The organism is Streptomyces sp. NBC_00984 (assembly GCF_045162475.1).
In the GTDB taxonomy this organism is placed as follows: domain Bacteria; phylum Actinomycetota; class Actinomycetes; order Streptomycetales; family Streptomycetaceae; genus Streptomyces.
Genome location: NZ_CP108734.1, coordinates 8474637 through 8530343 on the forward strand (window position 1 = coordinate 8474637; position 55707 = coordinate 8530343).

At 69.3% G+C, this 55707-nt stretch carries 53 protein-coding genes and 3 pseudogenes (2 of these 56 running past the window's edge); 25 read left to right on the forward strand and 31 right to left on the reverse strand.

Annotated elements, in window-relative coordinates:
• Positions 1-454: the 5' portion of an NUDIX domain-containing protein gene (locus tag OG520_RS37725; RefSeq protein WP_406016125.1), read on the reverse strand. Its footprint begins 50 nt before the window's first position; the window shows 454 of its 504 coding nt (coding positions 1-454); the start codon lies at positions 452-454; the stop codon falls past the left edge of the window.
• Between the two features lie 257 nt (positions 455-711).
• Here OG520_RS37725 and OG520_RS37730 point away from each other — a divergent pair, with 257 nt between their 5' ends.
• Complete coding sequence (locus OG520_RS37730) at positions 712-981, forward strand: hypothetical protein (protein WP_406016126.1); 270 nt, start codon at positions 712-714, stop codon at positions 979-981.
• Positions 982-1203: 222 nt separating this feature from the next.
• Here OG520_RS37730 and OG520_RS37735 read toward each other — a convergent pair whose 3' ends face one another.
• A complete protein-coding gene (locus tag OG520_RS37735; RefSeq protein WP_406016127.1) occupies positions 1204-1806 on the reverse strand; it encodes a dihydrofolate reductase family protein in 603 nt (200 codons plus the stop codon).
• Positions 1807-2100: 294 nt separating this feature from the next.
• On the reverse strand, positions 2101-3135 hold the full coding sequence (locus tag OG520_RS37740; RefSeq protein ID WP_406016128.1) for a hypothetical protein: 1035 nt from the start codon (positions 3133-3135) through the stop codon (positions 2101-2103).
• Positions 3136-3394: 259 nt separating this feature from the next.
• On the opposite strand from OG520_RS37740, the gene OG520_RS37745 reads away from it, so the two are divergent.
• The 4 genes from OG520_RS37745 (at position 3395) to OG520_RS37760 (ending at position 7181) form a co-directional block, all read left to right on the forward strand.
• Positions 3395-4663 carry an alpha/beta hydrolase family protein gene (locus OG520_RS37745; RefSeq protein ID WP_406016129.1) on the forward strand — a complete coding sequence of 423 codons (1269 nt, stop codon included), beginning with the start codon at positions 3395-3397 and terminating at the stop codon, positions 4661-4663.
• Between the two features lie 38 nt (positions 4664-4701).
• Positions 4702-5019 (forward strand): hypothetical protein, encoded by a 318-nt coding sequence (locus OG520_RS37750; protein WP_406016130.1) that lies wholly within the window; start codon positions 4702-4704, stop codon positions 5017-5019.
• 273 nt (positions 5020-5292) lie between these two features.
• Positions 5293-5925, forward strand: a complete 633-nt coding sequence (locus OG520_RS37755; RefSeq protein WP_389981922.1) for an ArsR/SmtB family transcription factor — start codon at positions 5293-5295, stop codon at positions 5923-5925.
• A gap of 11 nt (positions 5926-5936) precedes the next feature.
• Complete coding sequence (locus tag OG520_RS37760; RefSeq protein ID WP_406016657.1) at positions 5937-7181, forward strand: MFS transporter; 1245 nt, start codon at positions 5937-5939, stop codon at positions 7179-7181.
• Positions 7182-7285: 104 nt separating this feature from the next.
• Here the strand turns inward: OG520_RS37760 and OG520_RS37765 are convergent, their stop codons facing one another.
• Positions 7286-8278: a phosphotransferase family protein gene (locus OG520_RS37765; RefSeq protein ID WP_406016131.1), complete on the reverse strand. Its 993-nt coding sequence runs from the start codon at positions 8276-8278 to the stop codon at positions 7286-7288.
• A gap of 293 nt (positions 8279-8571) precedes the next feature.
• On the opposite strand from OG520_RS37765, the gene OG520_RS37770 reads away from it, so the two are divergent.
• The gene (locus OG520_RS37770; protein ID WP_406016132.1) at positions 8572-9030 is read left to right on the forward strand and encodes a PaaI family thioesterase; all 459 of its coding nucleotides are present in this window, start codon (positions 8572-8574) and stop codon (positions 9028-9030) included.
• 120 nt (positions 9031-9150) lie between these two features.
• Here the strand turns inward: OG520_RS37770 and OG520_RS37775 are convergent, their stop codons facing one another.
• Both OG520_RS37775 and OG520_RS37780 read right to left on the reverse strand, forming a co-directional pair.
• A complete protein-coding gene (locus OG520_RS37775; protein WP_406016133.1) occupies positions 9151-9387 on the reverse strand; it encodes a hypothetical protein in 237 nt (78 codons plus the stop codon).
• Positions 9388-9437: 50 nt separating this feature from the next.
• Positions 9438-9944, reverse strand: coding sequence for a hypothetical protein (locus OG520_RS37780; protein ID WP_389981930.1), 507 nt, complete (start codon positions 9942-9944; stop codon positions 9438-9440).
• A gap of 199 nt (positions 9945-10143) precedes the next feature.
• Here OG520_RS37780 and OG520_RS37785 point away from each other — a divergent pair, with 199 nt between their 5' ends.
• Positions 10144-12450 (forward strand): LAETG motif-containing sortase-dependent surface protein, encoded by a 2307-nt coding sequence (locus OG520_RS37785; RefSeq protein ID WP_406016134.1) that lies wholly within the window; start codon positions 10144-10146, stop codon positions 12448-12450.
• A 291-nt stretch (positions 12451-12741) separates the two neighbouring features.
• Here OG520_RS37785 and OG520_RS37790 read toward each other — a convergent pair whose 3' ends face one another.
• From OG520_RS37790 to OG520_RS37800, 3 genes are all read right to left on the reverse strand, one after another.
• The gene (locus OG520_RS37790) at positions 12742-13344 is read right to left on the reverse strand and encodes a dihydrofolate reductase family protein (protein WP_406016135.1); all 603 of its coding nucleotides are present in this window, start codon (positions 13342-13344) and stop codon (positions 12742-12744) included.
• Positions 13341-14213: a metalloregulator ArsR/SmtB family transcription factor gene (locus OG520_RS37795; RefSeq protein ID WP_406016136.1), complete on the reverse strand. Its 873-nt coding sequence runs from the start codon at positions 14211-14213 to the stop codon at positions 13341-13343. The genes OG520_RS37790 and OG520_RS37795 overlap by 4 nt, the downstream gene beginning before the upstream one ends.
• A gap of 180 nt (positions 14214-14393) precedes the next feature.
• Positions 14394-15470, reverse strand: a complete 1077-nt coding sequence (locus OG520_RS37800) for a protein kinase family protein (protein ID WP_406016137.1) — start codon at positions 15468-15470, stop codon at positions 14394-14396.
• A 221-nt stretch (positions 15471-15691) separates the two neighbouring features.
• On the opposite strand from OG520_RS37800, the gene OG520_RS37805 reads away from it, so the two are divergent.
• A complete protein-coding gene (locus tag OG520_RS37805) occupies positions 15692-15844 on the forward strand; it encodes a hypothetical protein (RefSeq protein WP_406016138.1) in 153 nt (50 codons plus the stop codon).
• 168 nt (positions 15845-16012) lie between these two features.
• Here the strand turns inward: OG520_RS37805 and OG520_RS37810 are convergent, their stop codons facing one another.
• Positions 16013-16723, reverse strand: a complete 711-nt coding sequence (locus OG520_RS37810) for a C39 family peptidase (RefSeq protein WP_406016139.1) — start codon at positions 16721-16723, stop codon at positions 16013-16015.
• 222 nt (positions 16724-16945) lie between these two features.
• A complete protein-coding gene (locus OG520_RS37815) occupies positions 16946-18169 on the reverse strand; it encodes an IS110 family transposase (protein ID WP_406016140.1) in 1224 nt (407 codons plus the stop codon).
• Positions 18170-18452: 283 nt separating this feature from the next.
• Between OG520_RS37815 and OG520_RS37820 the strand changes: the two are divergent.
• Positions 18453-18746 (forward strand): annotated as a pseudogene (locus OG520_RS37820) (CGNR zinc finger domain-containing protein); the annotation flags it as partial.
• A gap of 150 nt (positions 18747-18896) precedes the next feature.
• Entirely contained in the window at positions 18897-20546 is a 1650-nt protein-coding gene (locus OG520_RS37825; protein ID WP_406016141.1) for a TlrC/CarA/OleB/SrmB family ABC-F type ribosomal protection protein, read from the forward strand.
• Positions 20547-20790: 244 nt separating this feature from the next.
• On the opposite strand, the gene OG520_RS37830 is transcribed toward OG520_RS37825, so the two are convergent.
• The 4 genes from OG520_RS37830 to OG520_RS37845 form a co-directional block, all read right to left on the reverse strand.
• Positions 20791-21033: a holin gene (locus tag OG520_RS37830; protein WP_266424466.1), complete on the reverse strand. Its 243-nt coding sequence runs from the start codon at positions 21031-21033 to the stop codon at positions 20791-20793.
• A complete protein-coding gene (locus OG520_RS37835) occupies positions 21033-21980 on the reverse strand; it encodes an N-acetylmuramoyl-L-alanine amidase (protein WP_266424469.1) in 948 nt (315 codons plus the stop codon). Before OG520_RS37835 ends, OG520_RS37830 begins: the two co-directional genes overlap by 1 nt.
• An 11-nt stretch (positions 21981-21991) precedes the next feature.
• Positions 21992-22117, reverse strand: a complete 126-nt coding sequence (locus tag OG520_RS37840; RefSeq protein WP_406016142.1) for a hypothetical protein — start codon at positions 22115-22117, stop codon at positions 21992-21994.
• Positions 22118-22332: 215 nt separating this feature from the next.
• On the reverse strand, positions 22333-23160 hold the full coding sequence (locus OG520_RS37845) for an EamA family transporter (protein ID WP_406016658.1): 828 nt from the start codon (positions 23158-23160) through the stop codon (positions 22333-22335).
• A gap of 168 nt (positions 23161-23328) precedes the next feature.
• Between OG520_RS37845 and OG520_RS37850 the strand changes: the two genes are divergently transcribed.
• Positions 23329-24255, forward strand: coding sequence for a LysR family transcriptional regulator (locus OG520_RS37850; RefSeq protein ID WP_406016143.1), 927 nt, complete (start codon positions 23329-23331; stop codon positions 24253-24255).
• A gap of 65 nt (positions 24256-24320) precedes the next feature.
• Here the strand turns inward: OG520_RS37850 and OG520_RS37855 are convergent, their stop codons facing one another.
• On the reverse strand, positions 24321-24524 hold the full coding sequence (locus OG520_RS37855; RefSeq protein ID WP_406016144.1) for a helix-turn-helix domain-containing protein: 204 nt from the start codon (positions 24522-24524) through the stop codon (positions 24321-24323).
• A gap of 140 nt (positions 24525-24664) precedes the next feature.
• Between OG520_RS37855 and OG520_RS37860 the strand changes: the two genes are divergently transcribed.
• From OG520_RS37860 to OG520_RS37870, 3 genes and pseudogenes are all read left to right on the forward strand, one after another.
• The gene (locus OG520_RS37860) at positions 24665-25246 is read left to right on the forward strand and encodes a sugar O-acetyltransferase (RefSeq protein ID WP_399332550.1); all 582 of its coding nucleotides are present in this window, start codon (positions 24665-24667) and stop codon (positions 25244-25246) included.
• A 10-nt stretch (positions 25247-25256) separates the two neighbouring features.
• Complete coding sequence (locus OG520_RS37865) at positions 25257-25802, forward strand: TetR/AcrR family transcriptional regulator (RefSeq protein WP_406016145.1); 546 nt, start codon at positions 25257-25259, stop codon at positions 25800-25802.
• Positions 25803-25885: 83 nt separating this feature from the next.
• A pseudogene (locus OG520_RS37870) lies at positions 25886-26146 on the forward strand (SDR family NAD(P)-dependent oxidoreductase); the annotation flags it as partial.
• 92 nt (positions 26147-26238) lie between these two features.
• Here OG520_RS37870 and OG520_RS37875 read toward each other — a convergent pair.
• A complete protein-coding gene (locus OG520_RS37875) occupies positions 26239-26880 on the reverse strand; it encodes a histidine phosphatase family protein (RefSeq protein WP_406016146.1) in 642 nt (213 codons plus the stop codon).
• Positions 26881-27114: 234 nt separating this feature from the next.
• On the opposite strand from OG520_RS37875, the gene OG520_RS37880 reads away from it, so the two are divergent.
• A complete protein-coding gene (locus tag OG520_RS37880) occupies positions 27115-27996 on the forward strand; it encodes an alpha/beta fold hydrolase (protein ID WP_399332544.1) in 882 nt (293 codons plus the stop codon).
• 55 nt (positions 27997-28051) lie between these two features.
• On the opposite strand, the gene OG520_RS37885 is transcribed toward OG520_RS37880, so the two are convergent.
• Both OG520_RS37885 and OG520_RS37890 read right to left on the reverse strand, forming a co-directional pair.
• Positions 28052-28522, reverse strand: coding sequence for a DUF3592 domain-containing protein (locus tag OG520_RS37885; RefSeq protein WP_406016147.1), 471 nt, complete (start codon positions 28520-28522; stop codon positions 28052-28054).
• Positions 28523-28734: 212 nt separating this feature from the next.
• Entirely contained in the window at positions 28735-30018 is a 1284-nt protein-coding gene (locus OG520_RS37890; RefSeq protein ID WP_406016148.1) for a phosphatase PAP2 family protein, read from the reverse strand.
• A gap of 739 nt (positions 30019-30757) precedes the next feature.
• Between OG520_RS37890 and OG520_RS37895 the strand changes: the two genes are divergently transcribed.
• Positions 30758-31978 (forward strand): AI-2E family transporter, encoded by a 1221-nt coding sequence (locus tag OG520_RS37895; RefSeq protein ID WP_406016149.1) that lies wholly within the window; start codon positions 30758-30760, stop codon positions 31976-31978.
• A 222-nt stretch (positions 31979-32200) separates the two neighbouring features.
• Here the strand turns inward: OG520_RS37895 and OG520_RS37900 are convergent, their stop codons facing one another.
• On the reverse strand, positions 32201-34324 hold the full coding sequence (locus OG520_RS37900) for a glycogen debranching N-terminal domain-containing protein (protein WP_406016150.1): 2124 nt from the start codon (positions 34322-34324) through the stop codon (positions 32201-32203).
• 125 nt (positions 34325-34449) lie between these two features.
• On the opposite strand from OG520_RS37900, the gene OG520_RS37905 reads away from it, so the two are divergent.
• The 4 genes from OG520_RS37905 (at position 34450) to OG520_RS37920 (ending at position 38915) form a co-directional block, all read left to right on the forward strand.
• Entirely contained in the window at positions 34450-35499 is a 1050-nt protein-coding gene (locus tag OG520_RS37905) for a LacI family DNA-binding transcriptional regulator (RefSeq protein ID WP_406016151.1), read from the forward strand.
• A 96-nt stretch (positions 35500-35595) separates the two neighbouring features.
• The gene (locus tag OG520_RS37910; protein WP_406016152.1) at positions 35596-36840 is read left to right on the forward strand and encodes an extracellular solute-binding protein; all 1245 of its coding nucleotides are present in this window, start codon (positions 35596-35598) and stop codon (positions 36838-36840) included.
• Positions 36841-36846: 6 nt separating this feature from the next.
• Positions 36847-37995 (forward strand): carbohydrate ABC transporter permease, encoded by a 1149-nt coding sequence (locus OG520_RS37915; protein WP_399332532.1) that lies wholly within the window; start codon positions 36847-36849, stop codon positions 37993-37995.
• Positions 37992-38915, forward strand: coding sequence for a carbohydrate ABC transporter permease (locus tag OG520_RS37920; protein ID WP_399332530.1), 924 nt, complete (start codon positions 37992-37994; stop codon positions 38913-38915). The genes OG520_RS37915 and OG520_RS37920 overlap by 4 nt, the downstream gene beginning before the upstream one ends.
• Before the next feature lie 145 nt (positions 38916-39060).
• Here the strand turns inward: OG520_RS37920 and OG520_RS37925 are convergent, their stop codons facing one another.
• The 5 genes from OG520_RS37925 to OG520_RS37945 all read right to left on the reverse strand — a co-directional run bounded on the left by OG520_RS37925 (position 39061) and on the right by OG520_RS37945 (position 44352).
• Entirely contained in the window at positions 39061-39582 is a 522-nt protein-coding gene (locus OG520_RS37925) for a hypothetical protein (RefSeq protein WP_406016153.1), read from the reverse strand.
• A gap of 76 nt (positions 39583-39658) precedes the next feature.
• On the reverse strand, positions 39659-40207 hold the full coding sequence (locus tag OG520_RS37930; protein WP_385327445.1) for a hypothetical protein: 549 nt from the start codon (positions 40205-40207) through the stop codon (positions 39659-39661).
• Between the two features lie 164 nt (positions 40208-40371).
• The gene (locus OG520_RS37935) at positions 40372-40527 is read right to left on the reverse strand and encodes a DUF6131 family protein (RefSeq protein ID WP_406016154.1); all 156 of its coding nucleotides are present in this window, start codon (positions 40525-40527) and stop codon (positions 40372-40374) included.
• 433 nt (positions 40528-40960) lie between these two features.
• Entirely contained in the window at positions 40961-42664 is a 1704-nt protein-coding gene (locus OG520_RS37940; RefSeq protein WP_406016659.1) for an immunity 49 family protein, read from the reverse strand.
• Between the two features lie 479 nt (positions 42665-43143).
• Positions 43144-44352, reverse strand: a complete 1209-nt coding sequence (locus OG520_RS37945) for a hypothetical protein (RefSeq protein ID WP_406016660.1) — start codon at positions 44350-44352, stop codon at positions 43144-43146.
• A 266-nt stretch (positions 44353-44618) separates the two neighbouring features.
• On the opposite strand from OG520_RS37945, the gene OG520_RS37950 reads away from it, so the two are divergent.
• Entirely contained in the window at positions 44619-44792 is a 174-nt protein-coding gene (locus tag OG520_RS37950; RefSeq protein WP_406016155.1) for a hypothetical protein, read from the forward strand.
• Between the two features lie 308 nt (positions 44793-45100).
• Here the strand turns inward: OG520_RS37950 and OG520_RS37955 are convergent, their stop codons facing one another.
• Entirely contained in the window at positions 45101-45883 is a 783-nt protein-coding gene (locus OG520_RS37955) for an AraC family transcriptional regulator (protein ID WP_406016156.1), read from the reverse strand.
• A gap of 84 nt (positions 45884-45967) precedes the next feature.
• Here OG520_RS37955 and OG520_RS37960 point away from each other — a divergent pair, with 84 nt between their 5' ends.
• Positions 45968-46771 carry a sulfite exporter TauE/SafE family protein gene (locus tag OG520_RS37960; RefSeq protein ID WP_406016157.1) on the forward strand — a complete coding sequence of 268 codons (804 nt, stop codon included), beginning with the start codon at positions 45968-45970 and terminating at the stop codon, positions 46769-46771.
• On the opposite strand, the gene OG520_RS37965 is transcribed toward OG520_RS37960, so the two are convergent.
• Positions 46720-47271, reverse strand: coding sequence for a DUF6228 family protein (locus OG520_RS37965; RefSeq protein ID WP_406016661.1), 552 nt, complete (start codon positions 47269-47271; stop codon positions 46720-46722). The genes OG520_RS37960 and OG520_RS37965 overlap by 52 nt on opposite strands.
• 81 nt (positions 47272-47352) lie before the next feature.
• Between OG520_RS37965 and OG520_RS37970 the strand changes: the two genes are divergently transcribed.
• Positions 47353-47889, forward strand: a complete 537-nt coding sequence (locus tag OG520_RS37970; protein ID WP_406016158.1) for a nucleotidyltransferase domain-containing protein — start codon at positions 47353-47355, stop codon at positions 47887-47889.
• 417 nt (positions 47890-48306) lie between these two features.
• Here the strand turns inward: OG520_RS37970 and OG520_RS37975 are convergent, their stop codons facing one another.
• Positions 48307-48816, reverse strand: coding sequence for a GNAT family N-acetyltransferase (locus OG520_RS37975; RefSeq protein ID WP_406016159.1), 510 nt, complete (start codon positions 48814-48816; stop codon positions 48307-48309).
• A gap of 613 nt (positions 48817-49429) precedes the next feature.
• Here OG520_RS37975 and OG520_RS37980 point away from each other — a divergent pair.
• Both OG520_RS37980 and OG520_RS37985 read left to right on the forward strand, forming a co-directional pair.
• Complete coding sequence (locus tag OG520_RS37980; RefSeq protein ID WP_406016160.1) at positions 49430-50938, forward strand: carotenoid oxygenase family protein; 1509 nt, start codon at positions 49430-49432, stop codon at positions 50936-50938.
• Positions 50939-51046: 108 nt separating this feature from the next.
• Positions 51047-51136, forward strand: a pseudogene (locus OG520_RS37985) (transposase); the annotation flags it as partial.
• Positions 51137-51298: 162 nt separating this feature from the next.
• Here the strand turns inward: OG520_RS37985 and OG520_RS37990 are convergent.
• The 3 genes from OG520_RS37990 to OG520_RS38000 form a co-directional block, all read right to left on the reverse strand.
• Positions 51299-51928: an aminoglycoside adenylyltransferase domain-containing protein gene (locus tag OG520_RS37990; protein WP_406016161.1), complete on the reverse strand. Its 630-nt coding sequence runs from the start codon at positions 51926-51928 to the stop codon at positions 51299-51301.
• A gap of 285 nt (positions 51929-52213) precedes the next feature.
• Positions 52214-52891 (reverse strand): SAM-dependent methyltransferase, encoded by a 678-nt coding sequence (locus OG520_RS37995; protein ID WP_406016162.1) that lies wholly within the window; start codon positions 52889-52891, stop codon positions 52214-52216.
• Between the two features lie 442 nt (positions 52892-53333).
• Positions 53334-55707, reverse strand: partial view of a hypothetical protein gene (locus OG520_RS38000; protein ID WP_406016163.1) — the 3' portion only. 1850 nt of this gene lie beyond the right edge of the window; 2374 of the gene's 4224 nt are visible here — the last part of the coding sequence; its start codon lies beyond the right edge, outside the window — the gene reads right to left on this strand; it ends in the stop codon at positions 53334-53336.

Here is a 55707-nt window from a genome sequence, read left to right on the forward strand (position 1 = left end):
CCATCAGAGGTGTCGTCAGGTCGCGCGGCGAGAAGAGCTCGGGGCCGTCGTAACCGGCGACTTCCCGCGGGTGCCACCACTTCAGGCCGGTGATGTTCTCCGCGGCGAGCGCCTCGTCGGACAGCGTCCCGCGAGGGACGAACCCGGCAGTGCGTACGAGGAAGTAGTCGTTGACGACGCCGTCGTAGCCCGCTGCGTGTCCTGGCGCCACGACCTCCTGGTGCCATACGTGCGGCGGATCGGTCCTGACCACGAGGCCCACCTCCTCCCGCAGCTCGCGATGGAGCGCGGCAAGCGGTGTCTCACCCTGCTCGATCCCTCCGCCAGGAGCCGTCCACACCACCGTTTCCGCCGTTCCCGCCGGTCCCGGAAAGGCGAACCGGCAGAGAAGGACGCGGTCCTCCTCGTCGAGGATGATCGCGCGGACCGAATGACGCAGATTCATGGAGGGCATCCGGACACGCTAGTCGTCCGGGGCAGGGCGGCGGGAGTCGGTGGCGATAGTGCGCCTCAAATACATGTGTTCGGGGAACCTGCCCGGTCGTTGAGCTCCACGACAGGCCCGGACGTCCTTCCAGGAGGCTCGATTGACCTCGGCCGACACCGAGAAGCAGCAGCGCCCAGCATCACCGCCACCGCCCCTCCGGCGGAGTTCAACTACAGCGGGCAGTACGCGTTCAATCCGCTCGCCGAGTTCTCCTTCCGGAGGATGTGTCCGGCCGGATCATCGTCAGTTCGGCATCGGACGCCGGTGACGACGGCCCGTTCGACTCCGCGGTGAGCGACGCGGGCCGGGTGACCGTGTCGGCCGCCGGCCAGGTGCGGATCACGCTCGCGGCGCACCCGGCCGTGCTCGGGACGTTCCCGCGGTACAAGATCGAGGCGGTGGAGTGTCTGCCCGGCTCCGCCGATGCCCTCCTGGGTACCGACGACGAGAACCTCGGCGGATACGTGCGGGCCATGCCGTTCTGCGGATCCTGAGACCCGTCGCCGTGCGCTCCTCGCTTCGCGCTGCCCGGTCCCCGGGCGTGTGCGTGCTGTGAGCTGATCCGGGACTCGTGTGATGCGGCGAACTCCGGTCGCCGGGACCCGGTTCGGGTCGCGGGGACCGGTGTTGCCGTTCGGGCGTGACATGAACCCGAGGGTGTTGTCGAGGAACCATTGCTGTGAGGGCCGCGGGTGTTCACGGCCCTCGCCCGACCGCTACGCGGCCAGGATTCGGCGGGCGTAGGTGAGGAAGACCGCCCCGCTCTTCAGGACGGTGTGGTCGGTGAGTTCCCAACCGCACGGATCGAATGCCGCCTTGTGGGAGAAGAGCGGAATCCCGGTGCCGATGGTCATCGGGCTCAGCTTGACGATCAGCCCGTCGATCTCGGAGTACAGCGCACCGGCCAGCTCGGCACCGCCTATCAGCCAGATGTCCTTGCCGTCCTGCTTCTTCAACTGCCGTACGGTGTCCACCGGATCGTCCGCGACCAGCTCCACCGCCGGGTCCGGACTCTCGCTCAGCGTCCGGGAGAACACCAGATGCCGTAGATGCGGGTAGGCGTCGGTCAATCCGGACCGGAGACCGATCTCGTAGGAGCGGCGTCCTTCGAGGACGGTGTCGAAATGCGTGCCGTCGGCGGTGACGGACAGTGCGGCACGGGCCGGAGCGGGCAGGGTTTCCGGGTACTCGGTGATGAGGTGCTGAACGTAGTCCTCGGGCACCGGCCAGAAGCCGTCCGGACCGGTGGGGTCGGAACCGTCCGGTCCCGCGATGAAACCGTCGAGAGTGGACGCGATGTAGTACACGAGCTTGCGCACGGAATACCTTCCATTGACTGAGCGGTAGAGGCAGGGGCAAACGACGAGCGGCGGGCAGTGCGAAGCGGACGCGAGCCGCACCCCTCGGCCCCTGGAGTCTCCATGATCATGCGTGCTTGTCACGGAGCAAGGGCGATTCGAGGAAGACTCAAAGACTGCTCAAGGGTGCGAACCGGCGGATGCTGATGGTCGAGACACCGTGCCGGTCATGGCCGGGGCCCGCGGCGACGGCCGGGCCGACAGGGAGCTGACGCGACGCCGGTGACCCGGCCACCGGCCCGGGAGCCGGACGGGCTACTGGATGCTCCAGCGGTGCGGGTGGTCGGGATCGGTGGGGCAGACGAAGACGTTGAGTTCGCCGGCCCGGCCCACGACGACCTTGGTGGGCGTGGCGGACCGGTGCGCGGGCAGGTCTCCTTCTTCCAGTGGTTTCCAGCTTCCGCTGCCACCGTCCCACTCGGAGCTGTCGATGGTCAGCAGCAGCTCCAAAGGTGTCGCGCAGGTCAGGCAGTCCATGGGCGAAGGGTCGGTGGCGTGCCAGGACGGGAAACCGCCGACACGCCAGCCGGGCGGAATGGACAGGTCGTACTGGTAGCCGATCGGCTCATCCGCGTTCTCGTCGGCTCCCTGCTGCTCCGCCTCTTCCGCAAGGGCTTCCTCCCACGCGTCGATCCGGGCGCACAGGTCCTCGGGCAGGAGGCCGGCGAACGGGTACGTGACCACCTGCTCCGGTTGGAGCACGCAGGGCTCGGGCACGTAGCCCTCGGAGCCGACGACCTGCGGCTGCGGTGGCGAGGCCAGCACCTCACCGACTTCCGCGGACCTGCGCCGGCGCAGGTGAAGCAGCAGGTCGTACCGGCTCGGGCCGTGCGCGTGGAAAGGGCACCAGAACACCTGGAGCAGGTCGCAGCCGTCCGGGCCGGCCGACAGGTCGGGGACGTCCCGCCGGTACAGCTGCGCAAGGCCGATCAACGGTAGGGCATCGGTCTCGCGGACGCCTGGGATCCGGTGCTCGCGGCCAAGCTCGTCCAGAAGGTGCCGTTCCTCCTCCGTGGGGCCCGAAAGGGGTTCGCGGGCCCACGCCAAGGCCAGGACCTCGCGCTTCCGGTGTATGTCCGCAGGACGCCGGCCACGTCCACGACCGTGGGCCTCGGTGCACACGGGCCACGGCTCGTCCGCCGGCCACAGCATCGGCCCACCCACGGAACTGGCCGACACGTCCGGGTTCCCCGGCCTCGGGTGCAACCGGGTGGTGGTGCCCCGGTACGCGGCCAGCTCAGGGAAGAGCGTCTCGACATCCACCGGCCGCGGCGGTGTGGTCCTCGTCATGGGCCCGACCCTAGACACCCAACGCCTTCGGTGACCGGGCGCCCCATGCCGACCGCCCTTCCACGGAAGCCCGGAGCCCGATTCCGCCGAGCGGCCGTCCACCGGGCCGAGGTGCTCCGGGGTCACCGACGAACGCGGCCTTTCCGTCCGCCGCCTGCGCACCCGCTCACCCCTAGGGAAGCCCTGTAGGGCTGGCCCTACACAAGGTGGGTGGGTGGCCTCATGTCCCTGTGCCACCGTCAGTCGGCAAGATCCACACATGACTTCACAGCGCTTCCACGCCCGGCTCCTGGTCGGTGCGGCGATCCTCGGCAGCGGCGCGGCACTGACCCTGCCGGCCTCGTCCTCGACGGCCGCGACCCCGACCCGACCTGCCACGACCGTGCCGGCCCCGGTCGATGACACCCACACCCGGCCGGCGCAGGCCGGAACCGTCGTCTCCTTTCGCCAGGTGGCCGACCTGACGGCACAACAGGTGACCCTGGAGCTCCAAGGAAAGATCGACTCCTCCCAGGTCCGCTACGGAGTGACGGCGTACCAGGTCGTCTACCGCACCACGAACAGCGCGGGCGAGCCCACCACGGCGAGCCAGCTTCTCGTCTTGCCGAAGACCGTCGGGCGTCGTCTGCCGACCGTCTCCTGGCTGCACGGAACCATCGCCTACCGCAAGGACGTCGCCTCGGAGAACCCCGCATCCGACGACCGACTCGCCGCGTACCTGTTCGCGTCGACCGGACGCGCGGTCTCGGCCCCCGACTACGTGGGCCTCGGCGCGGGCGAGGGCTTCCACCCCTACGGTGACCCACGGGCCACCGTTGCCGCCAGTGTCGACGGGCTGCGCGCGGCCCGTGCCTTCGCCCACCGAAACGGCCGGGAGCTTGAGCGTACGGTCCAGGTCAGCGGGTTCTCGCAGGGCGGGCCGGCGACGATGCTGGTCGGCCGGGCACTCCAGGAGGAGGGCGCCGACCACTACTTCCGGCTCGGAGCGCTCGCCCCGGTCGCCGGCCCGTTCCATCTGTCCGTGTTCGAGGCGGCCGCGGCGGACGACAAGATCGCCAAGTCCGGTCTCTATCTCGCCTACTTCGCCACCGCATGGAACAAGACCTACGGCCTCTACGGCTCGCCGGGCGAAGCCTTCCGCGCGCCCTACGACCAGATCGTGGAGGACCTCTTCGACGGTGACCACACGACCGAGCAGATCGCCGGCGCGCTGCCGCCCGCTTCCAAGGACCTGTTCACCGAAGACTTCCTGGACAAGATCCGCACGCCCAGCGGCACCCTCAAGCTCCGGCTCAACGCGCTGGACACCACGTGCGACTGGAAGCCGAACGTACCTGTGAGCCTCTTCCACGCCCGCGGCGACCAGGACGTCGATGACTCCCACTCCGAATACTGTGCGCAACAGTTGACGGGCAACGGCGCCGATTACCGGCTCACGGACGTCGGCGACTTCGACCACAGCGACTCGGTGAGGCAGGCCCTTCCGCGGATCGTCCGCTTCTTCGACGAGACCGCCGACGCCGGCTGAGACACCCTGCTCGACCTTGCCGGAGCCGACCCTCACCCTTGCGTCCGGGTCGGCCCCGGCTCGATGGCAGTACCAGCGCCAAGGCAGGTCAACCATCGGGCCTTGGCGTCGACTCCAGCCTTGGCGTCGACTCCGGCCTCGGCGTCGACTCCGCCGTCAGGCTGGCCGGCGATGCCGACCACAGTGTCCAGCACTCGGCCCGGCAGAACCCGGCCCTGCCGTCGGACGTCCTGATCTCCCTGCTCCTCGATGAGCACAGTGCCGAGGACGCCGCCCAGAACCCTTCGATTCCGACGGCGGTCATGCACCGCATGGTCGCCCTGGCCGCAATCCCCGAGCGCGAGCCCGGCCGGTGATCCGGGGACGGGCGAGGGTTTCCGTCAACTGGCCGTCCATGAGCCGGAGATCAGCGGCTTCGCCCACCTGCCGCGGGTAGCGCGCGGGTCGGGCGAGTGGTCACCGGGCCGGTCACGGAGATTGCGGCGTTCGGCACCCTCGTCCGTGTCGAAGACCGGGGGACGACTCGAAGGGCCGGTGTATTGCCCCGTCGTGGGTTCAGGCTCCTGCCCCTGACCCATGCCTTCACAACATCTCTTTCGAAAGAACTGTTGTAGGTCTATCGTCGGCGCATGGCCGCTTCCTCCACTCCCTTCGCCAAGAGCTCCGCCTCCGCCGAGTCCTCGGAACGGGACATCGAACTCGACACCGCTGCCCTGCGCGTACTCGCTCACCCGTTGCGCCTGAACGTGCTCACTCTGCTGCGCGAGCGTGGTCCCTCCACCGCCACCCGCATCGCCGACGAACTCGGCATCAACCCCGGCGCGGCCAGCTATCACCTGCGCCGCCTCGCCTCGGGCGGACTCATCGTGGACGAGCCGGACCGGGGCACCGGACGGGAACGATGGTGGAAATCCGTCCATCGGCAGTCGATCCACGATCCCGCGGCCGCGCCCGCGGAACAGCGCGAGGCCGGACGCGCGTACGTACAGGCAGTCGCCGTGGCCGCTGCCGATCGACTGCGCCGGGCCGCGCAGGAGGTGGCGCTGCTTCCTGAGGAATGGCTCGACGCCACTGCCTACAGCGACTTCCTGCTGTATCTGACCCCTGGTGACGTGGACCGGATGAGGGCCGAGATCTTCGAGGTGATCTCCCGCTACCGGCACGGAGCGAGCGAAGCGCCCGAAGGCTCCTCTCCGGTGGTGCTGCAAGTGCAGGCGTTCCCGGTGCCCGGTACGGCTCAGCCGCCGACCGGCGACGCGTGAGCGCGCAGGACATGACCCTGTCCGCGCGGCCCGCGTTCCGGGACGTCGATGTCCTGCGCTGGCTCACCGCGTACACGGCTTCGGTCACGGGCGACGTCGTGTACTTTCTCGTCCTGTCCTGGGCTGCCACTCGCGTCGGCGGGCCGTCGCAGGCGGGCCTGGTGGTCGCGGCCGGGGCACTTCCCCGCGCGGTGCTCATGCTCGGCGGGGGCGTAGTGGCCGACCGGTTCGGGCCGCGCCGGGTTGCCGTCGTCAGCGATGCGATCCGCTGCGCGGTGATCCTCGCCGTGGCTGCGGCGGTTGCTCCGGCGTCCCCGAGCGTGTGGCTGCTGGTCGCGGTCGCGTTGGTCTTCGGCGTGGTCGACGCGGTGTTCATGCCGGCGGTGGGCGCGCTCCCGCGGCGCATCACGGCGCCCGAGCAACTCGCCCGGGTCCAGGGGATGCGCGGGCTGTCGATCCGGCTGAGCAACGCCGTCGGCCCCCTTCTGGCGGGATCCGTGCTGGTGATAGGTGGTGCGGCCGCTGCGTTCACGGTCGCAGGCGTTCTCTTCGCCGTCTCGCTCGGCGTTCTGCTCACGGTGCGCATCACAGCTGAGATCGAGGCGGTGTCTCAACGTGCCTCCGCCTGGCGTGAGTTGATTGACGGCCTGCGATATGTCCGCCGCCACCGGATGCTCGCACCACTGGTCGCGGTGATCGGACTGAGCGAGATGTGCTTCAGCGGTCCGGTCGCCACCGGCCTGGTTCTCCTGGCGGACGAACGCGGCTGGGGCGCCTCGGGCATGGGATGGGTCGCGAGCGCATTCAGCGTCGGAGCGGCGGCCGCTGCGTTGCTGCTCACCGTGTCTCCCCGGATACCGCGCGCCGGACTGACGATGTCCGGCGCGTTGCTCGTCACCGCCGCGGGGGCGGCCGCCCTGGGGCAGGCTCCCTCGCTGCCCACCGCCGTGATGTTCGGCGCCTTGATCGGCCTGACCAGCGGATTCACCACAACCGTGACCGGTGCCCTGATCCAGACGGAGACCGACCCCCGATACCTCGGCCGGGTCACCTCGGTCACGACGCTGTGCACGCTCGGCCTCGCACCCGCACTCTTTCCGGTCGTCGGCGTCACCGTGGCCCTGTGGGGAGCGGACGTGTTCTTCGCCGGATGCGGCGCGATCTGCCTGCTCGCCGCGGCGCTCGGCCTGTCTGTGCCCGTGCTGCGACGCGCCGAACTCCGACCGCCCAAGTCCGCGACGCCGGCTGGACGGTGACCATCCGACGCTCTCGTCCCGCACGGCCGGGCCGGCGCGTAGCCCCGAGGAAGCCGACGCGGTCGTACGCGAGTGCTCCACGCGATCTCGCGTGCCCCGGGGGGCTATACCGACGGCAGGAGCGCCAGAGCCTGCTTCGCGTTGTGCTCGGCGACGCCGAGCATGAACGCCCGGTCGGGAAAGTCACCGTCGAGGAGGCGCAGTGGACCGGCCACCAGCGACAGACGCATCGCGAGCATGTAGAGGTCGAGCCGCTGCGGATCGAGACCGGGCCGGGCCAGCGCGGTGTACCGCTCGCGGAAGCGGAGCCGGAGGAAGACGTGCTCCCACTCGATGTCGAAGTACATCAGGCCCTCGATGTCGATCAGGACGGGGCGCCCCTCGGCGTCGATCAGGACGTGGTCGGGCCCGAGTTCTCCGTGGATCAGTCCGTATTCCGTGCGAGGGCTCACCCGGTCGGCCAGCTCCCGCAGCCGGTCGCGCAGAGCGGCGCCGGCCGTCGCGATGCTGCCGTCGCGGCCCGCCGCCTCCTCAAGATCCCGCAGGGCGCGGTCGAGCACCCGCCGCTCGCACGAGACCTCGGACACGCCGTCGCCCCGCTCCAGCAGATGCACCTTGCCGTAATGCCGGGCCCGGTCCCGGTGCATCATCTCAAGCATTTCGGCGAGGTCGCCCAGGGCCCCGGCGGCGCGCCCGGGGTCGGTTTCGAAGAGTGCTTCGAGCGTGCCGCCGGAGACGTCCTCGACCACGGCGACGTCCGCCGGGAAGCGGCGCCGGCTGTCATCCGCCAGGAGCACCTGCGGAGTTTGTGCCCCGAGACTTTCCAGAGTCCGTCGTGCGGTCAGGAACGGAACCATCCCGGAGGCGGGTGCGAACGGGTCGGCCGGATCGGTCTCTCGCGCGTCCGGCCAGAAGTTCTCGGCCTCGGCCCAGCTGTAGACGATCACGCTCTCTGTACGGGGTCCATCGAGGCGGACCCGGTACACGCCTTTCTTGCTTCCCCCGCGCAGCCGGTCCACCGCGACAACGCGGCGTCCCGTTCCCAGCGCATCATGCACGAGTTCCGACAGGTCTTCGATCTCCGCGAATTGCCGCATCGGCAGAACCTACAGAAGACGGCGCCGCACCTGCCACTGGATACATTCTGCCGTCGCCGAGTTCTCTGCTCCCGTGGTTCATCGACGTTCCGTAGTGCATCGGCGCCGCGTGCGGCTGGCCCGTCGCCCCGCAGGCCGGACTGCTCGGCACCCTCCGCAGGACGGCTCGGGGCCTGGTCCACCCGGCCGTCGGCCATCCGGTGCCATGATGACCGTCATCGGCGGTTCCTGCTGGTGGAATGCCTGGTCGGGCTACGCACCCGCCTTGCCCGTACGCGTACGAAGGAGAGCACATGGGAGACCGACCGCAGCAGGAACAGGCGAGCCCCGACGTCCAGAAGCGTGTCCAGGACAGCTTCGACCGCCAGGGCCTCATGCCCCACCTCGGCGCACGCATGACCCACATCGGCCCCGGCCGGGTCCACATCGAGCTCCCGTCCCGTCCCGAGGTGACCCAGCAGCACGGCTACGTCCACGCGGGCGCCACCAGCGCCATCGCGGACAGCGCCGGTGGTTACGCGGCGCTCACGCTGTTCCCCGAGGAGTCCGAGGTCCTCACCGTCGAGTACAAGATCAACCTCCTCGCGCCCGCCGCAGGTGACCACATCGAAGCGATCGGGACTGTCCTGAAGTCCGGACGCACCCTGACCGTATGCCAGTTGGAGGTGTACGGCGTACGGGCCGGCGGCGACCGGAAGCTCGTCGCCAACGGCCAGCAGACTCTGATCCGCGTGAACAGGCCCGCGGAGTGACCCCGCAGCCCGCCGACGGCAGGTGGACGCGGGAGCGATCCGGCGCTCCTCGTGGCCGATGTGGAGCCGGCCGGGCGATTTCCGGCGCTCACGTCGGCGGACGGACCGGGATGACGGCACTCAGCCCTTGATCAGCGGGTCATAGGGCTCGTCCCCCGCCGTGAGGACCAGGATGAAGTCCTTGCCCGTCCCGGTGGCGACCTGGTGGACTTCGGCAGGGTCCTGGGCCGGGAGCCGGCTGTGGCGCCGGACGGGGGAGAGCTCGCCCTGCTCGGCCCGGTCAACCCCCTCTCGGCCACCAGCAGCGAGGACCCGCACCGCTCGGGCCGCGGATACGCCGCGCCGGTCGGGACCCATCGTGACCTAACCGGCCGTGCCCCAGAGCGCGTTGACGCGATCCCTGCCGACTACTGCGACGGGGGTGTGTGGATATCGATGTCCGTGATGAGGCTCCCGCCGTCCGCGTCAAGGATTCCGCACAGGCGGTTGACCGGCGTGTACAGGGGTCTGGCATCGGATTCGATGCCGTCCTCGTCCTCGAAGTCGAAGAGCCGGTCGAACGGCACGGTGACGAACGGCCACACGGCCGGGTCGGCTGTGGCGGAGTCGGGGTGGAACTGCCACCGGGTGCCGCAGGTGCGGTTGTGGACCTCGCCGACATACCAGGCGGCTGTCTGGAGGAAGTCGCTGCCGCGTTCCTCCCATGCCTGGTCACTGCTGGTGCAGCGGGAGCGAACGAGGGTCTCCAGGCGCTCAAGCGAGGCGGGGGTGAAGTCCCAGTCCCCGCCGAGCTGTTGGGCCCAAGCGGGGAACTCCTGCCGCTGGATCTGGAGCCAGGCGTCCAGGACGGGATTGCTGGAACGGATCCGGTCCAGCTCGGCCAGCTCCTGGTACTCGTCCTCGGTCATCTCCATACCGGCCGACCCTACTCGGTGTCTCCGCAGGTGCGGCAACGGCCCGCGTGTCGTGGCGCCAATCAGGTTGCATTCAAAAAGAGTTGAGGTACAGACTGCCTCGATGGCGGTGTCATGTCACGGGGGGCTCACACCGCTCTCAAGTGTCCCCCAAGCCCCTCAGGTAAGGGACAAAGAGTTGAAATCCATACGTTTACGCGTGAGGGCGCGCCTGTCGTCCGCTGTCGCGGTCGCCGCCGCGGCGACTCTCACGCTCACCGGCCTGCCGGGCCTCACCTCCAGTGCGGATGCCGCGCCGGCCAAGAAGCCGCCGAACCCGGGGATGCTGTGCCGGGACTACTTCGACCTGGCCGAGGATCTCCAGGCCATCGTGGATCTGCCCGACGCGGATGCCGATGCCTCGCGGGCCAAGTCCCAGTGGGACACCTACGAGTACGAGAACCCGGGCAAGAAGTGGGACGGCCTCGGTCCGCCGTCCGAGGAGGACGTCAAACGGCTGGAGAAGGAGGCCAAGGAGCCTCCGAAGTCCCGGGCCGTCGACCGGGTGTGGTGGAAGTGGATCAGGGCCAGCAAGAAGAACCCGAAGGCCTACGGTGACTTCACCTACTGGCGCGACATCATCCTGATCAAGAACGCTGGAAACGACCCGCGCGGCAAGGCGTTCGAGAAGAAGATCATCAAGGACCACGGGCTCGTCGGCGACGACTGGATCTGCCAGAAGGAGTTCGACTTCACCGACCCCGACACCGGCGACACCCACCGGCGTCAGGCGGACGCCTGGAACAAGAAGACCGGAGAGGCGCTGGAGATCAAGTCCAACGGGCGCCCGGACCCCAAGCAGAAGCCCGGCGACATCGCCTGGTCCAAGCAGGAGAAGAGCCCGGTCAAGTCCCTGAAGTACATCTTCGCCGAGCCGCAGGAGAAGGCCGCCAGGGACCACCTGAGCGAACTGAAGAAGAACGCCCCGGGCAAGGTCACCGAGTACAACTACCGCTCCAGGAAGGTCGAGTTGGCCCCGGGCGGTGGCGTACGGGACAAGACGACCACGATGCAGCCCCCGGGTTCCAAGGGTGTCACCGGCGGCGGCGCGCAGGACCTGATCCGTGAGTCGCGTCCGAACCCGAAGGCCATGAAGGAGTTCCTGGACCGCAAGAACGCGGCCGACCCCAACCGGCTCCAGCCCAAGGGGCCCGGCGGGGTGGACTTCACCACGCTGGAGCTGCGGTACATCGGCAAGCCGGTCAAGGGCAAAGGCGTCGACTACAGCTTCTCCGCCAAGGAAGTCCCCGAAGACACCGCCGGCTGGGGAGGCAAGGAGAAGGCGCAGCTCATCAACGACGCGTTCTTCACCTGGCTCGCCCTGACCCCGGAGAAGTTCTGGGTCAACCTCAACCCGGACCAGCCCGACGAGATCATGGACAGCGCGTTCGGGAAGACCGACGCCGGCCGGACCCTGCTGGAGGCCGACCTGGAGCTGAAGAGGGACTTCGCCGATGCGATGAACCCGACGAAGCGCCCGGAGGCCGACGAGTACTGGAAGTCGCTGCCCCGCAACTCCGAGGGCGTCCCCTGCTGGTTCCAGGTCCGCAACTGGATCGAGCCGGACACCGCGGTCGTTCGCGAGGAGAACGGCGGCATCCATATCCTGGACACGCCGCTGAAGGTCAAGGCTCAGTACCTGAAGATCGACAACATGCCGGGCGACCCGTACCTGTGCGAGTTCAACGAGGCCGAGAAGAAGGCCACCGAAGACCGCATGAACCGGCTGATCATGCCCGAGGTCGAAAGGCGCGTGAACAACGACGCACGCTACGCCGACCTGCGCCGCGTCTACACGGCCCGGGTGGCGGCGGAGTTCATCCGCCAGCAGGACGCCAAGACCCCCACCGATTACCACAAGGTGATCAACAGCAACGATGTCTCCTCGTGGCCGCTGCGCGGGGAGAACAAGGACTGGACGCGGGAGAAGGTGTACCAGGCGTACCTGAAGTCGCTGCGTGAAGGCGAACAGCAGTGGGAGCACGACGCCGGCGGCGGCCGTTACACCATGAGCGTGGGCGGAGTGGACTTCTCCAAGCAGCCCAAGCGGAACATGACCAAGCAGCGCTTCGACACCGAGCACCGCTATCTCCCTCGCGAGACGAAGTCATCGGTGCGCACGCTGACGGACAATGCCAAGGACGGCGACGCGAACCTCTTGCTCTTGGGAGGCAACACCGTCTCCTCCGACATCTCCAGCGGCGGCGACACCCCGGGACCGGACCCGAAGCCGACTCCCACGCCGACCAAGCCGGGTGAGCCGACGGGCAAGCCCACCGACCCCGGCACGCCCCCGGCCACCGGCGGCAACGGCGGCGGCACGGGCGGGAAGGATCCGGAAGGCGACCTCGCCGACACCGGCTCCAGTACGCCGGTCGGACTGATCGCCGGACTCGCCGCAGCCCTCGCGGCCGTCGGCGGCGGCCTGGTGTGGTGGAAGCGCCGCCGCACCGCCGACCAGGAGTAGCGTGACCACAGCGCTCATCCAGCGGCTTCGGCCCCGCACCTTACGACCGGGTGCGGGGTCGAAGCCGTCCATCGGTCCACTCCGGTCAGCGCGGGAACGGGGGGCACGGACCCCGGTTTCGCCGGTGGATTCAGGCTCTGGCGGCCGGGGGCGGCAGCGACTTGCTCAGGGGCGGCAGCGTTCGTTCGGGACCGCGGATCGGTGAATCGCGGGCACGACCCAGTCCGCCGGCCCCGACCCGGGCGGGAGAGGTACGCAACAGTGCACGGCCGAGTCCGCTGGCCGGCCGGCTCAGCGGACTCGGTCGTAGACGAGAGACAACGTGCCGTGCTCGCCCGCGGCCTGGCTGACGAGCGCCCACCGCCCCGTGGGCAGGCCGTCGTCGAACAGGCGCGGACCGCCGCCGAGGAAGACCGGAAAGATCGTGAGGGCCAGCCGGTCGACCTTGTCGGCCGCCAGCAGCGCCTTGATGACGCTTGCGCTGTTGAGCACGAGGATGTCGCCGCCCTCGGTGGTTTTGAGGTCCGCGACCACCTCGGCGGCCGGCTTGTCGACGATCGTCGTCCGCTCCCACGGCGCCTGGCCGAGGGTGGAGGACAGGACCACCTTGTCGGTGTCGAGGAGCCACTTGGCGAAGCCCTCGTCGCGTGGGTCGACCCCTTCCGCGCCGATGACGGTCGGCCAGAAGCCGAGGAACCCCTCGGCGTTGACCCGTCCGAGCAGGGCCGTCGTCGCCGACTCCCGGACGCTGGTCATGTGGTCGCGGGCGACATCGGTGTGGGCGTACGGCATGACCCAGCCATTGTCCTCGGGGTCGCGCGGCCCGGCGTAGTGGCCGTCGAGGGAGAGGCTCATGTTGATGACGACCCGGCGGCCGACGGACTGCTCTGTCATTTCGTGCTCCTGATGTCGGTGTTGGTGTCGTGCTCGGTGCCGTCGTTGTCGTGCGAACCCGTGACGAGATCTGCCGCGAGCCTGTCGAGGCTCTGGCCGAAGCCGATCTCGATGCCTGCGACGAAGTCCGCGGATTCGACGGTGCTGTCGGTGATCCGCCAACGGACATCGAGGTCCGTGCCGGTGACGGTGGGCCGGAGGCCGAGGTCTACATGGGCGGTGAAGGCGAGCCCGCCGCCGGGAAGCAGCGGGGAGAGCCGGTAGGCGAGATGCTCACCGGGGCGTACGTCCTCGACGGCTCCCTCCGAGCGCCCGGCTACCAGGTCGGAGCCGTCCACGTCCTCCGCATCGCGGTACTCCTGGACGATCAGCCCACCCGGTCGCGCCTCGAAGACGAGCTCGGAGACGCGGAGGTCGTCCGGCGTCCACCACCGAGCGAGCAGCGAGGCCTCGGTCAGGTGACACCAGACCAACTCGGGGTGGGCTGCCAACGACCGGAGGAACCTGAACGAACGGCCGTCGGCCCATCCCGATTCCTGTGCGGCGAGCCGCTCCGTGCGGAGGCTGAGCCCGTAGCGGTCGTAGGTCGCTTGCGGGCCACCGGCCTGGTCCGCGGTGTCGGCGAGCAGGGTGAGCGCCGCCGCCAGGTCGTGCAGGGCGGCGGGCCGGAGTGCGTAGACGCGGCGCCGGCCGGTGCGCTGCGAGGTGACGACGCCGGCGCGCTCAAGGGTCTGCAGGTGTTTGGTCGTCTGCGGCTGGCGCGCTCCGGCCAGTTGGGCAAGGACACCGACCGGGCGCGGCCGCTCGGCCAGCAGGCTCACGAGCCGCCAGCGCGCCGGGTCGGCCAGGGCGGTGAGGAGTGCGTCCATGAGGGCGAGTATTCCTGGAGGAGAATATTCGCGTCAAGGAATATGTCGTGTTTGGGTGAGCTGGGCCGCGCCGGGCCGCGTTGTCGGCCGAGGCGGCCGGCCGGCGGGGGAGTCCGTCCGTCCGATCTCTTCTCCCGCACCGGACACGCGTGCCGACCCGCCGGCCGGCCCCAACCGCCGCTATTCCGCTGAACAACTTCCTTGCCCGGCCCGCTCGATGTCGGCCGTCGGATACGGTGTCCGCTTGCTCTCGGAAAGCAGGCGGCGGTGGAACCCGTCCAGGACGACGGCAGTCCGGGCGTGCCGGTCGATGATCGTGGCGATCACGGGCGGGACGCCCTCGGGCCTCTCGCCCGCGATCCAGTTGTGGAGAAACGCCTCGTGATCCACACGGCTGCGCAGACCGTCGGGCAGATGGTGCCGGAGCAGATGATTCGCGATGTAGTGGCCGTCATACGCGAGATGGTCGGAGAGGAACTCCGCCTCGATCCGCGAGAGTTCGAACCTTGAGCTCAGGGCGAGGCCGAAGTCCGCGAAGTAGATCGACCGGCCGTCGGTCAGGACATTGTGGAAATGGGCATCGAAGTGGACGAGCCCGCGGGATCTCATGAAGTCGGCTCCGCGCATCAGGGCTTCCTCCGCCCACGCGTACCTCGGGCCGTATTCGCCTTCCGGCGCGGCCGCCCTGTGGTCGCTGAGCCACGCGGCGAGCGTGTGCGGCACGTGTTCCAGGAAGATCACAAGACTGGTGGAGGACCGGCCGATGGCCTCCAGCCGCTCACGCACGGCTGACGAGCCCTCCCAGTGTGCGACCGCCCCGTCGATACCCCCGAATTCGTCGGCGAATCCCTGGGGAGGGGAGTCCGGCAGGACCCGCCAGTGGTACATCATCGGAAAGCTGCCGTGCTCGCCGCCGAGGACCCAGTCAGTGGTCATCGTGTGCACGGCCAGCTCCCGCCAGGCCCCGAACCCGGATGAGCCCACCCCGTACTGATAGAAGGTCGGCAGCCCGAAGACGTTCGCCGTCGACCGTACGTTCTCCGGCCGTATCTCGACGTCCGTCAGAGGGACCCGTTTGACGAAGACCCTGGCCCCACCGACTTCGAGGTCCGCGGACCGGCCCCCGATGCCGGACCCGAGTGGGGTGGCCGCGGCCACGACTTCGCCGAGTCGACGGTCGCTCAGCAACGACAAGTGAGTGGATACGGATCCGTATGTGGCCAGGCGTGCGGCACGCTGCGGGCCGGAACGGTCCATGAACGACTCCTCGATGCCCGAATGCCCACACCAGTGGTCTCGCCGACGCGGCCGATCCTATCCGTGGCAGCCGCCCGACATGCCGGGCACTCGATGCGTCAGCCCGATGAATCCGGTGAGAACTGTCCACCCCCGCCCTGAACATCCCGCTCGCCGCAACCGCGTCGACTCTCGGCGCGCTGCGGCTGCCGGAGACTCCGCGTACTCTGCCCGGCGGCCCCGTGGGCATCGCCGCGCGCCTCGTCCTCCCGGGCATCGGCCTGTTCGCGGCGATGTTCGTCACCCTGCTGCTGTTCCTGATGAACCTGGGCGTCGAGTCGCTGTACCTACTGAGCGCCGTTGCCGACCGCAGTCTGTACTCACTCGCTGCCTGAGCACCCCAAAGGCATGTCCTGACAAGGCAATTCGCGCTGCCCACGACGAAAGCCTGACGGGGCACCCGGCCGTGTCGTCTCCATGAGACCGCATGGTGGCCTGGGCGCGGACGACAGCGGCCGGCTGCGGCTGTCGCCCGCTCCATGCGCTGAATACCCGCCGCAGGATCAGGCGGAATAGCCCTTCGGCGGTATCAGGGTGGCGAGTTGGTCGAAGGAGAGCCAGTAGATCTGGTTGCCGCTGAAGGACGCCGGGTCGGCGATGAGGACGGTGCGGTTCGCGTCGTCGTACCCGAGGACCGTGAAGTAGTGGTAGATCGTCTGGTCCGACGGATAACCGGGCGGCTGGTTCCCCGGCGGGGCGACGATGTTCGTCACCAGCGGGTAATTGTTGTCGATGTCCAGGACGATGTCGTTCCACAGCAGGTCCCGCTGGGCCTGGGTGGGTGGATCGTTCGGCATCTCCTTGGTCTCGTACCAGCCGGTCCCGAGGTTTGCGTTGAGCACGCCCGTCACCTGGCTGATGTGATCGGTGCCTGCCTCGGTCGTGCCGAGCTGCCGGGCCAGATCCGCCTGGCCGGGCGGGGCGATGCGCGCCGACAGTGCGATACGGGTAGCGGCGGGACCGCACCAGTAGCCGGTCTCCTGCACCTGGTAGTCGATCGGCAACGTGTGCGCGCTCGCCGTTTCCACACCACCGACCCGAAGGCGCGTGCCCGGATCGTGGTGTCCGCCGATGACCGGGGTCCCGGCCTTCGAACCGTGGGCGAGTACCGGCACCGAACCGGGGCGGGCGGCTTCCGCCTGGGCCGCGGCCGGGGCGACGAGCGTGCCGGCCGCGGCCAGGACGACTGCCGCGGCGAGGAATCTCTTGCGCATCGGGGCTCCTGATGGGAGGGGTGTGGGGGGCGCCCCTATCTGTTTCGTCAAGCGTGGCGGGGCTGGTTCGTAGGGGTTGGTCCTGGTTTTCGGGAACGTTCCGCGAAGCGGGATGTTCCCGGCGGATCGGGTGCCTGGGGGGCAGCTCGGTGGCCGGCAGGACGGGGGTGGCCGTGCCGGTGTGCGGACGTGAGGAGGGCTGAAGGGCAGAGAGATGGGGTGTCAGGCTGCGAGGTCGACGTCGCTCGGAGTGCGTGGTTCGTAGAGGGCGCCGGTGCGGATCATCGCGTGGATGACGTTCACGCGTTGCCGGGCCAGGCGGAGGACCGCCTGGGTGTGGGTCTTGCCGCGTGCGCGCTGGCGGTCGTAGTAGATCCGGGAGGACGGGTCGCTCTTGCAGCCGATCGCGGCGAACGCGGCCTGGAACAAGGCACGTTTGAGGAGCCGGTTGCCGCGGTGGGGTGCGTGCTCACCGCGGATGGAGGTGCCCGAGGACTTCGTGGCGGGGGCGAGCCCGGCATAGGAGGCGAGGTGTCCGGCGGTGGGGAAGCCGGTGCCGTCACCGATCGCGACGATCACCGCGGCCGTGGTCCTGACGCCCAGACCGGGCAGCGACGTCAGGAGATGGAAAAGAGGGAGGGCCTCCAGCAGGGCGGCGATCTCCTGCTCGGTGGCCTGACGCTGGGTATGGGCGGCGGCGAGCTGGGCGGCCAGGCCCGGCACGATCAGCGCGGACGCCTCGGTGCCGGGAACAACCAGGGTCTGCTCGGCAAGCGCGTCGTAGATCTCGGTGGTGAGGTGGTGGGCCTTGCGCGAGCCGTGTGCCTTCAGCAGAGCCTCGCACCGCGTGCGTCCGAGCTTCTTCAGCCTGGCCGGCGAGCCGTGCCTGGCCAGGAGGGCCAGGACGTAGGGGTAGGCCAGGCGGGGGCCGGGCACGCGCTCGAGGGAAGGATGGATCTGGGAGAGCAGACCGCGCAGCCGGTTGGTGGTGCGGTTGACCTCGCCGGCCAGGTCGTTGTCGTAGCCGGTGAGCATCGTCAGCTCGGCCAGCACCTCGTCGTCGCGGTCCACCGCGCGCAGGGTGCGCGGCATGGACCGGGCGGTCTCCGCGATCACGAACGCGTCGCGGGCATCGGTCTTGGCCTCGCCCGGGTGAAGGTCGGCTGCCCACCGCATCGACAACCCGGGCAGGTAGGCGACCCGGCAGCCCGCCGCGCGGGCCGCCGTCAACGGCAACGCGCCGATGTTGGCGACCTGGTCCACGATCACCAGTACGGTGCCGAACTTCGCCACCAGTTTGGTGAACAGCTCCAGCAGCTTCGGCTCGGTGTTGGGCAGCCGTTTGTCGTGCACGGTTCTGCCGTCCGCGGTCCGGCCGTGGGCGTGGTGGAACTCCTTGCCCAGGTCCAGACCGAGGAAGAGATCTGTCGCGGTCGTGTCGACCATGTGCGCGTGCCCCTCGCCTCTCGTCGCCTCAACTCCCAGCCGTCCCTGCGGCACCACACGCCGGCAACCACGTTACGCAGACATCCCCACCCGCAAAGCGGTCCGGCATTGCGCCGGACCAGGCGGTCGTCAGGCCCCTCATCAGCGGTCAAGCGGTGCCCCGAAGCCCGGCGGCAACACCCCCCAGGTCATCGACTTCGACAGGGGGCACACAGCCATACCGGACCCGGGGGCCAGGCACCCCATTGCGGGGCCACGAAAACGGTAACGGGGGCAGTGCGCCGCACCCGACTGCAACCACTACTTCATCGACACCGGCCGCCGCACCCCTCAGCGCTACTGCACCCCCCGCTGCGCAACCCGGTTCCGGGTCGCCTCGCACCGAGCCCAGCGGGGCAGGTGGAGCGAGCGGTCCGCGCCGGTGCCGTATCCCTCGCCGTCGGCGGGCCGGCGGAGTCGCCCGTCTCGCGTGCGCCTTCTGCCACCGCACCCGAGAAATGGCTTGCGGGCGCCCGGATCCCCTGCCTACGGTGCTCCACATGGGTTCCCTGTGACAGTCCCCGTGCGACCGCGTTGAGTTCGACTCCGCTGTCGCACGTTCTCCTCCGTGCTTCCGTTCCTGCCACGATGCCGCCCGTCCGACGGGCCGTGGAGGGGGTCTCCGGTGTGCGCGGAGGCGTCCATCCACCCGTGCCGATCGGCCCGGCCGAGAACAGGGGACTTCTCCATGCTCATGGCACAGCTATCTCTTCAAAACGTCACCCGCCGCTACGGCGACCACATCGTGCTGGACGATGTGTCCTTCAGCATCAAGCCGGGCGAGAGGGCCGGCGTCATCGGCGACAACGGAGCCGGGAAATCCACTCTGCTACGACTGATCGCAGGGCAGGACCGGCCCGACAACGGCGAGCTGACCGTGGTCGCGCCCGGCGGCCTGGCACATCTCGCCCAGTCGTCGGGTCTGCCCCCCGAGGCCAGCGTCCAGGACGCGGTGGATGCGGCGCTTGCCGATCTGCGTGATCTGGAGGCGCGGATGCGACACACCGAAGCCGGGCTCAAGGGCTTGGCGGGGACGGAACTCACCGCCGCGCTGGACGTCTACGCCCGTCTGGTCGCCCAGTACGAGGCACGCGCCGGTTACGAGGCCGACGCCCGGGTGGACATCGCCCTGCACGGACTAGGCCTGCCCGGCCTGGCCCGGGACCGAACCCTGGGCACGTTGTCGGGCGGCGAGCGGTCACGCCTGGCGCTGGCCACGACCCTGGCGTCCCAGCCGGAGCTCTTGGTGCTGGACGAGCCGACCAACGATCTGGACGACCAGGCGGTGGGCTGGTTGGAAGGACACCTGAAGGCGCATCGCGGCACGGTGCTGGCGGTCACCCACGACCGGGTGTTCCTGGAACGGGTCACCACCACCGTCCTGGAAGTCGGAGAGGGCAAGGTGACGCGCTACGGCGACGGCTACGACGGCTACCGCGCCGCCAAGGCCGCCGAGCGGCGACGCCGTCTGCAGGAGTACGAGGACTGGTGCGCGGAGCTGGCCCGCAACCAGAAGCTGGCCGCCACGAACGTGGCACGACTGGAGGCGGTCCCGCGCAAGCTGCCGTTTGCCGTGTTCGGCCACGGCGGCTTCCGCGCCCGCGGCCGTGGCCACGGGGCGATGGGCCGTATCCGCAACGCGAAGGAGCGCGTCCAGCGGCTGACGGACCATCCTGTCTCGCCGCCGCCCGAACCGTTGGTGTTCGCCGGCCGCGTGACCTCCGCCGATGGCCGGACATCGCAGCCCGCGGCGGAACTCACCGGCATCCGTGTCGGGGACCGGCTGCACGTGCCGTCACTGCGGATCGGCGGCGAGGAACGGTTGTTGGTCACCGGGCCCAACGGGGCCGGCAAGACGACGCTGATGCGGGTGCTGGCGGGTGAGCTGGAGCCCGACGAGGGGACGGTGCGCACGCGGGGCCGGGTCGGGCACCTGAGGCAGGAGGAAACTCCGTGGCCGCCCGAGCTGACAGTCCCGCAGGCGTTCGCCCACGGCCGCGGGGGCGACCTGGACGACCACACCCACCACCTCCTGGCTCTCGGCCTGTTCGGCCCGGCCGACCTGAGCCTGAGAGTGAGCGAGCTGTCCTTCGGACAACGGCGCCGGATCGAGCTGGCCCGTCTGGTCAGCGAACCCGTCGACCTGCTGCTGCTGGACGAGCCCACCAACCATCTCTCCCCGGCCCTGGTCGAAGAACTGGAAGGAGCCCTGGCCGGCTACCGGGGCGCGGTCGTCATCGTCACCCACGACCGCCGCATGCGCAGCCGCTTCACCGGCAGGCACATGGAACTGAGAGCCGGCCACCGAGTAGAGCTTCAGGAGGCCACAGCGAGCTGAAGCTCTCGGGCCGCCTCTGCGCCCTCATCCAGCACCGGCGGCCATCCGCGGCCATCCAACGGGCCCGGTCCGCGCGCTCCGGAACGGCAACCCGGTCCCGCGAGTGCGTCGATGTCCGACTCGGACTGCTCGGCCCACTGAACTGCCAAGTCCGGTCGGCCGTTCTGCGCCGCGCATGCGGCACGGATCCCACCCCGTATCCGTGCCGGTTCGACAGCGATCCGTTCGCCGACGGGGGACGGAGCTATGTACGCGTCCGCACGGTCTCGGTGAGCCCCGGCCCGTCACCGCTCCCGGACGCGGAGATCGCGGTCAGCACGGCCAGAAGCGCCGCGCTCCCGGTGAGGGAGAGCGCCTGTCCCCAGTCGACGTCCAGCACTCCGGTGGTGTCGAGTCCGAGCGTCGCGATGAGGGTCTGAGCAGCCGTCCGTAAGGTGCGCTCCGCCGTGGCCGTCCAGAAGGCTTTCGTGAACATCGTGGCGGCCATCAGGACTCCTCGGTGTTGTCGACACCGGCGACGGCCCGCTCGATCGCGGCCTGGACTGCGGCGACGACGGTCTCCGAATCGGCGCCCGTGCCGACTTGACCGGCGAGCGCGGTGATCGCGGCGGTCTGGGCGGCCATCCGCTTGTCCATGGAGCGGATGCGGGCCTGCATGTCCTTCAGGATGGACTGCGGCTGCCACGTCGGATTCGTCGAATGGTCCGCCGCGTCCGTGGGGCCGCCGATCGCGTCGGTCTTCCACACGGCGTCGAAGATGTCGCGCTTGGTGATTCCTGCCATGGGGTCCTCCTCGTGGTCGGAGCCGGGGTTCCAGCTCGCGGGGTGCTTGAGTCGCTCGGAAACGTCGGTGCGGAGCTTGGCCATGGTGAAACCACGGGGGTCGATCTTGTCGTTCGACCACTCCAGGTGGCCGATCACGGACTTCGCCGACCATCTGTGCGCCCGGCACAGGGCGGCCTGGACGCGGACGATCGCGTCGTACTGGGCGGCCGGCCAGGGGTCCTTGCCGTCGCCGAGGTTCTCGCACTCCCACCCGTAGAACCGCGCGTTGCCGTCGACCCCGTCGCTGTTGCCGCGAGTGGGCGGAGTCGGCCGGGTGCCGTACGACTCCGCTATGACCTGCTCCAACACCTTGGGGTCGCCGCCGCCGGCGTGATTCGCGCGGCCCCAGCCGACCATGTGCACCCGGCCGTCCTTCGCGATCATCCCGTGGCACAGCGGACCGGGCAGCTCCGGGTAGCCGTCGCGGACCATCCGGACCGTCGCCGCGGTGCCCTTGGTCACGGTGTGGTGCACGATGCTGCCGTTGACCGGGCCCCAGGGGCCCTTCGAGTTGCGGTTGTGGGTACGCCAGTTGCCGACCTCGACCACGCGCACACCCTCGGCGCGCAACGCCTTGAGGACAGCAGAGGCGGACAGAGGAGTAGCCATTCGTTTCCCTTTCAGCCCGAGGTGTACGAGACGTTGCGGACCTTGCCGGTGAACCCGTTGTTCGTGCTGCCGTCGATCGGCTCGACCCTCTCCACCCAGAGGCACGGACCGCGCAACGTGGTGTCCGCCGCCGTCACCGTGTACGTCGTTTCGCTGTTTCGTTCGCCACCGTTCGCGCGAAGGGGAGTTGGGCCTTGGTGACGTCCGGATCCATAGGAGTTTCATACCCCTGCGACGGCTTCCGGACTCGACCGCGCGGCCGGCAGTGTCTACGAATCGTCAGCAGCGAACGAGCGCAGACAGCCCTCAGCGGGAGGTACGGGCTCGGGGCGGGCGTGGACGATGAGGGCCTTCACGTCGTGCTCCTACGGGTGGTGGGACGGTGTGCGGTGGAGACCGCGGCGGTGTTCGCGCCGACGATCACGGCGATGGCGAGCCAGGCGAGGGAATCGAGCCGCTGCCCGAGGACGACGAGGCCGGTCAGGGCCGCGAAGACCGGATTCACGCTCATGAACACGCCGAAGAAGTGCGCCGGAATGCGGCGCAGCGCCAGCAGGTCGGCCAGGAACGGCACCGCGGAGGAGAGCACCCCGGCCGCCAGCGCGCAGCCCAGCGCCGCTGTCGTGGGCGGGCGGTGCCACAGCACCCACGCGCCGACGGGCAGGTAGAGGGTGCCGGATACGGCCGCCGCGGCGGCCGAGCCCTCCAGGCCGGGCAGGCGGGCCCCGACGGTCCGGTTGAGCAGGATGTAGCAGGCCCAGCACGTCGCGGCCAGCAGAGCCAGGCCGATGCCCAGGTAGTCGGTGGACGGCGTGGGCCGCGTGAGGACGGCCACCGCGCCCGCAGCCGCCACCGCGGCAACCAGGTCGATGCGGCGCCGGGACCCGGCCAGGGCCACGGCCAGCGGGCCGAGGAACTCCAGCGTGACCGCCAACCCGAGCCCGATCCGCTCGATCGCCGTGTACAGGGACAGATTCATGCCCGCGAACACGAGCGCAAGACCCAGCACGGGACGCCACTGCGCCGCAGTGAAGGACCGGAGCCGCGGCCGGCCGACGGCCCCGAGCACGACGGCGGCCACCCACTGGCGTACCGCCACCACCCCGGCAGGTCCGAGCACCGGGAACGCCAGCGCCGCGATCGAGGCCCCCGTCTGGTTGGACAGGCCGCTGCCGAGCATCAGTGCCACCCCGGTCCCGCGCCCCGTGCCCCCGGAAGCGGCGGCGCTGTCAGCCGTGGTGCTCCGGGGAGCCGCAGCGAGGAAGGAGTCGAGTTTCATGTCCTCCACGATGCGAGCGCCACCGGTATGCGCAAAATGCATCCATGCACCTACCTATACGCTGGATGCATGGATGAGACGCGGGACAGGGCGGCTGCGCTGGAGCTGAAGCAGCTGCGGTGCCTGGTCGCCATCATCGACACCGGCAGCTTCACCGACGCGGCCCACGAACTCGGCATCTCCCAGGCCGCTGTCTCCCGCACCCTCGCCGGCCTCGAAAGCCTTCTCGGCGTACGGCTGTTGCACCGCACCAGCCGCAGCGTCGCCCCCACCAGCACAGGTGTCCAGGCCCTGGCCCGCGCCCGCCTCCTGCTCGCCGCCGCCGACGAACTCGTCCGCGAAGCCGCCACCGGCCATACCCGCCTGCACATCGGTCATGCCTGGTCCGCCTTCGGCCGGTACACCACCGAGTTCCAGCGCCGCTGGCACGAACAGCACCCCGAGACCGACCTGCGCCTCATCCGCCACAACACCCCCACCGGCGGCCTTGCCGAAGGGCTGTGCGACCTCGCCGTCATCCGTGCCCCGATCGACCTGAAGCCGTGGTCCCACGCGCAGATCGGACACGAGGCCCGCTACGTCGCTCTGGCGTCCGACGACCCCTGGGCCCGCCGCCGCAGTATCCGTCTGGACGAAATCCCCGGCCGCACCCTGGCCATCGACCGCCGAACCGGCACCACCGCCCTGGATCTGTGGCCCGAGGAGGACCGGCCCACCGTCGAATACACCCATGACATCGACGACTGGCTCGCCGCCATCGCCACCGGCCGCTGCATCGGACTGACCCCCCAGGCCACCGCCGCCCAGTACCGCCGCGACGGCATCACCTACCGCCCCCTCCGCGGCGCCGAGCCGATTCCCGTCCACCTCATCTGGCGTGCCCACACCACGCACCCCGCCACCCACACCGCAATCGCCCTCGCCGCCGGCCTCTACCGCGAGGGCCGCGGCACCCCGCGCCCGCATGCTCCGAACCCGGCTGCCCGCCCCAAGTAATTCGCGGGCAGCGCGCCGCCCCGCCCTGTCGCCGCGATTCCCTGCAAGCCCCTGCCCGGCGCCCCCTACGTGGTGTCGAGGTGGTAGCCCGCACGGTCACGGGCATAGAGGGCGGCGGAGGCGGTGAGGCGTTCGGCGGGGTCGGCGGCGTCGATGCCGCACAGGCGGGCGATGCGGCCCAGGCGGTAGTCCACCGTGTTGGGGCCCGCCGCTGTCCCGACCCGGTCCGAGACGGCCCCGGACGGCACGCAGATCCCGGCCGGCACCACCGACCGACCGGCCCCTGAGCAGACGTACCACCGCACCCCGGCGCACAGTCTGCTCGCGACCGTACTGGCGACCCCCCTCAAGGGTCAGTGTCCCGCGCGAGGAGCGTACGATCGTACGCTTCAGGTGTACGATCGTACGCATGCCAACGAACCACTTCGCTGACGACCCGCGCACCAACCTGGAGCGGATGCTGGCGGGCGACCTCTACATCGCCGATGACCCCGAGATCACCCGGCGCCAGCAGCAAGCGATGAAGCTGGCCGCCCGCTACCAGGCCGCCTACATCGAGGACGCCGACAAGGCCCGGCCGCTCCTCGCCGAACTGCTCGGCTCCGTGGGGGAGGGCGTCGACGTGCGGCCGCCGCTTTCCGTCGACTACGGCAGCAACATCACCATCGGGGCCCACACCTTCATCAACTTCAACCTGACCGCACTGGACGTCGCACAGATCGTCATCGGCGAGCACTGCCAGATCGGCCCGAACGTCCAGTTGCTCACGCCCACCCACCCCGTGGAGCCGCAGCCCCGGCGGGACAAGCTCGAAGCCGCACGACCCATCACCATCGGCGACAACGTCTGGCTCGGCGGCGGCGCCATCGTGTGCCCCGGGGTGACGATCGGCGAGAACTCGGTGATCGGCGCCGGCGCGGTGGTCGTCAAGGACATCCCCGCCGACGTCGTCGCCGTCGGCAATCCAGCCCGCCCCGTCCGCGAGCTCTGACGGCGCTCGCATGGCCACCGGACGTACGGACCCGCAGCGGCGCGAACGGATTCTCGCCGCCACGCTCGACCTCATCGCCGACGAAGGCGTCGCAGGCGTCTCCCACCGCAAGATCGCTGTTCGCGCCGACGTGCCGCTCGGCTCGATGACCTACCACTTCACCGGCATCGACGAACTGCTGCGTGAAGCCTTCACGCAATTCGCCGACCACATCGTGGCAGGCTTCGACATCCGCCTCGGCCGAGCCGACAGCCTCGAAGAGGCCCGTGAGGCCGTCACCGACCTCATCCACACACTCTCCGAGGGGCCCCGCCGCGACCTGATCCTCACCCAGGAGCTCTACACCCTCGCCGCCCGTCGCCCGGAATGCCGGCAGCTGTGCCAATCGTGGATGCAGCGAAGCCGCCGCATCCTCGAACGGCACTTCGACGCCGTCACCGCACGCCAAGTGGACGCGCTGATCGAGGGACTGACCCTGCACCGCGCCCTGGACGACGCCCCCCACGACCGCGAGCTGACACGCCTGGCCGTCGCCCGCATCACCACCGCGGCATAGCCGCACCCCCGGCAGCCCGTGGGGGAGTTCCAGACCATGGTGTCGTCCCACCCGGCCGCACAACACGACAGCTGTGCCATTCCCTGCCGTCCCAGGCTGCGCTGCCGTCCCTGGAAGCGTCGGGCGGAGTGATCGTCAATGTCAGTACGCCGGTGAGGCAGCGGGCTTGGCCCGGCAGCTCGGTCTACGCGGCGACCAAGACCGCCCTGGAACTGCTGACCCGAAGTTGGGCGGTCGAGCTGGCACCCCGCGGGGTGCGGGTGGTCGCGGTCGCCCCCGGCGCGATCGACACCCTCATCGGCAAGCACCAGGGCCTGACCCCGGAGCGAATGACCGCAGTGCGGTAGCCCGCTCGTGCGCTGCGCTGCGCAGGGCACGGGACGGCCCGCCGTCGTGACTTCCGTTCCAGTGGTCGTCGAAGCGGGCCAGGCCGAGGTCAGCCGGCTTCGGTGGAGTCGAGATGACGGGTGTCACCGAGGCCGGCGACTTGGCGGTTGTGGAAGAAGTCGTCTTCGCGCAGTGTGGTGACGCTGCCGGAGGGCGCCCGGAAACTGGCATATCCGGCCGACCCGATCGGCATCCTGATCCAGGACGCCACGACGAACGTCAAGGAGCCGCCGTGCGTCACGATGACCTGGTGCTCGCACGGGCTCCGAAGGATCTCGTCCATGGCCGCGTAGATGCGTTGCGCACACGCCGCCTTGGTCTCCGCGCCCTCGACACCCTCGTCGTGTTCCATCCGCTCCCCGACAGCCGGCGGCGGGACGAAGCGCTGGTCCAGCCACTCCTGTGGCCTTCCTCCCGCTTCACCGTACGATTTCTCCCGCAGCCTGCGATCCAGGGTCGGCTTCACACCGAACAGTTGGGCCACCTCCTCGGCCGTCCGCAGGGTGCGCTGCAGATCCGAGGAGAACAGCTCCACCTCGGCGTCGTCCGGGACTTGGGCCCGTAGTGCCTGGGCAATGGACCGCGCCGCACGGACACCGGCGGGCGTCAGTTGCGAGTCGTGCCACCCGCCGACGACTCCCTCGACGTGGTGCGTCGCCTCCGGGTGAGTGATGACGTAGAGAGTGCGCATGAGTGCGTGTCCTCCGGTAGTTGGTTTCTTGCTCGATTGCAGTTCGCAACCGTGGAAGAGACCGCTCGGAACTATCGAGCGGGTGCTTCGGACGTGCACGGGTGCCGGCGAAGCGGTCTCACACCGTAGGACCAGGGCTCAGCCGTGGCGGGATGCCGGCAGCTGTCCGACGCGACGGTCGAGCGGCGCCGATTCCGGGTGCGCACGGACGGGGGATGCTGAGATACTCCCGGTATGCCGATCGTTGAAGTGTCGCCCGAAGTGTCCATCGCGTACGAGACCTTCGGCGATCCCTCCGAGCCGGCAGTCCTGCTCGTGACGGGTTTCAGCGCGCAGATGATCGCCTGGCACGAGGACTTCTGCCGCGCACTCGCAGAACGTGGACGTTACGTGATCCGGTACGACAACCGCGACTGCGGGCTGTCCACCAAGTTCGACGATCACCCCGTCGACATGGGCCGGTTCACCGACACCGTGAGCTCGGGAGACGTCGCGTCCGCCCTCGCGATGGTGCCCTACAGCCTGAAGGACATGGCCGACGACGGCCTCAACCTGCTCACCGCGCTCGGAATCGAACGAGCGCATGTGGTCGGATCCTCGATGGGCGGCATGCTCGCCCAGACGATGGCCATCGGACAGCCGACGCGAGTGCTGACTTTGACGTCGATGATGTCCTCGACCGGCGAGTCCGACTACGGCCGGCCCAGCGCCGAGGCCCAGGCAGTGCTCCTCCGCCCGAAGCCATCGGATCGCGAGGGATACATCGCGGCGGCGGAACGGGACCTGGTGTGGGCCTCCAAGCGTTACGGCAACCCGGCGCTCCTTCGTGAGCTGGCCGCCGAGAGCTACGACCGCGCCTACTACCCGGCCGGAGCCGGACGGCAACTCGGAGCAATGATCCTCAGCGGCTCACGCGCCGACGCACTCCGCGGGCTTCGAGTGCCGACCTTGGTGATTCATGGTCTGGACGACATCCTGACCGACCCCAGTGGTGGGAAGCGCACCGCCGACCTGGTGCCCGGAGCGAAGCTCTTGCTGCTCCCCGACATGGGGCACGACCGACCCCGCGAACTCTGGCGCGAGATCATCGACGCCCTGGACGCGCACACACGCTGATCGCTCCCTCACGTAGGCCGGGATCGCGCAGTCACGCACGCATGGAGCACACGCCCTAGGAGCGTGCCCGCCCCACCATCGCAATGACTGTCCCGATCCCCGCGATCACCAGCCCGATCCCGCCGAAGATCAGGGGCAGCAGCCACAGCGAGGCGAACCCGTTGATCCGCGCGTCCTCGGGGGAATCGGAGCGGTACAGCACCTCGACCCGCTCCCCCTGCTCGTACGACGGTGGATTGGAACCCGTCGAGCTCCGGAACGTCCTCGGCGTACCGTCCGCCGAGGTGAACTCGACCACCGGGTACGCCACGGGCCTGTCGCTCTCCCGCTTCTTGCGGGAGGCGCCGTTGTGGTCGTTCCGCCACTCCAGCGCCACCACCGTGCCCGGGGCGCGCTCCGCGCCCGTCAGGAACGAGGCCGACACCCCCGCCAGGATCAACCCGACGACCAAGAACAGCGTCCCGAACGTGATCGTCCCGAAGGTGATCCACCAGCGGGCGCCCCGCCCACGCACCTGAACCTGCACGACGTCCCTCTCACTCGCTTGTCCGGAGTGAGAGGGACGCTATCCCAGGCACCCCGGTCGGCCTGCTGCCGCCCCGGGGGTGCGTGTGGTACGGCCGTTCAGGAGCCGTCCGAGCCCCCCATGACCGGCACCCGGCGCAACGCCGCCGCAGGAGTGCCGAGTTGCTGGGCCGGGACCGGCCGAGCCCTGGTGGCCGACTACGAGGCTCAGGCTCAAACCAGTTCCGGTTGCGGTTCCGGCTGCTGCGCCGGTGCGGCCTTCGGTTCCCACAGCCTGGTGGTCCGGACGTAGCCGTAAATCACCGAGGCCGTCGCCAGAATGAGAAGTGGTCCGAACACCCACGGATGTTCGGCCATCTCCACCGGCAGATAGCGATACGACACCAGGAGGGCGGCGAAGACGGCTGTACCGTAGGCGACCAGCTGGATTCCCGACCGGTCCCAGCCACGGTCGAGCGAGCGCAGTGCCGCCTCGATCGTGAGTGTGAACACCACGCCGGCAATGATGTCCGCGCCGTAGTGGTAGCCGAAGCCCAGCGTTGCACCGAGCGTGGCAACCAGCCAGAACGCGCCCGCGAATTGCAGAATCCGTGGCCCCTTGCGGGAATGGATGAAGATCGCGGTAGCCCACGCCGTGTGCAGGCTGGGCATGCAGTTGCGCGGAGTGATCTCGTCGAATGTCATGTGGTGCGGGGTACCGATCGGCGGCGGCGTGTCCGGCCACAGGTTGGCCACCGCCCAGTGCCCGCCGTCGGCGCCGTAGGCGAAGATCGGTCCGACCACCGGGAAGATCATGTAGATGGCCGGCCCGAGCAGGCCGATGACCAGGAAGGTGCGCACCAGATGATGGCCCGGGAAGCGACGCTCGACCGCCACCTTGCGTAGCTGGTACACCGTGACGGCGACCGCGGCCACCGGAAGCTGTGTGTAGACGGCGTCGAGGAAATGGGCGCCGATCGAGCCGGTGGCTGTGACGATCCGGCCCACCAGCCACGACGGGTTGCCCAGCGCATGATCTGCGGTTGCCACGTACTGGTCGAGCACGGTCGGGCGGGCCTTCGACGTGATGAGCAGCCAGGCATCGCCCGTCTTGCGGCCGGTCACCAGCAGCAGGCCCAGCCCGACTCCCTTCAGCAGCAGGGCACGTTCCCGGTCGGTGCGGCGCGTGACAGCGATGACCGCACAGCCCAGAATCACCCACAGTGCGCCGTTGCCGAAGGGATGGCCTTCGGTCACCTTGGTGTCCGTCGCCCACCGCACCAGCAAGAAGATGAGGTCGATGCCGATCGCGGCACCGGCGGCGATGAGCCGTTCCTTCCAGGTGAGCACCACCATCATCAATGCCATGCTGGCGTACAACAGGAAGCCCGATTTGGGGGCGATGATCACCTCTTGCGCCTGGGCGACGATCGGCCCCGGCATGCCGTAGTGGCGCGCGGCGATTTCCAGTGCGATGAGGAATCCGAGGGTTACCACCGCCGCTGCGGCCCACAGCATCGCCCGTGGTCGACGCCACGCGGCGATCGCTGTTCTGTCGTCTTTTCGCGAAAACACCCGCGATGCTCTAGGTATCAATTGTTTGGCCGATTTGTTAGATGTTGGCTGGATGGTTCACTCTTCGTGCCGGATGGCGTGGATTTCCGGTGAAGGGCGGGCGGTGAAGGCACTCGTCGTGAGCTCGAACATGCTATCGGAGTGGTGTGGGCGGGTTCGCTGGTCACGGGTGATGCGAAAGCCGGTCGGCCCTGGCTCGACGATTCGGCATTCCGTGGGTGGTCATCGAACTCTCGAATGCCCGGCGGGCAGCACAAGGGTGATGCGGGTCGCCCAGTGGCTCCGATGCGTGCGCAAGAGGTCGTGAACGGGCCGACTGGGCCGGGGAGTTGGTGTCCCGCCAGTGTGCCTGATGCGGCCGACGCATGAAAGGAGGGATGAGATCCCACAGCCGGGAAGCGGACCGGAGCGCCGGGGGAGGGCGTACCCCGCACAAGAGAGAGGGTGCGACCGGGGCGCGCTGTCCGCGGCGGAAACGAGCCGGTCCTTTCGGTCGGCGGCCGGACCGGATGCGTCGGCCGAATCCATGCGAGAGCCAGCTCTCCGACACGTCCTCCGCCGCTTTCTGCCCGTGTGCGTCACGGCGCCTCCAGCGACCCGCGATTCCGCCCGTGGGGTGACATCCTGCGCATGTCGGCCCGCGAGTGCGGAACGACGAGGCCCCTCCTGATACCAGCAGGGAATGCCCGAGCCCTCGCATCCGCAGTCCGACCCCACGGACCCCGGCGCACCGTCCGAAGGACGACGACACCGGATCCGCACCGCGTCACGCCGGGCGCTGCGCGGCATGACCGGCCCCGCGGCCCGGAACCCGGACGTGCGACAGGCGCCGCCCGGCTCGCGGTACACGGCACGCGTGAACCCCACGCTCCGGACGGCCGCCGCCTACGCCTGGCGGATCCTCGTGGTGGGAGCCGTCGTGTACGCGGTCTTCTCGGCGCTGGGGCGGTTCCACGAGGTGGCGGCAGCCGTCTTCCTCGGCCTGGTGGTGACGGCGGTGCTGCGCCCGATCACGGATCTCCTGGCCCGTCCGATGCCGCGGGCGCTCGCCGTCGCCCTGGCACTGCTCGGCAGCATCGTCCTGGTCCTCGGTGTCCTGACGCTCGTCGGCGAGGCGGCCGCCGGAGAACGCGCCGGGCTGGAACGGGAGTTCAGCGACGGTCTGGGCAGGATCGAACAGTGGCTGGAGGGGCCGCCGTTCCGGCTGAATCCGAGGACGCTCGACGACCTCCAGTCCCGGATCGGGGAGTACCTGTCGAGCCATCGCTCCGCCCTCATCAGCACGGCCGTCAGCGGTGTGGGCCGACTCGTCGAGGTGGTGACGGTATTCGTCCTGGCGTTGTTCTGCTCGGTCTTCTTCCTTCACTCGGGCGACCGGCAGTGGGAGTGGTTCTGCGATCAGCTCCCGCGGACGGCGCGGGCCCGGGTGGAGACCGCGGGCCGGGCGGCCTGGCGTACGTTCACCGGATACACCCACGGCATCATCCTGGTGGCAGGGACCAACGCCGTACTCGTGGGACTGGCCCTCTTCGCGCTCGGAGTGCCACTGGCTCTGCCTCTGGCGCTGCTGGAATTCTTCGCCGCCTTCATTCCGTTGATCGGCTCGCCGATCGCCCTCGCGGTCGCGGCCGTGGTGGCTCTTGCGGCGAAGGGCCCGATCGTGGCGGCCGTCGTCCTCGTCCTGATCGTGGTCATCGGCCAGATCGAGGGCCACCTGCTGCACCCGCTCGTGATGAGCTGGGCCGTCCGCCTGCACCCCGTCGTGGTCGCACTGTCGGTGATCGGTGGCGCCATCGCGGCGGGAGTACTGGGGGCGGTGGTGGCAGTACCACTCGTCTCAGTCCTCTGGTCGGTCCGTCAGGCGCTGCGCCCGGCGGACGAGTCCACATCCGCGAAGAGGTGAGCCCGTGCGCACCGGGAGGGTGTGCCGAGGCGGAAGCGAGGCACCGGCCTCCTCGGCCGGCCCGCCCCCGCGGTGGGGACGGAAGCCGAACCGCTCGTGCGGGCGCTGCCGCACGGTCGTCGCCACCGCCCTTCACGGAGGCCCGCACCGGTCCCCGGGGCAGAAGCAGGCCTTCGCCCCGCTCCACGGCAACCTGCCGTGGAGCGGGCACACCGGCTCGCGTCAGCGGGGTGTCAGGTGCTGCCTCCGCACGACCAGGCCCTTCGGCGCCTCGACGTGCGCCGTACCGTCGGCATCGACGGAGATGTCCAGCCGCCCGCCCGCGATGTCGAGCCCCTCGGCCTTCAGCGGACGGTATGCCTCCGCGAACCCGGGCGCGACCGTGAGCGTTCCGCCGGGGACATCGGGGAAGAGCCCCAGCACCGACTGGAGGATCATCACCGACGAGGCCGCCGCCCAGGCCTGCGGGCGACACGACGCGGGATAGGGCGAGGGCCGGGCATCGGTTACCGCTCCATGGCCGGCGAACAGTTCGGGAAGCCTGCCGTCGAAGGCCGAGGACGCGCTCAGCAGACCCTCGGACAGGGACGCGGCCGCTTCCGGGAATCCGGCCCTGACCAGGCCGTTCACGGCGATGGCCGTGTCATGCGGCCAGATGGAACCGATGTGGTAGCCGTACGGGTTGTAGGCCACGGAGTCGCTGCTCAGAGTCCGCAGACCATGGCCCGAATCGAGGTCGGGCGCGCTGAGCCTGGCCGCCAGCAGGGCGCTCTCCTCGTGGTCGAGCAGGCCCGTGCCCAGCAGGTGGCCGAAGCCCGAGGTGACCGAGTCCACCGGCTTCTTGTCACCGTCGAGCGCCACGGCCGGGTACGGTCCCCGCTCGTCCTCCACCCAGAAGTGGCTGCGGAAACGGTCGCGGAGCCGCTCGGCCCACTCCTCCCACCGGTCGGCGCCGGGGCGACCGAAGGCGCGCAGCAGGTCCGCGCCGCCCCGGGCCGCCTCGTACGCGTACGCCTGGACCTCGCAGAGCGCGATCGGGGAATTGGCGATGCGTCCGTCGCCGTAGCGGATGGAGTCGCCCGAATCCTTCCAGCCCTGGTTGGCCAGGCCCCGGCCGGTGTGGTCGATGTACTTCAGGAACCCGTCCCCGTCCGCGTCGCCGTGGTCGCGCATCCAGGCCAGGGCGGACTCCGCGTGCGGCAGGAGCTGTTCGACCTGTTCGGGCGCGAGGCCCCAGCGCCAGGAGTCGTGCAGCAGGGTGATCCAGAGCGGGGTGGCGTCGACCGTGCCGTAGTAGCAGGGCGGCAGGGAGAAGTTCTCGTGGAAATTCTGGGTGGCGCGGCGCACTTCGTGCAGGATCTTGCCGGGCTGTTCCTCGGTGGCCCGGTCGGACTTCGTGCCCTGCCTGCGGGCCAGGGTGCGCAGCGTACCGGCGGCGAGGTCGGTGCCCAGGGGCAGCAGCATGCGGGCCGCCCAGAGGGAGTCGCGGCCGAAGAGAGTGAGGAACCACGGGGCCCCGGCGGCCAGGAACTGGTCGGCGGGATTCTCCGGATCGGTGAGCCGCAGCCGGTCGAGGTCGGCCGCGGACTGGCTCAGCCAGTGGTCGAAGCGCCGGTCCGCGCTGCGCAGTCGTGGCGTGCGCCAGGGCAGGCTGTCCGCAGGGGGTGCGGGGAACTGGTCGCCGTCCTCATGCGCCGCGTCGCAGTGCAGTACGGCGGTCCAGGCGGCTCCGGGGGCGAGTTCGATCTCGTACTCCAGCCGTCCGGCGGCCGGGTCGACGGCCGCGGGCTCCGGGGAGCCGGTGAGACGTACGGCGAAGGTGTCCTGCGACCAGCGGAGTCCGTTCTCGGCGGAAGTGGCGGTGACCGGGCGCTGGGCATGTCCGGACTTGACGCGCTCGATCGGGGCGAGGTCCGTCCCGGCGGTGACGATCAGCCGGAGACGGACGTGCTGCCGCCCGGCGTTGGCGACTTCGAGGGTCTCCTCCAGGCGCCCGGGGGCGACGCGGCGGCGCCGGTGCAGGGTGACTGCCGGGTCCGGCGTGTCCTCGCCGAGGCCGCGCAGCACACTGCGGAAGGCCGCCCGGTCCGCGCCCTCCAGCCCTCCGCTCACCGGGGCGAGCACGATGTGGTCCGTCGCGACGGTCAGCCGGGCGAGTGCTCTGCTGTCGCCGTGGTAGAAGCCGTCGGCGGCACCGTCGATCTGACCGTCCGCACGCGAGATCACGAAGCTCGGCGCGTACAGCGTCACACAGGCGTCATGCAGGAACGGCTGGAGTCCTTCGGCCGACGGGCCTGCCCCCGTCTCGGAGTTTGTTATGTCGTGGGCCTTGACAGTTGTGTCCAACAGAGCAGAACCTCTCAGGCATTGGAGCGTTCCAAGAACCCTAACGACGACCTCAGGGCGTTGACAACGGTTTTGGAACGCTCCAATGAACTCGTTCATTCGCACAACCGGTTCCGGAGACCCTCATGCCCCGCTCCTCCAACACCCCCGCGACCAAGGCCGCTTCGGTAACCCTGGCCACGGTCGCGCAGCGGGCCGGAGTGTCTCCGCAGACGGTGTCGAACGCGCTCAACTCGCCCGAACTGCTGCGTCCGGAGACCCTGGACCGCGTCCTGCGCACCATCGACGAGCTGGGCTACCGCCCGCACCGAGCGGCGCAGACCCTGCGTACCCGCTCCAGCAAGCTCATCGGCTACGGCATACGTCCCACCGCTCCGGGTGCCTCGGCCCCGGTCATGGACCGGTTCCTGCACGCCCTGTCCCAGACCGCCGACGAGGCCGGCTATCGGGTCCTGCTCTTCGCCGCACCCCCCGGCAGCGCGGGGCTCGACGGATACGAGGAACTCCTCGACCTCCACAGCGTGGACGGTTTCGTGCTGAGCGGCACCGACCGGGGCGACCAGCGCCAGGCCTGGCTGGAGAAGCGCGGTGTGCCGTTCGTAGCCTTCGGTCGGATGTGGTCCGGTCGGCAGATCGGCGACTGGGTCGACGTCGACGGCGCCTCGGGCACGGACACCGCGGTCGAGCATCTGGTGGGTCTGGGGCATCGCAGGATCGCGTTCCTCGGCTGGCCGCGCGGATCCGGGGTCGGTGACGACCGCGCCGCGGGCTGGCAGCGCGCCATGCGACGGCACGGCCTGCCGGTGCGCGGCAGGCGGGCACAGAGCGTCGACGACATCGCTTCGGCCCAGGCCGCTGTCGGACCACTGCTGGACGCGGGCGCGACGGCCGTGATCGCCGCCAGCGACATGCTCGCGCTGGGCTGCTATCACGCCCTGCGCGAGCGACGGGTCGTGCCGGGCGCCGACATCGCCGTCGTCGGCTTCGACGACGACCCCCTGGCGGCGCTCCTGTCTCCCGGACTCTCCACCGTCGCCCAGCCGCTGGAGGCCGTCGGCCGCGAATGCGTCCGGCTTCTGCTGGCCCGGATGTCGCAGGTCGGCGCTCCGCCCGAACGCGTCCTGCTCGAACCGTCCCTCGTCGTGCGTGACAGCACGTCCGCGTCGGACGACTGAACCACCACCCCCTCGCCCGTTCCGCGGGCCACCGATTCACAGCGCGCCCTCTCCGGGCAGCTGAGCCGCAAGCCTCACCCCCTCATGGAGGAACTCATGGGAACCCGTACGGCCGTCGCCGCGCTCGCCACCTGCGCGGCGCTCCTGGCAGCCACCGGCTGCTCGTCCAGCTTCGGCAGCGACAAGGAGCCGGAGCAGGACAAGGCCGCCAAGCAGAATCTGACGGTACTGATCGCCACCTCGGGGGACGCCGAGACCCAGGCGGTCAAGGCTGCCGCCGCCGCGTACGCGAAGGAGTCGGGGAACTCCGTCTCCGTCGAGGTGGCCAAGGACATGAACCAGCAGCTTGCCCAGTCCTTCGCCGGGCACAAGCCGCCGGACGTCTTCTACGTCAACTCCGACCAGTTCGCGAACTATGCGAAGGGCGGCTCGCTGTACCCGTACGGGGACCGGATATCCGACGCCGACGACTTCTCCCAGCAGCTGCGGACCTCGTTCTCGTACGACGGGAAGCTGGTCTGTCTGCCGAAGGACACCTCCACCCTCGGTCTGGTCATCAACACCGGCCTGTGGAAGAAGGCCGGGCTGACGGAGAAGGACTATCCCAAGAGCTGGGAGGAGCTGAGGACCGTCGCGGGCAAGCTCACCAAGAACGGCGTCACCGGCCTGGTCACCAGCGACGAGTACCAGCGGCTCGGCGTCTTCATGAAGCAGGCGGGCGGCTGGCTCACCGACCCGGACCAGAAGAAGATGACCGCCGACACCCCGGAGAACGCCAAGGGGCTCAAGTTCGTCCAGTCCCTGCTCAAGTCGGGCTCGATGAAGTTCGCCAAGCAGGTGGACACCAGCTGGGGCGGTGAGGCGCTCGGCAAGGGCAAGGCCGCGATGACCATCGAGGGCAACTGGCTCGAAGGCGGCATGAAGCTCGACTACCCCGATGTGAAGTACGCCGTCGCACCGCTGCCCGCGGGGTCGGCCGGCCAGGGCACCCTCGCCTTCAGCAACTGCTGGGGCGTCGCCGCCGACAGCGCGCACCGTGACGCGGGAGTCGACCTCGTGAAGTACCTGACCTCCGCGAAGCAGCAGCTCGACTTCGCCGACGCGTTCGGGGTCATGCCGTCGCGGACGAGCGCGCTCAAGACGTACGCCGGGAAGCGGCCCGCCGCCAAGGCCTGGGTGGACGGCAGCGCCTACGCGCAGGGCCCGGTGACGATCGCCGGCTTCGACAAGGTCCTGAGCCAGTTCAACACCGATCTGCAGTCGCTGCGCACCGTCGACCCGAAGAAGATCCTCGCCGACCTTCAGCGCAACGGCGAACAGGCGATCGCGAAGGGCAACTGAGCCCCCATGCCCATCCGCACGATCCGCGCGAGCGGTACCCCCCGTACGACCGGCTCGCCCGGCGCACCTGACAGCGCCCCCGGCGGGACCGGCACGACCGCGAAGGCCCGCGCCCGGCGCGCGGGCCTGCGCGGGGAGGGCGCCTGGGGCTGGCTGTTCGTCAGCCCCATGGTGCTCGTCCTCGGACTGTTCATGGTGCTCCCCATCCTGATGGCGCTGTGGGTGAGCCTGCTGCACTGGGACGGACAGTCCAACCCGTTCTCCGGCCAGGCCGATTTCGTCGGCCTGGACAACTACCGGTCGCTGCTCACACAGGACGGGCTCGATCGCACCCTCTTCGCCACGTCCCTGCGCAACAACCTCTACTACGTCCTGCTGACCGTCCCCCTGCAGACCGTGCTGGCACTGGGCCTGGCCCTGATCGTCAACCAGAAGATGCTGCGGGGGCGCGGAGCCTTCCGTACGACGTTCTTCTTCCCGTCGGTCACCAGCTCCATCGCCGTCTCCACGGTCTTCCTCTTCCTCTTCCAGGGCAGCGGAGCCGTCAACTCCATGCTGTCCTGGATCGGGGTCAAGGGACCGAACTGGTTCGCTGACCCGCGCGGGGTGCTCTCCCTGGTCCTGGGAGGTCTGGGAATCGTCGATCCCGAACGGCCCACCGGCCTGCTGGCAGATCACTCCACACTGGGGCTGTCGTGGTTCGAGTGGCTCTCGGGCCCCTCGGTCGCGATGTGCACGCTCATCCTGCTCGCCGTGTGGACGACCTCCGGCAGCTTCATGCTGATCTTCCTCGCGGCGCTCCAGAACATCCCGCGGGAACTGGAGGAGTCGGCGGCGATGGAAGGGGTCAACCGCCGTCAGATGCTGCGGTATGTGACGCTGCCGGCCCTGCGCCCCGTGCTGTTCCTGGTTCTGACGCTCGGGCTGATCTCCACCTGGCAGGTGTTCGACCAGGTGTACGTGATGGGCCAGGGCGCTCCGGGCAATACGACGCTCACCCCCGCTTTCCTGTCGTACTCGGCGGGCTTCGACAACGCGGACTTCGGGCAGGGCGCGGCGATCGCGTTCATCCTGCTCGCCCTGATCCTCGTCCTGACCGCGTTCCAGCGCTGGGCGCTGCGGGAGCGCGGCGCACGTACCAGGAGGAACCGATGACCGCCGCCGCTACGGCCGTACGCGAACGCGCCCGTCGCGCCCCGCACGACCGGGGCCGTCCCGTCCTGAGCCGATTCCGCCTGCCGTGGCGACTGGTGGGGTACACCGCGGTCCTCGGGCTGGGGCTGCTCTATCTGCTCCCGTTCGTCCTCCAGTTGGTGACGGGCTTCAAGACGGACCCGGACGCCGCCGCGCACCCGCTGGCCCTGCTGCCGACCACTCCGACCACGGCCGCGTACCAGCGGCTGTTCGGGCTGAGCCGAGCCGCGGACGGAGTGCCCTTCCTGCGCTGGCTGGGCAACTCCGCTCTGATCGCGGTGCTGGTGACGGCGGGCCGGGTGCTGTTCGACTCCATGGCGGGATACGCGCTGGCACGGCTGCGTTTCCGGGGCCGTTCGGTGCTGTTCGGCTTCGTGCTTGCGGTGATGGCGGTGCCCGGCGTGGCCCTGCTCATCCCGAAGTTCCTGGTGCTGAACACCTTCGGTCTCTTCGACACGTACACCGGCATGATCGTGCCACTGCTGGTGGACGCGGCGGGCATCTTCATCATGAAGCAGTTCTTCGAGTCGGTGCCGCGCGAGGTCGAGGAGGCGGCACGGGTCGACGGGGCGGGTGTGTTCCGGATCTTCTGGTCCGTCGTCCTGCCCATGGCCAGACCGGCATTGATCACCCTGACCATCCTGTCGTTCCAGGGATCGTGGAACGAGTTCACCCACTTCCTCGTCAGCACGCAGTCCGGCCAGTACGAGACGCTCACCACGGGCCTGGCCCGCTTCGTCTCGGGCGGACTCGGCGGCGGAACGCAGTATCCGCTGAAACTCGCGGCGGCCCTGCTGTCCACCATCCCGGTGGCCGCGCTCTTCTTCTGCTTCCAGCGCTACTTCGTCAACGGCGCCAACGCGGGCGCGGTCAAGGAGTGAGTACCGGCCGACGGGCCGCCCGGCGACATCCCCAGCCGGCAAGTCGCCGAGGCGGTGGCCACTATCGGGTCGGCTTGCTCCGCAGCGGGCGGTTCGGGTGCCGGCCAACAGGAAGGCCGGCGTCGGGGCCGGGCATGCAGCCCGTTCACGTATTCAGCAACCGGTTGAAGAACGACCGGTAGCGTTGCAGCGCGACACGCAGTTCCTCGGTCGGTACCTGCTCGCCTCGCTGCCACTGGCTTTCGAGCCCCTGTTTGTGGTCGGAGAAGGTCCTGGCGAGTGCCTGCATCACCTCCGCGACCAGGGTGTCCGCAGCACTGACCGCTTCCCGGGGGTCATCGACGAAGTCACCCTGGATCCGCTGCCACCGGCTGCGGAACTCCTCCTGCTCCCTGCCGACGCCGAGAAGGGGCTCGTCCCCCTCATCCCCGTCTCTGCTTCCGGCGGCGGCGGCGGGCGCGGTGCCGGACGACGGTGCGTGCGGTGTCTCGTCCTCACCGCTTGGACCGTGGCCCGGGTCAGCCGTCGTGGCTTCCCCCGGGAAGGTCGGTGGAACGTCGGTCGGGGCCTCGCGGACCTCTGGCGCCGAGGCGTCCCCACCGCGTAGATCGTCAGTGGACAGGTTGCTTGCATCGGACCCGAGGGGGTCCCGGTGTCCCGTCGCCATGGCTCTTCCTCCATCCGATCCGGCGCCTTCGGCGGGTAGCGGCCCGAACCAGAGGCGCACTGGCGGTTCTTCCTCGCTACTCCCGCGGCCGCCCGCCATTGTGAAGCAGTTCGTCGAACAGAGCCCGGTAGTGGACCATCGCACCCCGTAGCTCTTCCGTGGTCGCCTGGTGACGGCTGCTTCGGTCACTGACCTCGTGGGCGGTGCGGTAGTTCTGCAGAGTGCGGCCGTGCTCGACCGACAGATCGCTGACCTGCTGCTCGTATCCCTTGGTCGGATAGCCGCGCTCGCTCATCAGCGCGGTCACGAGCCGGTCGGCTTCGTGGACCGCGTCGTCGGGATGGTCGACGAAACGCTCCTGCGCCTGGCTCCAGCCCTGGGCGTACTTCTCCCGATCCGTCGCCGAGAGAGGTTTGATCTCCAGCGCGTCATGGCGCTGTTCCCGTTCCCTCAGTTCGTGTTCCGCGGCCGGCCGGCTCTGTTTCTCCTCCACGAGCCGCTCGTACTCCGGGCCGAACTGTTCCTTCAGATGGCGTCTGCGCGCAACCCTCCAAGCTACGAGTGCGCACACCAGCAAAACGACCACTACCGCAACGATGATCGCTATGAGGGTTCCGGTCGACATGGCTCCTCCGCTCGCCGATCACCGAGAAACGAATAATTGCCAGAGACGTTCCTGTGGTCTTCCCTCCCCGGGTCACGTCATTCATCTGTCACCGCTCCCGGCAGAATCCGCCGGTGGACGACGCCGAGTGACCTTCGGGAGCCGACGAGGGTTGCCCTGTCGCTCTACCAGTAGTGCCTTCGACCGCCGAACGCGTGTCCCATCCCGCCCAGGATCCACAGAATCAGACCCACCACGGCGAGAATGATTCCGATCGTCCACAGGATGGAGATTCCGGTCACGAAACCGATGACAAGCAGGATGACTCCGAGAACGATCACGACACGCTCCGATCTCGTGTGCTCTCCTTTCACTGTGTCTCCCGTGAGCCGTCGCGGCAACTGCCGACGGCCCGAGGGTTTCGTGCCGGGCAGGAGCGGCGGGTCACCCCCGGCACAGCTCCCTCGTAACTGTGCGTGCCACTCATCGCACCACACAGCTCATGCAAGCCCCATGCACGCGTTCGGCTGCGTCGGCAGTGCAGACAGCGACGACGAAGCGGCCGGGAAGAGCGATGGTTCCGTCCGGACCGTCCGGACCGTTCACTTCATCGACCGGCCGCCGCGCGATCCGAGTACCGCGCTCGCGCCGGGCAGTGGCCTGCCGGACCGGGACGGGAGACGCGGCCCTTCTCCTGGACGGCTTCGACCGCGGAGAGTCCCCGCGTGCTGCCTGGCGGTGATCACGGTCGACATCGGCTTCCGGATCGCGGGTTCAGGTAGCGATCTCGCCGGCCCAGCTGAATTCGAGGAGCGACCGGGGCAGGTACTCCGACTCGATTTCGAGGGGGAATCCCGCGTCGTGGGCGAGGCAAGCGACGGCGAGAGGGCCGAGGGCAACGAGGCCTTCAGCATCCGTGGCCCGTTCCTCGGCCGCCGACCAGTACTCCTTGTGCCACCGCAGCGCGTCATTCAGCGCGCTATTGAACTCCTCATGGTCCTGCTGCAGGTAGCGGTGGAAGAGGATGATCGGCGGGTAGAGAATCTGCGACAGCAGTTCCGAGTCGACGGACCGGGCCACCTCCGGGTTGGTGCCGTCGACAGCGGCGACCAGCTTGTCGCCCACCTCCCGGCGGCCGAGCCAGAAGTCCTGCAGCGCCTCCACCCAGGAGTAGATGTACTCCTCATACACTGCGCCCGACGCACGCAGCAGGGAGATGGGCACCTCGGCCGGCTTCTTCAACCTCGCGTTCTCCCGGCAGACCAACGCGAGGTTGAACGAGGTGACCCAGGCACCGGCGTTCACACAGGACTCCGGGCCGATCGAGGGCAGGCTTGTCTCCTGCTCCCTGATCCGTACGCTCACACTGCTGCCTTCGGGCGCGGTGGCCGCGGCGAACAGTGCGGACCCGGTCTGCATGGCCGTCACCCACGCTTCCCAGGTCTCGAACTTCCTCGCCTCCGGGTCCCTCGCACACCGCGCCTTCGCCAAGGTCAGGGTCGTGCTCAGGGCCAGGGCCCGCCTGGTGCTGCCGGGCCTTCCGAGCCCGGCCACGGCCCAGTCCGCGGTCTCGGTGAGCACGGCCAGGCCCTCGTTCGTGACCGTCACGACGGACGAACACGTCCGACTGCCGCAGGGACTCCCCGAAATGTTGCGCAAATGGACGCTCACGTCCGGCTGAACGGTGACACGCTCGCTGAGCTCGGCGGGCTTCGCCTGTGTCTCGCCGAGCCGCTTCACGGCCGCTGCAGTGCTCTGTGCCTCGGCGCCGCTCGCCTCTCTGACGGTGGAGGACAAACTGCTGGGCGGGGTCTGATCACGCGCTGCGGCGTACTGGACCCGGACGTTGCGCGGGGGCCGGCGGTTGTCCGTCGTGGTGAACGCGGCCGTGGTGAACGCCGAGGGGGGCTTGGCGTCCTGGCCGGATGCGCCGGTCGTCGACAAGCCGACGGACAGGAGCCGGTGCGGTGGCTCCGCGGTCACCCATATCTGCACTGCGCCGTTGATCAGCATGCGCGCATCGCGACCGTTCACCGATGCGGTTCCCGCCTGCCGCCACTTCCCCGCCGTCCCCTCCGAGACCGCACCGGCCAACGCTTTCGGGGTCAGCCCGGACGGCGGAAGCAGGCCCGATATCCTCTCCGGAGGGTCTGCGATCCAGGTGTCGGCCAGAGAGTCCGCGCTGCCCGGCTCGTCCCACAGCCGCCACTGCCTGTTGCCGCGCAGCAGGGTCCGGCCGTTCCCCACGGCGATCTGCGCCTGTGCTCCGTAGGCGCGACTCAGCGTGCCGTAGGAGGTGCCGTCGCCTCTCACCGTGACGCGCACGCTGGTCGTCACGCCATCGCTGTCCGCCACGGTGCCTGCGTAGGTGACACCTCGCCAGGAGCGCAGGCCGTCCGTGGCCTCCGACGCCATCTCCTGAGGCGTCCGGGCCTGCGGCCACACCAGATATGCCGTCAGAACCGCGCCGAGCAGCACCAACAGCGAAACCGCACTCCAGCGCCGCGTACGGGTAGACAGTGCCCGCGCGACGCCGTTCCTGAATCTCCGAAAGCGGAACCGCGGTGGCCTCTCGTCCACTGCGGCCGACGGTACGGCGTCCTCCTCGCGACTCGCGTTCATTCCAGCCCCCGGGACTCAGAGCCGCAACGCCGTCTCCCGCGAGACTTTCGTCGGCTGTCGAATGCGTCACCGACTGCAAACGTACCCCCGCTCCCTCAACTACTCACCAGATACGGGAAGTTGAGCTCATGTCTCCATCCGGATCAGCCCGGTCGTCCAGGCCGGCTACGGCCCGGACACGGGCCGGACCGGCGCGCCCGCCGTCGCCTTTGAGGCGGCAGGCGCGGAGAATCGTCCAAGTGCCCCGGGCGAGCGAGGGACGACCGTCGGACCGACAGGGGTACGTCGGGTCGTACACGTTCGACCCGGGTGTGAGGGACGCCCCCTGTCTCTCGTCAGGGTGCCGTGCTTCGGGCCCCCGCCGGGGACGTGCTGTGCAGCAGTTCCAGTCGGTGCTGGACGGCTTCGACCGCCCCGGGGCGTCGGCCAGGTACGTGGTGGCGCAACGAGACCAGGGGCGGACCGAGTTCCAGGGCCCGCTGTGGGATGCGAAGTTCCTGCCACTGGTGGTGGGCGCGATCCACGGCGCCTTCCACGGCGGGGTCGTCCGGGGGCTGTTGCCGCGCGAGGCGGGCGTCGGCGGCAGCCATCCACAGCTCGCAGCTGCGTGCCGGATCGTCGGCCAGACGAGCGAGGTCGGCCCGGACCTCCAGCCAGTGGATGGCCTGCACGGAGCCCGCACCGTGGGTACGCAGCGCCCACCCCTCCCACATGGCTGCGAGCGACGCAGCTTCGCCGTGCCGCCCGGCGTGGGCGGCGGCAAGAATCGCAGGCAGCGGATCCTCCTTGGCCGCCTCGGCGCTTTCCCACATCGGAGGAGGCGCTGTCGGACCAGGGACTGGGGCCTGATATGGCTGGTTCGGGATCTGGACAGCGGACGCTGCGGGGGAGAGGACGGCTGTGTTGTCGATGGCCAGGAACAGTGCGTCGTGGGAGCCGGCCTGTGCGGCGACCTGTTCGTGGAGCTGGGCGAGCGGCGGGTTGATGCCGCTGCGCCAGGCGGTGGCGAGGGCCTTCAGGTAGGCCGGTTCTGCGATTTGGCGGCGGCTCGGTGGCGGGGTGACTCGGCCGTACACACGGATCCCATGGCCGAGGACGAGGCCCTCGGTGCGGAGCTTCTGCCAGGCGTCCGGGGTGGCGACGAGGTCGATGATGACGGTGGTGGTGCCCGGCCGTCGCAGTTTGAGTTCGCCGGCCAGCCAGTGCCAGGGCAGTGCGGTGTAGCGCAGGGTGGTCGGCGTGGTCCGGGCGAGTGCGAGGTGGATCAGGTGCTGTTTGTGGTCGAGGTGGAGTTGTCCCGTCACATAGAGGCTGAGTGGACCGGGTGCGGCGGCTGCGGCGCGGATGCGGGTGAGGACGGTCTGCGGGTCGGTCGGGTCGGCGAGTTCCACGATGGTGGCCGCCGTCGTGCCGGTCAGGATGCTGGGCGCGACCGCCGCGAGCGTGGGCAGGGCGCTGGTTGCGTCGATGAGACAGCCTTTGCCGGCCGGGGCTGCCGCGATCAGCAGCGCAGTCCCGGATGTCGTGTCCTCCCCGTTGATCATCACAACAGCACCGTAGCCGCTGCGCGGCATGCGAACGTAACCAGCCACCAACTCCAGCCCGATGACTGGGTGGAGAGTGTCATGCGACTGCCCGGCTGTCAGCGTGTCTGTGGCTGGGAACAGCCGGCGCGATGCCTCCCCGCCGCAAGGGGAAGGCAGCCCAACTCCCGGCTTCGGTCGATCTTGGTTCGGATCGGCTCGCCTGCGAGGTGGATGACCGCTGCCTCTTGCTGGACCGCCAGACGGGGACACTGCCGCCGGTCCTGGTGAGAGATGAGAACGCGACCACTCTGCGGTACGACAGAGTTGCCGAGGTCGCCGAGGTCGCCGAGGTCGCCGAGGTCGCCGGCGAGCCGAGCGAACAGGGCGAGCGTGGAACCCGACGCGCATGCGTCACCGTCACGGCTGTCGACCCGTCACTTCGTTCGAAGCTGGCGTAAGCGTCCGCCTCGCCTCCGTCCCCCGTGGCGGGTCGAACAAGGTCTACTGTCGCACCGCTCACCGCGTACGGCTCGACCACTTGCTGGAACCGCTCAGCGTTCAAGTCGACGGTCGCACCGTCCACGAACCGCATCAACCAGAGGCTGTATCTCACAGGCTCACTCTTCCATCACCGTGATGCTCCCGACGAGGTGGCTACTCCTTGCCGCTGTCGGGCAAGTGCCGCAAAACAGCTGATCCGATGAACCTCGGGGCCCGGAAGGGGTCACGGGTGCGGTGCTGCCCCGCGGACCGCGGTTCCGGGCTGTCAGTGCCGGCCGCCGCCCCGGCGATCCACGGAGAAGCGGGACGGGGGTGTGCCGAAGGCGCGGGTGAAGGCGGCGGTGAACGCCGCAGGGGAGGCGTAGCCGATACGGCCACTGACCTCGCTGACCGACCCGGTGCGGAGCAGCGGGACGGCCGCGAGCAGGCGGGCGCGGCCCCGCCAGACGGCTGGGCTGTCACCGGTCTCGGCGCGGAAACGCCGGGTGAAGGCCCGTTCGCTCATGGCTGTCCTGGTAGCCCACGCGGCGTTGGTGGCGTCGGCGTCCGGGGCGGCAAGGTACTCGCGGCAGAGCACCGCGAGGTCGGCGGAGGCGGGAATCCCCACGTGGAACGGGAGCGGGGCACGCTCGGCGATCTCGTACAGGAGGAGCTCGGCGATGCTTCCCTCACGCCCGGACAGGCTGTAGTCGACCTCGAAATCGGCAGCGGCCAGGAGCAGTTCGCGCAGCAGCGGCGGAACGTCCACGACCGTGCAGGTGGCGGGCCACCAGGGGACGGCGCGCGGCTCGATGTACAGGCTCCGGGTGCTCACCTCCAGCATGTGGACCCGGTGCCGCGTATTCGGCGGGATCAGTACGGCGCGCTCGGGCGGAACGGTCCAGGTCCCCTCGGCGGTATCGACGACCATGACCCCCGTGGCGCCGTGGAGGAACTGCGCGCGCCGGTGTTCGTGCCAGCCCAGTACGTGGCTGGGCGGGTAGTCGGTGCCGATCGGCAGGACGGCTCGGTCGACGTGGTCGACATCGGCCAGCGGGACGTTCTTCACCCGTCCATCGTAATGGCTGACACGCGAAGGAACTGTGCTGACCATCGCATGCGAGTAGATCGTCGGAGCTGATGGAGTGAGGTCATGGACTTCGTGATGTTGATCGGGGTCGGGCTCCTCACCGGGGTGACGACAGTGTTGTTCGGTTTCGGTGGAGGGTTCGTCGCCGTACCGGTTGTGGTTTGGGCGGACGCCGTACTCGGCGCGGACGCGATGCGGGTGGCGACGGCCACCTCGGCCCTGGTGATGGTGGTGAACGCAGGGTTCGCGACGGCCGTCACACCGCGGCGGGTACTCCTCTCGCTCCGCGGCAGCGGCGCGCTGCTTCTCCTGCTGGCTGCCGGCGCCTCGGTCGGCGCGCTCGCCACGTGCCTCGCTCCGGCCGCTCTGGCCCACTGGGCGTTCGTCGCGTACGTCGCTCTCACCATTGCTGACCTGCTTCTGCGCCCGGGATTCCTGCGCCCGAACACTCAGGTCGGGACGGCATACGACGCCCCGCGTCCGTTGCCGGCCGTCCTTGGTGCACCGATCGGCGCGGTCGCCGCCTTCCTCGGCGTGGGCGGCAGTGTCATGACCGTCCCCGCGATGCGGCGGGCCGGGCACGCGATGCATGTGGCGACTGCGCTGGCCAACCCCCTCACCCTTGCCATCGCGTTGCCGGCCACCGCGGTGTCCCTGTACGTGGCAGCGGTCCCCACCGCCGCGCACACGCAGGTGCATCTCGTGGGCCTCATCGACCTCCGCGCCGCCTCGGCGCTGCTCCTGGGGGCGCTGCCAGTGATCTCGGTGCTGCGCCGACGCCCGCCACGGATCCCCGACCGCATCCACGCCTGGGCTTACATCGGGCTGCTCCTCATGGTGACGGTCGCGATGCTGCTCGTGGTCTGACCGGCCGTTTCGCTGCGGATTGATGTGTGCGGGCGGTGGTACTTGTCGATGTCGCAGCCAGCGCTGGCTTGCACGCACCGGAGGCTGAGGGGGACGTCGTTCGGATCAGGCGTGTTACCCGGCCGGAGCGGCTCGCTCTGCTGCTGTCGGATCGGCCGAAGAAGTGCGGGGAGCCGGGCAGGATGTCGACGGTTGCGTGGTGAACACGGGCGTCGGCCGTCTCCTGGTTGCCAGCTCTGTTGCGGGGAGCGGCGGAAGTCCTCGGCCAACGTGGCGAGGAAGGCGTCGAGACCGTCGCCGTGCCAGGTACTCACTGAAGTCTCGATGCTCACCCATTCCCCGCTAGCTCTCACCAGGAAGTCGAGCGTCGGGTCATCGCCATACGGCGTTGATGGTTCGGAGAACAACAGGTGGACCGGCTGCGGTCCGGGACGTCCCACACGCACGACAGGTCCGTCTGATGTTTCGTACTCGATCACCGACGCAGGCCAGTGCCGCATCGAGCGGCGATTGCCCGCTCGGTGGGGGACAAATGAGGTGCTGGGCAAAGCGGTTGCCGCGTAACCTGCCCGGTTGTGGACATGGGACGTGCTGATCAACAGCTTCGCCTGATTGCTGAGGCCGTGGAGGTTGCCGAAACTCTTGGGGTGACGGTGTGGCTTCGCGGTGGATGGGCCGTGGACTTCTTCCTCGGTGAGATCACGCGAGACCATGAGGACATCGACTGGTTCCTTTGGGCGGACGACGCCAGTGCCCTGGCGGGAGGCTTGCTGCGGCACGGATATCAACCGGTGCCAGGGCCGCCGCCTGACCTGCAGCTCGATTTCGCCAAGGACGGACTGGAGAACAGCTTTACGCTCCTGGGCCGGGATGCGGCCGACCGCGCGGTGGTCGCCGGGGGCCTCTGGGCCGGTGCGCCCTGGCCCGAGGGAATGCTTGATGCCGGGCCGGGCCGCATCGGTGGTCTGCAGTGTGCGATCGTCAGTCCGCAGGCCCAGATCGAGATCAAGCGGATGATGCCCAGCTGGGATCCCTCCCGGCCTCGGCGGACCAAGGACGCCGAGGACATCGCCCGGCTGGAGGCGGCCCTCCGCGTACGGGGCGAGCGGTCCGAGTGACGTTTCTTGGGCGTCGGTCGTCCCTCGCTGTGGGGCAGTGGCGGAGCGACCACGAGTACGCGAGACCAGACGACGGCGAGGGACGGCTGCTGCTGCCATCACCGGCGAAGGCGCCCGGTCGGTGGTGACCCGGCGGCGGGCCCAGATGGTGCTGCTGCGCTACTTCAGCCTGGACGGCACGGACCACGCCGACCACAAAGAGCAGGGAGGCATGAGCCGCAACTACCTCATCTGATGAAACCACGACGCCGACGGCCAACGTCCATGTGCTGTTGCTGGATCGGGCCGGTTGTTTACCGCGGTAAACAACCGCACGGGCTTGGTGACTTCCGGCGCTGGTTCCGGCGTCGATGGAACGGGCTTCGAGTGCATGCGTTGCCGCCGAGTTCGGCTCGGCAGCAACACGGCGCTCGACGTTCAGTCCTGGGCCTCAGCCGGGGCAGTGAACGAGATCCAGGTATCGGGCGGCAGGTCTGGGCGACCCGGTACCGGTCTGCGTTCCTCGGTCCATGCCTCGCCGGCGACCTCGGTAGCAACGCGGCGCCAGAATCCGACTGCGGCGATGTTGCCCTCCTGAAAGGCGACCTCCCACGGCCCCGGGTACCGCGCCGCGACCTGCCGAACGGCACACAGCCCGATCCCCGTCCTACGCACGCCACGCACCACGAAGAAGCTGCTCAGCACGCGCGTCGGGCCAGTCAGGCCGCGAACGAGAGCGAGACCAACAGGGAACTCGCCACTGGTCAGGAGATAGGGCGCCCAGCCGGCCTGTGTGAAGGCGGCGTGGAGCCGATCGCTTCGGAAGGTTCCGTCCGGGTCGGGCAGCACACCGCTGAACGCCGACATGTCATGTCGAAACAGTGACCAGAGGCGCTCCAGTGTCGGTCGGTCGGCCGGATCGGCGTGGCGCACGGATACGTCGGTCATGGATCTCCTCCATGTTTTGAGGTTCGGCGGTGGCTACCCCGTGTGCCTGAGAGCAGGCCGCCGGGGCATGAAAAAAGCCTCCCTGGCGGAGGCGTGGCCTGGCCGGGAAGGCGTAGTACTGGCAGACAACTTATCAGGCTCACGGAGGAGTCCCGCTCTTGCGGGGGTCCGACCAGCCGGGGTCGGTATCGGCTGATCTCCGCGACGTACTCGGTGCTGGAACCACCGCGTTCGCGGTCGCGGTGGCCACCTGCAGCAGCACGTCCACGCCCCAGGCAGCCTGAGCGTCGGGCACATGGCCCTCGTGCAGGAGGGCGAGCACGGCCTCGACCACATGTTCGCACCCACCGTCCTGCGGCCCGAGCCTGAAGGGGCGCCCGGGTCCGTGAAGACCGAGGGATACTCCCTGAAGTCGCCCTCCGGCCCAGCCCTTGACACCTTCACCGGGCGGGCACGTGGCGTGCGGTCCGTGGCGTGCGGCTCGTGTGGGGGTGTTGTCAGCACCACCCCCACACGGGCCTCAGGCCACCTGACCCGCCGCCGACCGCGCAGCAGACTCTTCTTCAGCACCGGCGAGGACCCGCCGGGCACCGACCAGGGCCGGGGAAGAGCGATGACCAGTCACACACGCCGAAGGATCCTCCAAGGTGCGGCACTCGCGGCGGCCGGCAGTGTCGTCGGAGGCTACGGTCTCGGCCACTACGCCACCGCGGCGCAGGTCGCCACCCGTCGCACGGCAACCGGAGGCAGGGAGTCGTCCCCGTTCCTGGAGGGCGCCTTCGCCCCGGTAACCGAGGAACTCACCGCGTTCGGCCTCCAGGTGACCGGCCGGCTACCGCACGACCTGGACGGCCGCTACCTGCGCACCGGCCCCAACGCACTGGGCGTCGAGGACCCGCGGGCCCACCACTGGATGCTCGGCGACGGCATGGTGCACGGGGTGCGGCTGCGCGGCGGGCACGCCGAGTGGTACCGCAACCGGTGGGTACGGTCCTCGCAGGTGGCGCGGAAACTGGGCGAGCAGTACCCGGGCGAGGCGCCGCCGGACGACTTCGCCTGCAACACACACGTCATCCCGTACAAGGGGCGCATCCTGGCCCTCCAGGAGAGCGGACCACTGCCGTACGAACTGGACGGCGAGCTGAACACGGTGCGGCCCTACGACTTCCGCTCCACGCTGCAGGGTGCGTTCACCGCACACACCAAGTACGACGCGGCGGCGGACGAACTGCACGCGGTGGCGTACTACCCGACCTGGGACCATGTGCGACACCTCATGATCGACCGGACCGGCCGGGTGGCACGGAGCACAAGGATCCCGGTGGCGGACGCGCCGATGATGCACGACTTCGCTCTGACCGGGAAGTACGTGGTGATCGTCGACGTGCCGATCACCTTCGACATGGCGGCCGCCGAGGCAGGCGCACCCGTGCCGTATGTCTGGAACCCGAAGCACCCGATGCGGGTGGGAGTGATGCCGCGGACCGGCGGCGTCACCCGCTGGTTCGAGATCGATCCGGTGTACTACTCGCACACGCTGAACGCCTACGACCAGGGCGACACCATCGTCATGGAACTCATCACCATGCCCGCGCCGTTCTACGCCGCAGGCCGGGGCAATGGCGGTCCCTCCGCGACCGGCACCCCCGCACTCGACCGCTGGGCCATCGACCTGCGTGCGGGCCGCGTCCGCAGCACCCGGCTCGACGACCTGCCGCAGGAGTTCCCCCGCGTCAACGAGTCCCTGGTGTCGCGGCGGCACCGCTTCGCGTACGCGGCGAGCGCGGCGGAGATGTGGCGTGCCTACGAGACGGTCGACGGGGTGCCGCCGGACGACAAGTTCACCAACTGCCTGGTGAAGCACGACATGTTGCGCGGCAGTCGACAGGTGCATCGCTTCCCGGACGGCGGGGCGGCCGGGGAGCCCGTGTTTGTGCCGCGCCGCGGGGCACGGGACGAGGACGACGGCTACCTCCTGTCCTATGTGCACAACCCCGACCGCGGCGCGAGCGACCTGGTGATCCTCTCCGCGCAGGACTTCACCGGCCGCCCCCTGGCCCGCATCCACCTGCCGGGGCGGGTACCGCTCGGCTTCCATGGGAGCTGGGTGCCTGACGCGTGAGGGAGCCACCTCCTGGGCCCAACGCCGGCGCCTGCTGCACTTGCTTGGCCAAGGCCCCTGCATCGGACCTGGACGCCGTGGTCGAACGGCCTGTCGCCGACGCCCGCACTGAACGGAATGCTGAGGCGGCATCGTACGGGTGTGCCGTGGCGTGATCTGCCCGAACGGTACGGCCCTTGGCAGACAGGTCAGCGGCGCGCTCCGCTTATTCGATCAAGGCATGGACAAGTGCGCTCAGGAAAGCGCGAGGTCAACCCGTGCGCTCCCGCCGTTTCCAGAGTGGGTCGATGAGCTCGGGAGCCTCCCACGCCGTACGACCCCGTCCAGTTCCCCGAGACTTGCAAGAACACAGTCAAAGGTTCAGAAAAGGCGAAGTCGACCACGTGCTTCTGCGACGAACTGGGCTGCTTCTTTGACGTTGGGCCCCTCATCCCCACAACGCTGGTAGGCGACGGCGGCCGTTACTACCGCCTCGTCGGGATGACGGGCCGTATACCACTCGGCGCCTTCGAGCTTGGAGCACAGCCGCCCCTCCTCGGCGAACCGTATGGCCCGGCAGGCATTGAGTACGGCGTATGCGGCGGAGCCGCGGTCCAGCGCCCACTGAAGGTCGCCGACCATCGCCGCGAGAATGCGGTCCCGGGGGACTGGCCCGAAGATCCGGGCAGGCATCGGCCCCAGGACCGAAACAGCGTGAGCCCGGCAGACGGCGCTGTGCAGGACGAGATCGGGATCACCAGAGCCTCCCGCTCCTGTCACGATCTCCGTCTTATCCCCGGTTGTGTTGATGTGCACTTCGAACAGACAGGCACCAAGCACGCTTGCGGTTGCTGCGGTGATCACGCTCATCTCCAGGCCTGTGCCGGGACACCGTCCCGCGGTGGCCGCGACCGCTTCGCCCATTGCTTGCTGGGCGGCCGCAGTACCGGATTCCTCCACGACGGCGAGTACGTCGACGTCACTGCGGGAGGAACGGAATCCGCCGAGCACGGCTGAACCGTGGAGGTAGACGCCGACCAGGTCGGAGCGGAGCGAGGCCAGGACCGACGCAACGCCGCCGGCGTAGCCCATGACGTCTGGTGGGACATGTAGTGACGTGGACACGAGAGCTCAGACTAGTCCCGCCGCTGAGTAGGATTCACCAGGGTATCCGCTACTTGTGCGACGGAAAGGGATGGTCCTCGACCATCGCCTTGAATGCTGGTTCCGGTCACCGGAGCACCGAGGATCAGCGACTCACTGATCTGCCCCGCTGAGCTCCGCCACACGACAGAATCAGTAGTAGTCGCGCATCAGTGTGGACGCCCATTCCGGTTGCTGGATCTCGCCGCGCGGGCCGAACTCCCTTACATACGGCTTCAAGTCGAGCACCGGTGTCCCAGTCACCGCGTCAAGTCCGCTGACGTGAACATCAAGGTCATTTACCGATGTGATCCGGCAGCGCGAAACACCGAGTCTGTTGGGCCGGAATCGACTGCGTTGCGCGAAGATACCGACCAGGGTTCCGTCATGCCTGCCCGGGACGGGGCGGGCACCCATGTCGATCTCCGAGCTGTCCACCTGGTCGAAGAAGAACACCACTTCAAGGTGGGAGAACCCGTCCAGGCCGAAGAGCGCCTCGGGACCGAATATCGAAGAGTCCAGCCGAATGATGGCTTCCTCGCGGCCCCACCCAGACTCACAGACCTCGGAGCGTCCACCTACAACTCGGGCGATCGTCCGTGATTCAACAAGCCCTACCCCGTCCTCTGGACCCACCAATGGAACCCCTCCAAGCGCAGCCGCATGCGAAGCCCGAAGCCTGCCACAGCCGCTGTGCACCCGCCCGCCGGATCGAAAACAACTACCTAGCCGGAGTTTGTTCGAGCTGGTGGTGGAGGGGGACGAGACGGAGACGAACGATGGCGCCCGCGACCTTGTAGGTATCGCGGTTGTTGCTGCGGCAGCCGGCATGGCCGGGCCCAGCAGTAGATCGCCTCGCCTCGCGGATCAGGGACACGCCGCTCGGGCCAGACCCCGACCTGCATGGCCGACAGGCGGCCGTCCCAGCCCAGCCTGGCCCTGCCCGGAAAGTGTGTCCTGAGAGTTTGACGACACTTCGTGGCGTCAGACCGATGGCGCGAGGTCGCCGGGCAACATGGAGAAGAGGAGAGATCGACTCGGCCGCCGTGAACAAAGCCGACGTTCCGCAGTGTGCCTTTCAGTCGGTCAGCCGGTCACCGGTCCCGGGAACGGCAACAGGAGCCCCCGGTCCAAAGGCCGACGACATGGTCAGGGCCTTCCATCCACTCGGCGTCAGCCATGTCACCTCGCCCCATGCGCATACTGACGATTGGGTACGGACCAGTCGCATTGGCATGAACGACCGGACAGGCCCTGAGGCCGCCCAAAGCGGTCACGGCCCGCTCCCCGGCTGCCCGGCCTTCACTTCGATGTCGTCGTAGACCGTGTCCCAGCGCAGGTTGGAGCCGTCGCGGCCGGCCCAGGAGGCGGTGCGGCGGGCGGCGTCGCGGAGCTCGGCGGGCCATCTCGGGTCTGTCAGCAGTCGGTGCACTTCCTCCGAGATATTGCTGATGACCTGTCCCGCGACTTCCAGGAGGTGCCGGGCGAGTTGGTGGTCGCGGGGGCCGTAGCTGATGAGTAGCTCGTACAGGTGGGCACGCTCGCCGACCAGGAGACGCAGGTAGGGGCGCCAGGGGTTCCAGGCGAAACCCCGCCATCGGGCAGAGGGGCCGGATTCGGCGGTGGCGGCGGTGACGGCCGACCGCAGGAGCTCTTCTGCGTCCTCAGCACGTCCGGCCTCGTGGAGGTCGACGCAGAGGCGGGGCATGGTGTCGAATCGGTGTGGCCATACGTTGCCCGGCTGCGTAAGGCTGTGGCCGCGAGGCATGCACAGGCTTCCCGGCTTGAAGGCCAGGGAGTGGAGGTCATCGAGGCCGGTGTCGTGAGCGCCGTCCGCGAGTTTCCTGCGTGCGTCGAGGACGGTGAGCCGGACTCTCAGCAGGTGGGCGGCGTTCCCGGCCAGCATGTAGGCCTCCTGGGTCCGCTGGGGCCGGTCGATCGTGGCGGCCATGGTCGCGGCCCGGTCGACCAGTTCGTCCAGGGTGGGGGTCAGGGCTGTGCGCGCGGTGGAAAGGTCCCAGAGGGCGGGGGTGGCGGTGAGGGTCTGGGTCACCGCTTCCAGTAGCTCGGTCTGGGCGACGGCGCTTGTGCGCAGCGCACTCAGTTGTTCGACCAGGCCGGCGGGGGTGCCCAGTGGTGTGAGGCCGCAGCCGATCATGCGTGCGGTCAGCCGGTGCGCGGCCGCTGTCGCCTGATGGTCCTTCTGCTCCAACAAGTGGGCTGTGATACATCGCAGTTGGTCGGCATTCTCGACGGGCAGCTGTTTCTCGCTGGCCCGGACGAAGCCGACGAGGGCATCGGTATCCGTGCGCCGCTGTGCGTCGCTCAGCAGCCACGGAAGGAGCAGCCCAGGTGCCTCGGGGACACGGGCGATGACCTCTTCGCGCGGCGAGGGCAGCCGTTTGCGCGGCTGCCGTCCCCTCCGTCGGCGCTTCCCCTCGCCCTCCTGATGCTTGACCTTGCCGGGGCTCTCCTCGCCCTGCTCCTGCTCGAAGGTTTCCGGCTCCGTCTCCTGGTCGTGGGGCGTGACACCGATGAGGTGGCCGAGGGCATGGGTGGCGAGGTGGTGGCCGCCCGCCGCGGCGGCGACGGTGAGGTCGAGGTCCCAGGGAGCCGTGGTCCACGGCAGAAGGGTCACGGCACGCGGTTTCTCCGACCTGCGGTCGTCGGGCAGTGACGCGGCGACCACCCGGGCAGGCAGTCGCCGGCCCCCGGGAAGCAGAGCGGTCAAGGCCAGGGTGGTGGCCGGCGGCTGCGGGGCCTGCCGCACCCGTTCGTGCGACAACTGCGCACGGCACCATTCCCGTGCCATACGGCCGGCGGGAGTGTCACCGGTCATGAGCAGCGGGCGCAGGAGATAACGGGCAATGGACTTACGGGCGTTGTCGCTCGGCGCGCAGGCCGCTGCGGTCGCCAGTTCCTCGCGCAGCGTCGATGCGGCGATGCGACTCCTGGGGTGGCACAGAGCGCTGGCCACGCCGTGGAGGACGACATGGTGAGTGGCGACGGGCAGGTCACCGCGGGCCAGATCGTTCAGGCAGGTACGCAGAGCCTGCAGGGTGTCGGCGGTTCGCTCGTGGGCCTGTGCGGCGGCCCAGCAGGTCGCTGCCGAGTCGATGATCCTGTCGATGTCCTTGGGGACCTTCTCAGGCACCCCGGCGAGGCGTTCCGGCAGGCCGCGGCACACCTCACCGTACGGGTCGGGCCATTCGGCGGCCAGCTCGGCGAGCGTGGCGAGGGTGTGTTCCAGGGGCGCGCCACGCCGTACGAAGGCGTCGTCGAGCATCTCGTCCATGACGGTCACGGCTGTGCGGTCCGGCTGAGCGGCGGGGGCCGCCGCACCGTCCTCATGCAGATGACGCATCAGGGTGATCAGGTGAGGTGCGAGGGCGTATCGGGGCAGCTCCGCGGCGGGCAGGTCGTAGAGGAAGGTGGCGGCGGTGGAACGCTGCTGCCGGATGAGCACCGTCAGGGTGTGCAGGACCTCGCGGCGCTGGGGGCCGTCGGCCGCGTCCCAGATCGTCCGCAGAAGCTTCGGCCAGATGCGTTCGGCGGGCCGACCGGTGGCGTTGAGGACCTCCAGGTAGTGCTCGGCGAGCAGCCTGCCGTTGTCCGGGTCCTCGATCAGAGGGACGGCGTCGGCCACG

Bases quoted from the DNA above. Each gene is read 5' to 3' on its own strand.
- OG520_RS37905 (WP_406016151.1), top strand. From the start codon at position 34,450: ATGCCCCGCTCCTCCAACACCCCCGCGACCAAGGCCGCTTCGGTAACC.
- OG520_RS37975 (WP_406016159.1), bottom strand. From the start codon at position 48,816: ATGACCGACGTATCCGTGCGCCACGCCGATCCGGCCGACCGACCGACA.
- OG520_RS37835 (WP_266424469.1), bottom strand. From the start codon at position 21,980: ATGGCTACTCCTCTGTCCGCCTCTGCTGTCCTCAAGGCGTTGCGCGCC.
- OG520_RS37995 (WP_406016162.1), bottom strand. From the start codon at position 52,891: ATGCCGGCTGCCGCAGCAACAACCGCGATACCTACAAGGTCGCGGGCG.
- OG520_RS37765 (WP_406016131.1), bottom strand. From the start codon at position 8,278: ATGCGGCAATTCGCGGAGATCGAAGACCTGTCGGAACTCGTGCATGAT.
- OG520_RS37755 (WP_389981922.1), top strand. From the start codon at position 5,293: ATGGCCGCTTCCTCCACTCCCTTCGCCAAGAGCTCCGCCTCCGCCGAG.
- OG520_RS37850 (WP_406016143.1), top strand. From the start codon at position 23,329: ATGGATGAGACGCGGGACAGGGCGGCTGCGCTGGAGCTGAAGCAGCTG.
- OG520_RS37800 (WP_406016137.1), bottom strand. From the start codon at position 15,470: ATGGACCGTTCCGGCCCGCAGCGTGCCGCACGCCTGGCCACATACGGA.
- OG520_RS37865 (WP_406016145.1), top strand. From the start codon at position 25,257: ATGGCCACCGGACGTACGGACCCGCAGCGGCGCGAACGGATTCTCGCC.
- OG520_RS37920 (WP_399332530.1), top strand. From the start codon at position 37,992: ATGACCGCCGCCGCTACGGCCGTACGCGAACGCGCCCGTCGCGCCCCG.
- OG520_RS37810 (WP_406016139.1), bottom strand. From the start codon at position 16,723: ATGCGCAAGAGATTCCTCGCCGCGGCAGTCGTCCTGGCCGCGGCCGGC.
- OG520_RS37795 (WP_406016136.1), bottom strand. From the start codon at position 14,213: ATGGACGCACTCCTCACCGCCCTGGCCGACCCGGCGCGCTGGCGGCTC.
- OG520_RS37825 (WP_406016141.1), top strand. From the start codon at position 18,897: ATGCTCATGGCACAGCTATCTCTTCAAAACGTCACCCGCCGCTACGGC.
- OG520_RS37980 (WP_406016160.1), top strand. From the start codon at position 49,430: ATGACCAGTCACACACGCCGAAGGATCCTCCAAGGTGCGGCACTCGCG.
- OG520_RS37960 (WP_406016157.1), top strand. From the start codon at position 45,968: ATGGACTTCGTGATGTTGATCGGGGTCGGGCTCCTCACCGGGGTGACG.
- OG520_RS37915 (WP_399332532.1), top strand. From the start codon at position 36,847: ATGCCCATCCGCACGATCCGCGCGAGCGGTACCCCCCGTACGACCGGC.
- OG520_RS37860 (WP_399332550.1), top strand. From the start codon at position 24,665: ATGCCAACGAACCACTTCGCTGACGACCCGCGCACCAACCTGGAGCGG.
- OG520_RS37910 (WP_406016152.1), top strand. From the start codon at position 35,596: ATGGGAACCCGTACGGCCGTCGCCGCGCTCGCCACCTGCGCGGCGCTC.
- OG520_RS37745 (WP_406016129.1), top strand. From the start codon at position 3,395: ATGACTTCACAGCGCTTCCACGCCCGGCTCCTGGTCGGTGCGGCGATC.
- OG520_RS37775 (WP_406016133.1), bottom strand. From the start codon at position 9,387: ATGGGTCCCGACCGGCGCGGCGTATCCGCGGCCCGAGCGGTGCGGGTC.
- OG520_RS37740 (WP_406016128.1), bottom strand. From the start codon at position 3,135: ATGACGAGGACCACACCGCCGCGGCCGGTGGATGTCGAGACGCTCTTC.
- OG520_RS37880 (WP_399332544.1), top strand. From the start codon at position 27,115: ATGCCGATCGTTGAAGTGTCGCCCGAAGTGTCCATCGCGTACGAGACC.
- OG520_RS37890 (WP_406016148.1), bottom strand. From the start codon at position 30,018: ATGCTGTGGGCCGCAGCGGCGGTGGTAACCCTCGGATTCCTCATCGCA.
- OG520_RS37815 (WP_406016140.1), bottom strand. From the start codon at position 18,169: ATGGTCGACACGACCGCGACAGATCTCTTCCTCGGTCTGGACCTGGGC.
- OG520_RS37945 (WP_406016660.1), bottom strand. From the start codon at position 44,352: ATGATCAACGGGGAGGACACGACATCCGGGACTGCGCTGCTGATCGCG.
- OG520_RS37780 (WP_389981930.1), bottom strand. From the start codon at position 9,944: ATGGAGATGACCGAGGACGAGTACCAGGAGCTGGCCGAGCTGGACCGG.
- OG520_RS37930 (WP_385327445.1), bottom strand. From the start codon at position 40,207: ATGTCGACCGGAACCCTCATAGCGATCATCGTTGCGGTAGTGGTCGTT.
- OG520_RS37845 (WP_406016658.1), bottom strand. From the start codon at position 23,160: ATGCTCGGCAGCGGCCTGTCCAACCAGACGGGGGCCTCGATCGCGGCG.
- OG520_RS37965 (WP_406016661.1), bottom strand. From the start codon at position 47,271: ATGCGGCACTGGCCTGCGTCGGTGATCGAGTACGAAACATCAGACGGA.
- OG520_RS37875 (WP_406016146.1), bottom strand. From the start codon at position 26,880: ATGCGCACTCTCTACGTCATCACTCACCCGGAGGCGACGCACCACGTC.
- OG520_RS37770 (WP_406016132.1), top strand. From the start codon at position 8,572: ATGGGAGACCGACCGCAGCAGGAACAGGCGAGCCCCGACGTCCAGAAG.
- OG520_RS37760 (WP_406016657.1), top strand. From the start codon at position 5,937: ATGACCCTGTCCGCGCGGCCCGCGTTCCGGGACGTCGATGTCCTGCGC.
- OG520_RS37790 (WP_406016135.1), bottom strand. From the start codon at position 13,344: ATGACAGAGCAGTCCGTCGGCCGCCGGGTCGTCATCAACATGAGCCTC.
- OG520_RS37970 (WP_406016158.1), top strand. From the start codon at position 47,353: ATGGGACGTGCTGATCAACAGCTTCGCCTGATTGCTGAGGCCGTGGAG.
- OG520_RS37830 (WP_266424466.1), bottom strand. From the start codon at position 21,033: ATGGCCGCCACGATGTTCACGAAAGCCTTCTGGACGGCCACGGCGGAG.
- OG520_RS37925 (WP_406016153.1), bottom strand. From the start codon at position 39,582: ATGGCGACGGGACACCGGGACCCCCTCGGGTCCGATGCAAGCAACCTG.
- OG520_RS37895 (WP_406016149.1), top strand. From the start codon at position 30,758: ATGCCCGAGCCCTCGCATCCGCAGTCCGACCCCACGGACCCCGGCGCA.